The organism is Streptomyces sp. SID13031, from assembly GCF_010548305.1.
In the GTDB taxonomy this organism is placed as follows: Bacteria; Actinomycetota; Actinomycetes; order Propionibacteriales; family Kribbellaceae; genus Kribbella.
Genome location: NZ_JAAGLV010000012.1, coordinates 170156 through 227826 on the forward strand (window position 1 = coordinate 170156; position 57671 = coordinate 227826).

At 68.2% G+C, this 57671-nt stretch carries 49 protein-coding genes (1 of these 49 cut by a window edge); 26 read left to right on the forward strand and 23 right to left on the reverse strand.

Annotated elements, in window-relative coordinates; genetic code table 11:
• Positions 1–40: 40 nt before the first annotated feature.
• The 7 genes from G3I17_RS24160 to mce all read right to left on the reverse strand — a co-directional run bounded on the left by G3I17_RS24160 (position 41) and on the right by mce (position 7695).
• A complete protein-coding gene (locus tag G3I17_RS24160) occupies positions 41–787 on the reverse strand; it encodes a hypothetical protein (protein WP_239062826.1) in 747 nt (248 codons plus the stop codon).
• A gap of 10 nt (positions 788–797) precedes the next feature.
• Complete coding sequence (locus G3I17_RS24165) at positions 798–1424, reverse strand: hypothetical protein (RefSeq protein WP_343238394.1); 627 nt, start codon at positions 1422–1424, stop codon at positions 798–800.
• 200 nt (positions 1425–1624) lie between these two features.
• Positions 1625–2986 carry an AI-2E family transporter gene (locus tag G3I17_RS24170; protein WP_164599847.1) on the reverse strand — a complete coding sequence of 454 codons (1362 nt, stop codon included), beginning with the start codon at positions 2984–2986 and terminating at the stop codon, positions 1625–1627.
• The gene (locus G3I17_RS24175) at positions 2983–4629 is read right to left on the reverse strand and encodes a transposase (RefSeq protein ID WP_164599848.1); all 1647 of its coding nucleotides are present in this window, start codon (positions 4627–4629) and stop codon (positions 2983–2985) included. Before G3I17_RS24175 ends, G3I17_RS24170 begins: the two co-directional genes overlap by 4 nt.
• A 118-nt stretch (positions 4630–4747) precedes the next feature.
• Positions 4748–6085 (reverse strand): crotonyl-CoA carboxylase/reductase, encoded by a 1338-nt coding sequence (gene ccrA / locus G3I17_RS24180; RefSeq protein ID WP_164599849.1) that lies wholly within the window; start codon positions 6083–6085, stop codon positions 4748–4750.
• A gap of 161 nt (positions 6086–6246) precedes the next feature.
• Positions 6247–7176 carry a sensor histidine kinase gene (locus tag G3I17_RS24185; protein WP_164599850.1) on the reverse strand — a complete coding sequence of 310 codons (930 nt, stop codon included), beginning with the start codon at positions 7174–7176 and terminating at the stop codon, positions 6247–6249.
• A gap of 84 nt (positions 7177–7260) precedes the next feature.
• A complete protein-coding gene (gene mce, locus G3I17_RS24190; RefSeq protein WP_164599851.1) occupies positions 7261–7695 on the reverse strand; it encodes a methylmalonyl-CoA epimerase in 435 nt (144 codons plus the stop codon).
• Positions 7696–7789: 94 nt separating this feature from the next.
• Between mce and G3I17_RS24195 the strand changes: the two genes are divergently transcribed.
• The 6 genes from G3I17_RS24195 (at position 7790) to G3I17_RS24215 (ending at position 12990) form a co-directional block, all read left to right on the forward strand.
• Complete coding sequence (locus G3I17_RS24195; RefSeq protein WP_164599852.1) at positions 7790–9007, forward strand: acetyl-CoA C-acetyltransferase; 1218 nt, start codon at positions 7790–7792, stop codon at positions 9005–9007.
• Between the two features lie 279 nt (positions 9008–9286).
• Complete coding sequence (meaB, locus tag G3I17_RS24200) at positions 9287–10243, forward strand: methylmalonyl Co-A mutase-associated GTPase MeaB (RefSeq protein WP_164599853.1); 957 nt, start codon at positions 9287–9289, stop codon at positions 10241–10243.
• Between the two features lie 343 nt (positions 10244–10586).
• Complete coding sequence (locus G3I17_RS39985) at positions 10587–10745, forward strand: hypothetical protein (protein WP_203590655.1); 159 nt, start codon at positions 10587–10589, stop codon at positions 10743–10745.
• A gap of 107 nt (positions 10746–10852) precedes the next feature.
• Positions 10853–11581: a PH domain-containing protein gene (locus G3I17_RS24205; protein WP_164599854.1), complete on the forward strand. Its 729-nt coding sequence runs from the start codon at positions 10853–10855 to the stop codon at positions 11579–11581.
• 230 nt (positions 11582–11811) lie between these two features.
• Complete coding sequence (locus G3I17_RS24210; protein ID WP_164599973.1) at positions 11812–12165, forward strand: VOC family protein; 354 nt, start codon at positions 11812–11814, stop codon at positions 12163–12165.
• An 18-nt stretch (positions 12166–12183) separates the two neighbouring features.
• Positions 12184–12990, forward strand: a complete 807-nt coding sequence (locus G3I17_RS24215; RefSeq protein WP_164599855.1) for a class I SAM-dependent methyltransferase — start codon at positions 12184–12186, stop codon at positions 12988–12990.
• A gap of 977 nt (positions 12991–13967) precedes the next feature.
• Here G3I17_RS24215 and G3I17_RS24220 read toward each other — a convergent pair.
• Entirely contained in the window at positions 13968–14714 is a 747-nt protein-coding gene (locus G3I17_RS24220) for a maleylpyruvate isomerase family mycothiol-dependent enzyme (protein WP_164599856.1), read from the reverse strand.
• A gap of 113 nt (positions 14715–14827) precedes the next feature.
• Between G3I17_RS24220 and G3I17_RS24225 the strand changes: the two genes are divergently transcribed.
• From G3I17_RS24225 to G3I17_RS24240, 5 genes are all read left to right on the forward strand, one after another.
• Entirely contained in the window at positions 14828–15334 is a 507-nt protein-coding gene (locus G3I17_RS24225; protein WP_164599857.1) for a MarR family transcriptional regulator, read from the forward strand.
• Between the two features lie 103 nt (positions 15335–15437).
• Positions 15438–17111 carry a methylmalonyl-CoA mutase family protein gene (locus G3I17_RS24230; protein ID WP_164599858.1) on the forward strand — a complete coding sequence of 558 codons (1674 nt, stop codon included), beginning with the start codon at positions 15438–15440 and terminating at the stop codon, positions 17109–17111.
• Positions 17032–17676: an NAD-binding protein gene (locus G3I17_RS39990; protein ID WP_343238395.1), complete on the forward strand. Its 645-nt coding sequence runs from the start codon at positions 17032–17034 to the stop codon at positions 17674–17676. The genes G3I17_RS24230 and G3I17_RS39990 overlap by 80 nt, the downstream gene beginning before the upstream one ends.
• Entirely contained in the window at positions 17652–18863 is a 1212-nt protein-coding gene (locus tag G3I17_RS24235; RefSeq protein WP_203590658.1) for an NAD(P)-binding protein, read from the forward strand. The genes G3I17_RS39990 and G3I17_RS24235 overlap by 25 nt, the downstream gene beginning before the upstream one ends.
• Positions 18864–18897: 34 nt before the next feature.
• A complete protein-coding gene (locus G3I17_RS24240) occupies positions 18898–19854 on the forward strand; it encodes a tetratricopeptide repeat protein (protein WP_164599859.1) in 957 nt (318 codons plus the stop codon).
• A 6-nt stretch (positions 19855–19860) separates the two neighbouring features.
• Here the strand turns inward: G3I17_RS24240 and G3I17_RS24245 are convergent, their stop codons facing one another.
• From G3I17_RS24245 to G3I17_RS24255, 3 genes are read right to left on the reverse strand one after another with little or no spacing between them, the layout of a single operon-like run.
• Positions 19861–21441: a glycosyl hydrolase family 28 protein gene (locus G3I17_RS24245; protein ID WP_164599860.1), complete on the reverse strand. Its 1581-nt coding sequence runs from the start codon at positions 21439–21441 to the stop codon at positions 19861–19863.
• A gap of 23 nt (positions 21442–21464) precedes the next feature.
• A complete protein-coding gene (locus G3I17_RS24250) occupies positions 21465–22241 on the reverse strand; it encodes an IclR family transcriptional regulator (protein WP_164599861.1) in 777 nt (258 codons plus the stop codon).
• The gene (locus tag G3I17_RS24255; protein WP_164599862.1) at positions 22238–23026 is read right to left on the reverse strand and encodes an NAD(P)-dependent oxidoreductase; all 789 of its coding nucleotides are present in this window, start codon (positions 23024–23026) and stop codon (positions 22238–22240) included. The genes G3I17_RS24250 and G3I17_RS24255 overlap by 4 nt, the downstream gene beginning before the upstream one ends.
• Before the next feature lie 127 nt (positions 23027–23153).
• Here G3I17_RS24255 and G3I17_RS24260 point away from each other — a divergent pair, with 127 nt between their 5' ends.
• The 7 genes from G3I17_RS24260 to G3I17_RS24290 are packed head-to-tail and all read left to right on the forward strand — an operon-like array spanning position 23154 to position 30129.
• Positions 23154–24458 (forward strand): sugar ABC transporter substrate-binding protein, encoded by a 1305-nt coding sequence (locus tag G3I17_RS24260; protein ID WP_343238396.1) that lies wholly within the window; start codon positions 23154–23156, stop codon positions 24456–24458.
• Positions 24455–25378 (forward strand): sugar ABC transporter permease, encoded by a 924-nt coding sequence (locus G3I17_RS24265; RefSeq protein ID WP_164599864.1) that lies wholly within the window; start codon positions 24455–24457, stop codon positions 25376–25378. Before G3I17_RS24260 ends, G3I17_RS24265 begins: the two co-directional genes overlap by 4 nt.
• Positions 25379–25380: 2 nt before the next feature.
• The gene (locus tag G3I17_RS24270) at positions 25381–26244 is read left to right on the forward strand and encodes a carbohydrate ABC transporter permease (protein WP_203590694.1); all 864 of its coding nucleotides are present in this window, start codon (positions 25381–25383) and stop codon (positions 26242–26244) included.
• A gap of 4 nt (positions 26245–26248) precedes the next feature.
• Positions 26249–27493: an enolase C-terminal domain-like protein gene (locus G3I17_RS24275; RefSeq protein ID WP_164599866.1), complete on the forward strand. Its 1245-nt coding sequence runs from the start codon at positions 26249–26251 to the stop codon at positions 27491–27493.
• Entirely contained in the window at positions 27493–28635 is a 1143-nt protein-coding gene (locus G3I17_RS24280) for a hypothetical protein (protein WP_164599867.1), read from the forward strand. The genes G3I17_RS24275 and G3I17_RS24280 overlap by 1 nt, the downstream gene beginning before the upstream one ends.
• Entirely contained in the window at positions 28619–29275 is a 657-nt protein-coding gene (locus G3I17_RS24285; protein WP_203590659.1) for a bifunctional 4-hydroxy-2-oxoglutarate aldolase/2-dehydro-3-deoxy-phosphogluconate aldolase, read from the forward strand. Before G3I17_RS24280 ends, G3I17_RS24285 begins: the two co-directional genes overlap by 17 nt.
• Positions 29272–30129, forward strand: coding sequence for a 2-hydroxy-3-oxopropionate reductase (locus G3I17_RS24290; RefSeq protein WP_164599868.1), 858 nt, complete (start codon positions 29272–29274; stop codon positions 30127–30129). Before G3I17_RS24285 ends, G3I17_RS24290 begins: the two co-directional genes overlap by 4 nt.
• On the opposite strand, the gene G3I17_RS24295 is transcribed toward G3I17_RS24290, so the two are convergent.
• Together G3I17_RS24295 and G3I17_RS24300 are read right to left on the reverse strand one after the other, a co-directional pair.
• On the reverse strand, positions 30126–30572 hold the full coding sequence (locus tag G3I17_RS24295; protein ID WP_239062829.1) for a MarR family transcriptional regulator: 447 nt from the start codon (positions 30570–30572) through the stop codon (positions 30126–30128). The two genes, G3I17_RS24290 and G3I17_RS24295, sit on opposite strands and share 4 nt — an antisense overlap.
• A 21-nt stretch (positions 30573–30593) precedes the next feature.
• Positions 30594–31142, reverse strand: coding sequence for a GNAT family N-acetyltransferase (locus G3I17_RS24300; RefSeq protein WP_164599869.1), 549 nt, complete (start codon positions 31140–31142; stop codon positions 30594–30596).
• Between the two features lie 132 nt (positions 31143–31274).
• Here G3I17_RS24300 and G3I17_RS24305 point away from each other — a divergent pair, with 132 nt between their 5' ends.
• Complete coding sequence (locus tag G3I17_RS24305) at positions 31275–32267, forward strand: SMP-30/gluconolactonase/LRE family protein (RefSeq protein ID WP_164599870.1); 993 nt, start codon at positions 31275–31277, stop codon at positions 32265–32267.
• 59 nt (positions 32268–32326) lie between these two features.
• Here G3I17_RS24305 and G3I17_RS24310 read toward each other — a convergent pair whose 3' ends face one another.
• Positions 32327–33484 (reverse strand): citrate/2-methylcitrate synthase, encoded by a 1158-nt coding sequence (locus G3I17_RS24310; RefSeq protein ID WP_164599871.1) that lies wholly within the window; start codon positions 33482–33484, stop codon positions 32327–32329.
• Between the two features lie 75 nt (positions 33485–33559).
• Between G3I17_RS24310 and G3I17_RS24315 the strand changes: the two genes are divergently transcribed.
• Positions 33560–34711: a citrate/2-methylcitrate synthase gene (locus G3I17_RS24315; RefSeq protein ID WP_164599872.1), complete on the forward strand. Its 1152-nt coding sequence runs from the start codon at positions 33560–33562 to the stop codon at positions 34709–34711.
• Here the strand turns inward: G3I17_RS24315 and G3I17_RS24320 are convergent.
• Positions 34675–36159, reverse strand: coding sequence for an NAD(P)/FAD-dependent oxidoreductase (locus G3I17_RS24320; RefSeq protein WP_343238397.1), 1485 nt, complete (start codon positions 36157–36159; stop codon positions 34675–34677). The genes G3I17_RS24315 and G3I17_RS24320 overlap by 37 nt on opposite strands.
• A 145-nt stretch (positions 36160–36304) precedes the next feature.
• On the opposite strand from G3I17_RS24320, the gene G3I17_RS24325 reads away from it, so the two are divergent.
• Positions 36305–36676, forward strand: coding sequence for a YciI family protein (locus G3I17_RS24325; RefSeq protein ID WP_164599874.1), 372 nt, complete (start codon positions 36305–36307; stop codon positions 36674–36676).
• A gap of 329 nt (positions 36677–37005) precedes the next feature.
• The gene (locus tag G3I17_RS24330; protein ID WP_164599875.1) at positions 37006–38244 is read left to right on the forward strand and encodes a sigma-70 family RNA polymerase sigma factor; all 1239 of its coding nucleotides are present in this window, start codon (positions 37006–37008) and stop codon (positions 38242–38244) included.
• Positions 38245–38264: 20 nt separating this feature from the next.
• Here G3I17_RS24330 and G3I17_RS24335 read toward each other — a convergent pair whose 3' ends face one another.
• Together G3I17_RS24335 and glgB are read right to left on the reverse strand one after the other, a co-directional pair.
• Positions 38265–39323 (reverse strand): GNAT family N-acetyltransferase, encoded by a 1059-nt coding sequence (locus tag G3I17_RS24335; RefSeq protein ID WP_203590660.1) that lies wholly within the window; start codon positions 39321–39323, stop codon positions 38265–38267.
• 249 nt (positions 39324–39572) lie between these two features.
• Positions 39573–41891 (reverse strand): 1,4-alpha-glucan branching protein GlgB, encoded by a 2319-nt coding sequence (gene glgB, locus G3I17_RS24340; RefSeq protein ID WP_164599876.1) that lies wholly within the window; start codon positions 41889–41891, stop codon positions 39573–39575.
• 99 nt (positions 41892–41990) lie between these two features.
• Here glgB and G3I17_RS24345 point away from each other — a divergent pair, with 99 nt between their 5' ends.
• Together G3I17_RS24345 and G3I17_RS24350 are read left to right on the forward strand one after the other, a co-directional pair.
• Positions 41991–42221, forward strand: a complete 231-nt coding sequence (locus G3I17_RS24345) for a CopG family transcriptional regulator (RefSeq protein WP_164599877.1) — start codon at positions 41991–41993, stop codon at positions 42219–42221.
• A gap of 5 nt (positions 42222–42226) precedes the next feature.
• Positions 42227–42673 (forward strand): PIN domain-containing protein, encoded by a 447-nt coding sequence (locus tag G3I17_RS24350; RefSeq protein WP_343238401.1) that lies wholly within the window; start codon positions 42227–42229, stop codon positions 42671–42673.
• On the opposite strand, the gene G3I17_RS24355 is transcribed toward G3I17_RS24350, so the two are convergent.
• From G3I17_RS24355 to G3I17_RS42215, 5 genes are all read right to left on the reverse strand, one after another.
• Positions 42599–45517: a BTAD domain-containing putative transcriptional regulator gene (locus G3I17_RS24355; RefSeq protein WP_164599878.1), complete on the reverse strand. Its 2919-nt coding sequence runs from the start codon at positions 45515–45517 to the stop codon at positions 42599–42601. The genes G3I17_RS24350 and G3I17_RS24355 overlap by 75 nt on opposite strands.
• Positions 45518–45598: 81 nt before the next feature.
• Entirely contained in the window at positions 45599–47011 is a 1413-nt protein-coding gene (locus tag G3I17_RS24360; protein WP_164599879.1) for a phosphotransferase, read from the reverse strand.
• Entirely contained in the window at positions 47008–48711 is a 1704-nt protein-coding gene (gene treS, locus G3I17_RS24365; RefSeq protein ID WP_239062873.1) for a maltose alpha-D-glucosyltransferase, read from the reverse strand. The genes G3I17_RS24360 and treS overlap by 4 nt, the downstream gene beginning before the upstream one ends.
• Before the next feature lie 356 nt (positions 48712–49067).
• Positions 49068–49844 carry a hypothetical protein gene (locus tag G3I17_RS24370; RefSeq protein ID WP_164599881.1) on the reverse strand — a complete coding sequence of 259 codons (777 nt, stop codon included), beginning with the start codon at positions 49842–49844 and terminating at the stop codon, positions 49068–49070.
• Between the two features lie 132 nt (positions 49845–49976).
• Complete coding sequence (locus G3I17_RS42215) at positions 49977–51119, reverse strand: OmpA family protein (protein WP_203590662.1); 1143 nt, start codon at positions 51117–51119, stop codon at positions 49977–49979.
• Positions 51120–51323: 204 nt separating this feature from the next.
• On the opposite strand from G3I17_RS42215, the gene G3I17_RS24380 reads away from it, so the two are divergent.
• Together G3I17_RS24380 and G3I17_RS24385 are read left to right on the forward strand one after the other, a co-directional pair.
• The gene (locus tag G3I17_RS24380) at positions 51324–52613 is read left to right on the forward strand and encodes a glycoside hydrolase family 18 protein (RefSeq protein WP_164599883.1); all 1290 of its coding nucleotides are present in this window, start codon (positions 51324–51326) and stop codon (positions 52611–52613) included.
• Positions 52614–52927: 314 nt separating this feature from the next.
• Entirely contained in the window at positions 52928–53536 is a 609-nt protein-coding gene (locus G3I17_RS24385; RefSeq protein ID WP_164599884.1) for a winged helix-turn-helix domain-containing protein, read from the forward strand.
• Between the two features lie 94 nt (positions 53537–53630).
• Here the strand turns inward: G3I17_RS24385 and G3I17_RS24390 are convergent, their stop codons facing one another.
• A protein-coding gene (locus G3I17_RS24390; RefSeq protein WP_203590663.1) for a S8 family serine peptidase crosses the window boundary here: on the reverse strand, positions 53631–57671 show its 3' portion. Its footprint extends 333 nt past the window's final position; the window shows 4041 of its 4374 coding nt (coding positions 334–4374); the start codon falls outside the window, past its right edge; it ends in the stop codon at positions 53631–53633.

Consider the following 57671-nt stretch of genomic DNA (forward strand, 5'->3'; position numbering starts at 1 on the left):
GTGACCGTGAACACGGGACTGTTCACGGTCACCGCTCAGGTCACTTACAGGGGGCGTTGAACGGGACTTGCTTCACCTCAGGCGTGGCTGCCTTCAGCGAGCTGACCAGATCAGCCGCGGTCTTGCCGGCCAGCTGGTCCTCGAGATCGGCGACAGCGCCGGCCTCGGCGGCATCGGTACGGGCCTCGCCGACGGTCTGCACCGCCCCCTCGTTCTCGCCGGCGCCGATCACGCCGCCGTCGAACGGGAGTTCGGAGCCTTCGCCGAGCCCCATCCACCGGCCCGCTTCGGGAGTTTCTTCAGGGGAGCAGCGCGGTCCGTCCCACGCAAGAGCGATCACGTACTGGTGTCCTGTCTCCATCCGCGGCCGCTCGTGCAGAGCCACCGGCGTCGGGTCCTCGAGTTTTCCGCCGGTGAACGCCCAGCCGGTCGCGTTGTACTCCCAGCTCTTCGGGGCGGGTTGTGCCGCGGTCTTGCTGGACCAGAGCACTTTCTGCACCTGAAGGCTGACCTTGCGCCCGATCAGGCCCTCGCCCCGTTCGGTCTCCGTCTGGGTCGGCTGGAGTGCCTTCTCGGAAACGACCTTCACGACGACCACGTGGTCGGCGTACGTGACCCAGTCGGCAGCGGTACCACTGGGCAGCCGGTCGTCGCCGTCGGCGAGCAGCACGGCCGGGCGGTCCGCGGCCGTAGTACTGGTGGAGGAAGAAGCAACGGCGAAGCCGACTCCGGTGGCCGCGACCGCGGCGATCCCGAGACCGGCGGTGATACGAGTGAAACGACTCATGACAGGCCTCCTAGTAGGTCGCGTTGATGTTTTCGCGGTTGTTGGCACCGAGGGCGTTGTGGCCGTCGGAGGGGGTCAGCAGACAGCCGAGCCGGGTGTCGGTGTGCTTGTTGAGCTGCGGGCTGGCTATGTCGCCGTGCTGCAGACCGACCGCGTGCCCGGTCTCGTGACAGACCCGGGCGTAGGTGTAGTAGCCGTTGCCGCGGATGCGGATGTACTGCTGGTCGCAGTCCCGTACGTCGCCGCCGGCCGCGTCGCACCAGGTCATACCGGCAGCGGAGTCCGGCAGCCCCGCGGAGCCTTCCTGGTAGATGATGTCCGTCTCTCCGCTGCCCGAGAAGACCGGCGTCGAGTCGTAGTGGAAGGCGAGGTCGGTCGGCCGGTACTCGCCGTCGATCGCGTTGTTGACGGTCTGCTTGTCGACGGCCTCGAGCATGTTCTCGCCGCCGCTGTCCATGTAGAAGTAGACATCCTTGTTGTCGGTCTGGCAGGGAGCGCCGTGGCCCATACCGGTCTGGCAGTAGCCGAGGGTGTGCGAGGTCGGGAACATATTGTCGGTCGCGGCAGCCCAGGCCAGGCCGGCCACCACCAGCAACGGCGCCAGTGCGAGCGCGACCACCGCGGTGAGTCTCTTCACTCTTTCTCCTTCAGGGGACGAGGCGGGGATGGAGAAACATCCCGCTCAGCCTCACCGCTCGCCGGCGACCTGTCCGCGATCTCGAACGAAGTCGAACAGCGGTGCTGCGGCGCCGGCTCCCAGGCGCTTTGCTTCGCCTTCTGACAACAGCGACGCCCGGGAAGCCGTAGCTTCCCGGGCGTCGTTCACGTCAGCCGGTACTACGACTCGTCGGCCTTGCGGACCCACACCTCGCGGACGATCAGCAGGATCGCGGCGGCGGTGGGGATCGCCATCAACGCGCCGACCACGCCGAGGAGCGCGCCGCCGAACAGCGCCGCGATCACCGTGACGGCGCCGGGGATGTTGACCGCGCGGCGCATGATCCGCGGCGCGATGACGTAGTTCTCGATCTGCTGGTAGATGACCCCGTACGCCACGCAGGCGAGCCCGGTCACGAGCCCGTCGGTGAAGCCGATCAGCGCGACCAGCACGACGCCGATCAGGCCACCGACCATCGGGATGAACGCGGTGAACATGACGCAGATCGCGAGCGCCACGGCGTACTGACCGAGGCCGACGATCTGCAGGAAGATGAACATGATGCAGCCGGCGCACAGCGCGACCAGGAACTGGCCACTGACGTAACCGCCGACCCGGCCGAGCACCTCGTCGCCCAGGATCGAGACCCGGCTCCGGCGGCTGGCCGGAACCAGGCTGTACGCGGCGCGCTTCACGGTCGGCAGCGAGGCCAGGAAATACAGCGTCAGGATCAGGATCGTGAACGCGGAGAACAGGGCGTTCGCGACGACCTTGCCGACGCCCAGGACGCCGCCGAAGGCCTTCTGCGCCAGTGCCGGATCCTGGATGTAGTCGGTGGCCTTCTGGATGAAGTGGTACTTGTCGTTCAGGGTGTTCAGCGTCTTGGACTTGGTCAGCAGGTCGAGCCAGCTGGGGGCGTTCCTGATCAGACCGTCGATCTGGTCGGTCACCACCGGCACGATCGCGAAGCCGACGCCGGTGACCGCGAGGATCATCAGCAAGAAGACGACGCCGACCGCGAGTCCGCGCTTGATCCCGCGGCGCATGAACCACTCGACCAGCGGGTTCAGGCCGACCGCGATGAACATCGAGACGACCAGCAGGATCAGGACCGACTTGGCCTGGCCGAGCGCGTGCCACAGGCCGTAGGCGACCAGACCGCCGAGGACCGCGAAGAAGCCGAACACGAACGGGTTGGACCGGTGCAACGGCGGGCCGGGACGGCCCATCCCCTCGGACGGATGCCGCTCGTCGATCAGTAGCTCACCGACGACGCTCTCGTCCTGACCGACCGCCTTGGCGTTCGCGGCGGCCAGCTCGGAGTTCTTGGCGGCGGTCTCCGCCAGCTCCGCAGCAGTCTCGGAGTGCTCGGCGGCGGTCTCCGACTCGTCCGCCGACGTCTCCGACTGCTCCGCGGACTTCTCCGCATCGTCGGCCGCCGCTTCGGCCTCGGCCGCGGCGGCCTTCGCCTCGCGGGTAGCTTCCTCGAGCTTCGCTACCTGGGTCTTGTCGTTCTCATCCTGGTCGCCGGCAGGCGTCACTTCTCATCCTTCGCGGCTTTGCCGTCGCCGGCCTTCTTCGCGTCGTCCAGCGCGTCGTCACCCTCGTCGTCGTCCTCGGCGTCATCCGCCTTGGCCTTCAGGTCGGTGAGCCGGAACTCGTCGATCCGCGTCTCGTCGCGGGGCGGCTGGGCGGCCCGCAGGTCGCCGGCGTCCACCCGCAGGTTGGTGTCGATCCGCGTCTCGTCCACGCGCGCCTCACCGGCGTCCGCGCCGAGGAACGGGCTGCCACCGGCGAACGGGTTGCCGCCGCGCCCGAGCTCGGCCTCTTCCGGGTCGACCTCGGTGGTGTACGTCCCCGTGGCGTCCTCGGGACCGGGGGAGTAGATCGCCGGAGCATCGTCAGAGCTCGCGCTGTACGTCGCCGGGGCGTCGCTGTACGAGGGCGCTGCGAACGGGCTGCTCGCCGCGCTGCCAGACGTAGTACCGGCCGGTGCCGTGAAGCTGCCCGAGGAGCTGCTCGGCGCGTCATCCCCGTACGCCGGAGCCGCGAACGAACTGGCAGCCGGGGCCGCGGATGCAGCCGAGGCGCCCGCGGCCGGCCCCGCGAACGGGTTGCTGTACGGCGTGGCGGTCTCCGAGTCGAGCTCGGCGGCCTGGCGCGCGATGTTGCTGGCGATGTCGTTCAGTCCGGCGATCTGCGCCAGGATGCCGTCGCGGCGCTTGGCGAGCCGCTCGGTCTCCCGGGCGACGATCGTGCGCGACCGCTCCGCCTCGTCGGCGGCGTTGGCCAGCTCGGCCTCGGACCGGGTGCGCGCGGTGGTGAGCAGCTGCTCGGCCTCGCGCCGGGCGCGGGACAGCGTGCGCTCGGCGGACTCGTCGGCCTCGGCGCGGATCTTGCGCGCCTGCTCGGTGGCCTCGGCGACCCGGCGCTCCGAGGCCTCGGCGGCCTCGCGCATCTGGGTGGTCAGGTTCTCCGTGTCGGCGGCGATCTTGGAGTGCTTATCGGCGAGCTCCTTGGCCTGCTGCTCGCGCTCGTCGGCGAGCCGCGCGCGCAGGGCGGCGGACTCGCGCTGGATCGCGGTACGGATCTTCTCCGCCTCGTGCAGCGCGCCGTTCTTCATCGTGCTCGACTCGGACTCGGCCGTCAGCTGCAGCGTCTCCGCCTTGCGACGGGCGGCCGCGAGCACCTCACCGGACTCGGTGTCGGCGGTCCGGCGGATCTCGGCGGCATCGCCTTCCGCGGTACGGCGCATGCTGTCGGATTCGTTCAGCGCGACCGTACGGATGTCCTGGGCCTCGCGCTCACCGGTCGCCCGGGCGGCAGAGGCCTCCTTTGCCGCCGTGTTGCGGAGCTCGTCGGCCTCACGACGGGCCTCCTCGAGCGCCTCGGAGGCCTGGTCCTGGGCGAGCCGCAGGATCTGCGCCGCCCGGTCACCGAGCCCGGCGTACGACGGGTTGGCGCTGGCCTCGAGCTGCCGCTTGGACTCCTCGAGCTGGCGCTGCAGGGGAGCGGAGTTGGCTTGCGACTCCTCCAACCGCCCGCGAGCGTCGGCGAGCTGCATCTCCAGCGCGCGGACGTAGTCGTCCACCGCTTGTTTGTCGTAGCCGCGACGTCCCACGGGGAAGCCACCCGCGGCGGTCGCAGTACGATCGAAAAACGGCAGGCTCGACTCGTCAGCCATCCCAAAGAGTCCCTTCTGGCGGCTCGGATGATCCCTCACCCTAAAGCCTGTCAGAACCGGTCCACACCACGCCAACCGGGGAGGCCTACCGGTCGCGACCGCCTATCGGTCGCGACTGCTACCGGTCGCGGAAGCGGTTGATCTTCGTGAGGTGCTGTTCGCGGAGTTCGGCGTTCCTCACGCCGAGGCCCTCGGTGGGAGCCAGTGTCAGGACGCCGACCTTGCCCTGGTGCAGGTTGCGGTGGACGTCGTACGCCGCCTGGGCCGTCTCCTCCAGCGGGTAGGCGCGGCTCAGGGTCGGGTGGATCATGCCCTTGGCGATCAGCCGGTTCGCCTCCCACGCCTCGCGGTAGTTGGCGAAGTGGGAGCCGATGATGCTCTTGAGGTTCATCCACAGGTACCGGTTGTCGTACTCGTGCATGAAACCCGATGTCGACGCGCAGGTGACGATCTTGCCGCCCTTGCGAGCGACGAAGACCGACGCGCCGAAGGTTTCCCGGCCGGGATGCTCGAAGACGATGTCCGGGTCGTCGCCACCGGTCAGCTCACGGATCTTCGCGCCGAGCCGCTTCCATTCCTTCTGGTCCTGGGTGTGCTCGTCCGACCAGAACTTGTAGCCCTCGGCCGACCGGTCGATGATCAGCTCAGCGCCCATCGCCCGGCAGATCTCCGCCTTCTCCGGCGACGACACCACACAGACCGGGATCGCCCCGCCGTTCAGCGCGAACTGCGTCGCAGAGGACCCGAGGCCGCCCGACGCACCCCAGACCAGCACGACGTCGCCCTGTTTCATGCCGGCGCCGTTCGACGACACCAGCTGCCGGTACGCCGTACTGTTCACCAGCCCCGGCGTTGCGGCCTCTTCCCAGGTCAGGTGCGCGGGCTTCGGCATCAACTGGTTCGACTTCACCAGCGCGAGCTCGGCCAGCCCGCCGAAGTTCGTCTCGAAACCCCAGATCCGCTGCTCCGAGTCGAGCATCGTGTCGTTGTGCCCGTCGGGTGACTCCAGCTCGACCGACAGGCAGTGCGCGACGACCTCGTCGCCGGGCTTCCACGCGTTCACGCCGGGCCCGGTCCGCAGTACGACGCCGGCCAGATCGGAGCCGACCACGTGGTACTGCAGGTCGTGCCGTGCGGTCAGCGGCGACAGCTTCCCGTACCGCTTGAGGAAGGTGAAGGTGGAGACCGGCTCGAAGATCGACGTCCACACGGTGTTGTAGTTGATCGCGCTCGCCATCACCGCGACCAGCGCCTCGCCCGGCCCGAGCTCGGGCGTCGGTACGTCGTCCAGGTGCAGGCTCTTGCGCGGATCCTTCTCCTTGGTCGCCAGCCCCTCGAACATCCCGGCCTCGTCGGCGTGCACGGTGATACCGCGGTAGTGCTCCGGTACTTCGAGCCGCCCGAACTCCTCCGCGGGGGTGTCGCCGGCCAGGATTGCGTCGAGGATCTGCTTCACGTCGTACCTCCATGTCGGTGGAGCCGTGCTGAACGCGCAATCTACCGATGAGTATGCCCGGCCAGAAGGGTTCTGTGAGGCAGGTCGCAGCCGTTGAGACGACTGTCACTTTTTCAGTCCACTGTGTTTAGTGGTCTTATCCGGTCCAGTGGCCTTCGATGTCAATCCAGACCACTGTGCAACCGGACTTGCGTCCCGGCGCTGCCGGACCTGAGCTGGACCAGGTCGCAGAGCTGGTTCGCCAGCCAGACGCCGCGTCCGCCGAGCCCGTCGGTCGGTGGCCGGAGCCGCCCGACCAGCACGTCCTTGATCCGGCCGCTGTCCGCGACGTCGAGGACCAGCGTGCGGTCCTGCGCCCAGAGCGACAACGTGCCCCGGCCGCCGCCGAACCGGACGCTGTTCGTGCAGATCTCGTGCAACGCCAGCGCCAGATCGTCCACCCGGTCGGCCGGCAATCCATGGGATCGCGCCCAGTCAGCGGCCCATCGGCGTACTGCGGTCAGCTCGTTCAGCCCGAACTCACGTCGCTCAGCCTTCTCCGGTACTGCGGGCAGCGGCGACCCGAAGAGCCTCAGAGCAGCCTCGGCCGCGGGGTGCTCGCAAGCCGTGACCGGGTGGGTCTCGACCGGATCGAGGTCGGGCGAGAGCACCGTCGCGGAGTACAGGCAGCGGAGCCGGAACGGGCCGGAGCGCTCGAAAGCCACATTGAGCAAGGCCTCGTGGAGCTTGGCCTCCGCGTACTCCGCCTCGTTCCGTCCCGGGTACGCCGGTTCGCCGAGCGCGCGGATCGGGCGGCCGCGGTACTGGCTCAGCACGTCGGCCCACAGCGAGATGATCCGGGCCGGGTTGCGGCCGGCAACGGTGATGTCGATGAAGGCGATCTGCTCGGCGAGGTCGCCGAGTTCCCTGCGGAGCAAGGAGAAGCGCGCTGCCGGCAGGGCGGCCAGCACTACCTCGCCCGCGATCAGGCCGTCGCGAAGGAACGGAGCTGCTCGGCGCACGAACTCATCGTCATCGGCATAGACGAAGGCATCGTGCTGGAAACCGGCGGGACCACCGTTCACTGCGTCAGGGGCGCTGTCGATCAGCACCCGCTCAGAGTAGTCCCGAATCGGGGCCGTGGCGCTGTGACGTGCGGGTCGTCACCCTCGGTCGAGAGTGGTGACTCGCGGCGCTCAGGCGGCCGGCTCGACCAGCTCGATCAGTACGCCGCCGGTGGAGCGCGGGTGCAGGAAGTTGACCCGCGATCCCGCAGTACCGCGGCGCGGCTGGTCGTACAGGAGGACGGCGCCGCGTTCGCGCAGGGTGGCCGAGACGGCGTCGAGGTCGCGGACGCGGTAGGCGATCTGCTGGATGCCGGGGCCGCGCTGGGTCAGGAAGCGCGCGATCGGCGAGTCGTCCGACAGCGGCGCGAGCAGCTGGATCGAGGAGCCGCTGTCGCCGACCGAGAGCATCGCCTCGCGGACGCCCTGGTCCTCATTGATCTCCTCGTGCGCCACGGTCATGCCGAACGTCTCGGCGTAGAACCGGACCGCCTCGTCGAAGTCCGCGACGGCGATGCCGACGTGGTCGATCGCCTCGAAGAGGGTCTGGGTGCTGGTGACGTCCATAACCCCAGATTGGCCTAGTTCGGGCGCGGTTTCCAACTGAGTGTGACCCGATCGACAGCTCCGTACCAGTGTGCTCGCAGGTATCGTGGCAAACATGTCTGACACCACTCGCAGCTCGCGGAACACCACTGTCATAGTCGCCGGCGCGCGGACGCCGATCGGACGGCTGCTGGGTGGCCTGAAAGGCTTCACCGGCGCCGACCTCGGTGGCTTCGCGATCAAGGGCGCACTGGCCAAGGCCGGCGTCGCGCCGGAGCAGGTCGAGTACGTGATCATGGGTCAGGTGCTGCAGGCCGGCGCCGGCCAGATCGCCGCTCGCCAGGCCGCGGCCAAGGGTGGCATCCCGATGACGGTGCCGGCGATCACGATCAACAAGGTCTGCCTGTCCGGCCTGAACGCGATCGCGATGGCCGACCAGCTGATCCGCGCCGGCGAGTACGACGTGGTGGTGGCCGGCGGGATGGAGTCGATGACGAACTCGCCGCACCTGCTGCCGAAGTCGCGCGAGGGCTTCAAGTACGGCGACACGACGCTGGTCGACTCGATGGCGTTCGACGGACTGTGGGACGCCTTCACCGACCAGGCGATGGGCGCGCTGACCGACCAGGCCAACGAGTCCGGGCTGAAGCTGACCCGCGAGGAGCAGGACCAGTTCAGCGCGCGGTCACACCAGCTGGCCGCGGAGAGCTGGAAGAACGGGATCTTCGCCGACGAGGTCGTGCCGGTCGAGGTGCCGCAGCGCAAGGGTGACCCGATCGTCTTCGACACCGACGAAGGTGTCCGGGCTGACACGTCCGCCGAGTCGCTGGCTCGGTTGCGGCCGGCCTTCGGCAAGGACGGCACGATCACCGCCGGCTCGGCTTCGCAGATCTCCGACGGCGGTTGTGCCGTCGTCGTGATGAGCAAAGCGAAGGCCGAGGAGCTCGGACTGACCTGGCTCGCCGAGATCGGCGCGCACGGCTCGGTCGCCGGACCGGACTCGTCGCTGCAGAGCCAGCCGGCCAACGCGATCGTCAAGGCCTGCGCGAAGGAAGGCATCGAGCCCGGCGCACTGGACCTGATCGAGATCAACGAGGCCTTCGCCGCCGTCGGGATCGCCAGCGCCCGCGAGCTGAACACCGACCTCGACAAGGTCAACGTCAACGGCGGCGCCATCGCCCTCGGCCACCCGATCGGCATGTCCGGCGCCCGCCTCGTCCTCCACCTCGCCCTCGAGCTCCAACGCCGAGGCGGCGGCACCGGCGCCGCAGCCCTCTGCGGCGGCGGCGGCCAAGGCGACGCCCTAATCATCCGAGTCCCCCAACAAAGCTGACCCGCACCCACAGCAACGCCCCCACTTTGTGCACCCACCATTCACTTCAACCCTGTATCGGTGACCACCCGGTGCACAAAGTGGGCACGCAGCCGCACCACGCGCCGCGCACCCGCGCCACGTACGGCGCTGCATGCGCCACAAGCACAGTCCGCTTCTCCGCCACCCCGTTCCTTGCACCCGCACCGCGCCCCCGCAGGGGCGCGGTGCGGGGGACTGGGGACCAGCCAGCGGTAGCGTGGCCGACTAGTAGCCATCCCCGAGCTGACAGAGATACCGATGCCCCGACGGACTGCCCCGGTTGCCGAGTTGGTCGAGCGCGCCCGGGGTGGGGACGCCAGGGCGGTGGCGCGGCTCATCTCGTTGGTAGAGGACGAGTCACCGTTGCTACGTGAGGTGATGGCAGCCCTCGCACCCCATGCCGGCCAGTCGCACATCATCGGGATCACCGGCTCGCCAGGGGTCGGCAAATCGACATCGACCTCGGCGCTCGTCTCGGCGTACCGGGCGACCGGGAAGCGGGTCGGAGTACTGGCTGTCGATCCGTCGTCGCCGTTCTCCGGCGGCGCACTGCTCGGCGACCGAGTGCGGATGCAGGACCACGCGACCGACCCCGGCGTCTTCATCCGCTCGATGGCCTCTCGCGGCCACCTGGGCGGCCTGTCGTGGACGACACCCCAGGCGCTCCGGGTGCTCGACGCGGCCGGCTTCGACGTCGTACTGGTGGAGACCGTCGGCGTGGGCCAGTCCGAGGTCGAGATCGCCGGTATGGCCGACACGACGATGGTGCTGCTCGCCCCGGGGATGGGTGACGGGATCCAGGCCGCCAAGGCGGGCATCCTCGAGGTCGGCGACATCTACGTCGTCAACAAGGCCGACCGCGACGGCGTCCAGAACGTCACCCGCGACCTGCGCTCGATGCTCGCGCTGGCCGACCGCGCCCCGGACGCCTGGGTGCCGCCGATCCTGAAAACAGTTGCCTCCCGCAACGAAGGCATCGACGAGGTGGTCACCGCGATCGAGGACCGGCTGACCTGGATGCGCGGCAACGGCGTACTGACCGAGCGCCGCCGCAGCCGGGCCCGCGACGAGATCGAGGCGATCGCGATGACGGCACTGCGCTCGCGGTTCGCGCATCTGCACGGCGACGCGCGACTCGACGTACTCGCCGCGAAGGTCGCCGACGGAAGAACCGACCCGTACTCCGCGGCCGACGAACTGATCGACGCGCTCTGATCGACGAGCCCTGACCGCCGAGCCTGACCGCCAGGCCCTGACCGATTGGCTCCGATCGGCTCTTGTCCAGTTGGTGAGCAGGATCACTCGGTCGGCGCACTGACACACTTGGCGACTCTCTGTCACATCCGAATACGGGCAAGTAACCGACGAATCCGCCCTTCTGCACTACCTTCGTCTCACGGCGGCGCGCCGGTGGGTGCCATGCCCCCTGATCCGTTACAGAATGGACCTTGAAGCTGGTGGGCATTGTGCGGTGGGCTGTGTTCAGTCAGTGACAGTTGGTGACTATCCGTGATACAAACACAGTCGACCGAGTTGGTTGCGAACGAGGAGTGGTGACATGCCGAAGAAGCTGCTGATCTGGCTGGTCATCGCCTTTGCGGCGTTCTATCTGTTCACACAGCCGGAGAACGCCGCAGATGCCGTAGGAGGTGCGTTCTCGGCCGTCGGCGATGCGTTCGGGAGCGTGATCACGTTCCTGTCCGCCCTGTTCAACTGATCCTTCGGCCAAGTGTCCCGTTACGAGCATTCGTGCGGGACACTTGGCTGTAGCGACGCAGGTGAGGGCCGTCAGGCCGACAGCGGGGTGGACAGGGGAGTGAGTGGATGGCCGGAATAGGCCTCTTCAGGATCTTCGATCCCAAGGTGAGGCGCCACCTGATCTCGGACGAGGGCGAGGTTGTCATCGACGAGGTGCGGCACCACTGGGTGGTGTTCACCGTGCCGATGCTCGAGGTCGTGCTCGCGACCGCGCTGCTGGTGGCGATGCTCTGGTTGTCGATCACCGGCGCCGGTGTGTTACTGGTGATCGTGCTGGTGCTTCTCGGGCACGCGTTCTGGCAGTTCCTGACCGAGCATCGTGACCGCTTCGTGGTCACCAACATGCGCGTGATGCGGATCCGCGGCGTCTTCTCGCAGACCGTCGCGACCACCCCGATCGCGCGAATCCTCGACATCACCCTGCAGAAGCCGATCATCGGCCGGATGTTCGGCTACGGCCACTTCGTCTTCGAGTCCGCCGCGCAGGACCAGGGCTTCCGCGAGATCAAGTACGTGAGCCGTCCCGACGACCGCGACCTGACGATCCAGCGAGTCATCCAGCGCACCGGCCTGCGAGCCTCCGCCAGCGTCGACGTCGTCCAGGGAGACGACGACGATTCCGACGACGACGGTACCGGCCCGATCGGGATGAACTCCGCCGCCGAGGTGACCACGACAACCACCACCACGGCCCCCAGCCACCACGCCACCTCCACCCGGGTCGCCGGCAACTCCAGCAAATCGATCTTCAACTCAGAACGAGCCAACTGGACCGACGACCTAGACCACGACTAGCCGGTACTACGCCCGCCTCGCACCTCCCGTGATGGCGCTCGGCCTCTCGCGCCCGACTGGCCCCCTGCTGTACCGCGGCCCATCGCGCATCTCCTCCGTCGACGGCCCAGCTACCCGTCCGCGTGCCGATCGAGAAAGATGGCGCCGGCCGTAACCGGTCAGGAATCGAGAAGCGTGGGGGAATCGGTGGAATTAGGTTTGTGGGTAAGGAGAAACCCACTAGTTCGGGAGTGATGATGAGCGCTACTCAGGGAATCAAGACCGTGTTGCATCCGGTGTCGGACCTGGTGAAGGCGACGGAGTTGTACGCCGCTTTGCTGGGGATTCGGCCGCAGGTTGAGTCGGCGTATTACGTGGGGTTCGAGACGGCGGGGCAGCAGATCGGGTTGGTGCCGAAAGGCTCGCAGAGTCCGGAGGGGCCGTTGGCCTACTGGCACGTGGACGACATCGAGGCGAAGCTGGCCGAGGTGACGGCGGCGGGGGCGACGGTGAAGGACGCGCCGAAGGATGTCGGTGGTGGGCGGTTGGTTGCTGAGTTCACCGATCAAGACGGCAACGTGCTGGGGCTGGTTCAGGACAAGTGATCCCTAAGATCTCGCCCCATGGAACAGGGTGAGATCGACGCGGGGATCCAGCACTACTACTCGAATGTCTTCGATGAGGATGCGCGGCTGACTACTCGTTCTGCGCAGAGTGCGCTCGAGTTCATCCGGGTGCAGGAGTTGGTCGGCGACAGGATCGGGGCCGGGTCCAAGGTGGTCGACATCGGCGGGGCGACGGGGATCCACGCCGCACCGCTGGCGGCCGCGGGACACGAGGTGACGCTCGTCGATCCGGTCGAGGAGCAAGTGGCGAAGGCCCAACGCCACGGGACTTTTCCAGCAGAGGTCGGGGACGCCCGGCAGTTGCGGTTCGCCGATGACAGCTTCGATGTGGCGTTGCTCTTCGGCCCGCTGTACCACCTACGGACACCAGAGGATCGCCTCAAGGCACTCCGGGAGGCGGCGCGCGTCGTCGTACCGGGTGGCTGGGTGTTCGCCGCAGCGATCCCACGCTTCATCCACCACGCAGCCGTCAGCCTGGGCCGGGAGGCACCAAACCCGTACCCGGCCGCGTGGATCGAGCTGCTCGAATCCGGCACGCCCATCCCCGGAGGCCGTTTCCCCGCCGGCCACCTCCACACGGCCGAGGAACTCCAGACCGAACTCACCACCGCCGGCCTCACCGCCATCGAACTCCACGCCATCGAAGGCCCCGCCGGCTTCGCGCTGGAACAACTCCCCAGCGACGAAGACCTACTCCAAGCAGCCCTAACCCTGGTACGACGAACCGGCCACCTCAAAGCCATCCGCGACCTGACCACCCACCTAATGGCCATCGGCCGCACCCCGTCCCCCACAACCCCATAACCCTTTTCCATACGTCGACCACCCGCCCCAGCCACCCAACCCGCCCCCACATCGAGCACCTCACCAACCACCGCCCGCCAACCACCGCCGCCAACCACCGCCGCCAACCGCCGCCTGCCAACCGCCGCCTCCCTCCCTCCCGCTTCTCGGGGGTTAACCCCTCAGAAGCTGGGTTGCCCCATGAGAATCCGGCTGGGCAACCCGCACTCTGAGGGGTTAACCCCCGAGACGGCGGGTCAAGGTGAGCGTCGCGCTGTCAAGAAGGTCGGCCGGTGACACGCAGCGGCCGTACGGACCGGTCCGCAGCGTGATGGCTGGCTGCTGCCAAGTTGCTGGTCGTCGAAGGTGCGGTCGGCCGAGGCGTCTAGTGCTTCAGCGGGGGTTCGTGGTGGTGGGCGGCGGGCGCGGACGGCCACCACTCACCAACCTGCTGTTTCCGTCCGGGAGCGGGCCTGCGCACGGTGGGCTGGGTGTGATCAGGTGAGGTTGGTGAGTGGTGGCGGTCCGGCGTATCGCGTCGACCGCACGCTGAACATCACGAACTCCGGCGGTAGCACTAGAGACGCTGGGGCAGGGCTGTGGAAGGCGCAGGCGTGGACAGCGTGGTGCTCATTAACCGGTCCGGGGAGGATTTTCGCTGGCGCCCGGGGTGTGCGCCCGGGGCGGATTTTCCCCCGGATCAGAACACACCCCGGATCGGGGGTGAAAGTCTCCCCGGTCGCTGTTCCTCACGGCGCTGTCGCGCGGCTGGCAGTTCGTCGGCGGCCAGTGGTCGGAGAGGGCGTCATTGGCCGACCTTCTTGACAGCGTGACGCTCGGCTTAGCTAACCGACATTGGGGTTAACCCCTCAGAAGCTGGGTTGCCCCATGAGAATCCGGCTGGGCAACCCGCCAGCTGAGGGGTTAACCCCTGAGACGTCGCCGGGGTGGGGACAGGCGGGGTGGGGACAGGCGGGGTGGGGGCAGGTGGGGTGGGGTTAGGTGGTGCACTCTGCGACTCGGGCTCGGAACTCTTGTGCTGCGGCGTCGTTGCCGGCTGATTGGTCCAGGTTCAGGTCGCGCCGGCCCCAGAGCCATAGGTAGATGTCGTCTGGGTCGCCGAAGACCTCGGCGTCGACATCTCCTTCGGCGCCCGCGACGACTGTTGCGCTGGTGGCGTCGAGGCGGGTGGTCCAGGAGCGGCCGGCGGCGGTGATGCGGATGGTGGCGTCGACGGGGTGCTCGGTGTCGCCTTCCTCCCACCAGGGGCCGCCGAGCATCAGGGTGAGGATCTCGTCGATGCCGTCCAGAGCGAGCTCGCGGTCGACGGGGGTGACGACGTTGTGGGCGAGCTCGGCGTCGACCCGGTGAACGGCTGTCTCGAGCGCCATCCGGCGGTACCAGAAGGCTGAGGTCTTGTCCGTGGGCGAGAACGTCCACGTCGGCAGCTCGGTGCCCGCCTCCGAGAGGGCGACCACGATCGCGGCGCGCGATTCGTCGTACAGCTCAAAGGCGTCGCGGTGGTCGAGCTCAGGCGGCCACGGGTCGGGGCGGGCGCCCAGGCGGAGGATCTCGATCTTGTGGAGATAGACCTGCGCGACGTGCCGCAGCACGGACTCGACCGTCCAGCCGGGGCAGCTCGGAACCTCGGCCGGCAGGCCGAAGCGGCCCACCTCCGCGAGGCGGGCGGAGTCGGCCTGGAGGCAGGCGAGATAGAAGGCGGCGCGTTCGGGCGGCAAAGACATGTCGCAGAGCATGGCAGCTGCCACCGACAGTTTCACCTTCCGGCAGCGCGCGCCGGGCAACGGGCGCAGACGATCAACGCACTTGCCAGGGGCGAAAGGGCTAACCTTCCGGCATGGCGAGGAAGAAACCGTTGCCGTTCGACCCGATCGACGAGGCTTCGCGGCAGTGGGGGCGCCGCTGGGGTGCCGTCGAGCAGATGCGCGCGGTCACGTCGCTGATGCGCGCCCAGCAGATCGTCATCGGCGAACTCGATGAGATCCTCAAGCGTCACGGCCTCACCTTCGCCCGGTTCGAGGCGCTCGTCCTGCTGACGTTCTCGCGCCGCGGCTCGCTGCCGCTGGGCAAGATGGGCGAGCGACTGCAGGTGCACCCGACGTCGGTCACCTCGATCGTCCGGCGGCTGGAGACGGCCGGCCTGGTCACCCGTACGCCGCACCCCGACGACGGCCGCGCGATCCTGTGCGAGATCACCGCCGAGGGTCGCGACCTGGTCGAGCGCGCCACCGCCGACCTGGTCGCCGCCGACTTCGCCCTGCGCGGCCTCGATGACGACCAGCTCAAGATGCTCTGGTCCGTCCTGCTCCCGTTGCGCCAAACCGCCGGCGACTTCGAGGACTGATAGAAGGACTGAAAGCTCGAACCTATGCAAGACCTATGCACGAAGTGGTATTTAGTAGGACGTCCAAGTACTTTGGGGAGGAGACCACTCCCAGGAGGACGTCATGGACGCCGAGCAGATCGCTGCCGGACAGAGCCGTTGGCAGCAGCGCTACGACGCGTCACGCCGCCGCGAGGCCGATTTCACCACCCTCTCGGGCACTGAGGTCGAGCCCGTCTACGGCCCGCCGGAGGGTCACGACGACCCCCGGATGGAGCGGATCGGCTGGCCCGGCGAGTTCCCGTTCACGCGTGGCCTGCACGCGACCGGGTATCGCGGCCGCACCTGGACGATCCGCCAGTTCGCCGGTTTCGGCAACGCGGAGGACACCAACGCGCGGTACAAGATGATCCTCAGCTCCGGCGGTGGCGGCCTGTCCGTCGCGTTCGACATGCCGACCCTGATGGGCCGCGACTCCGACGATCCGAAGGCGCTCGGCGAGGTCGGCCACTGCGGCGTCGCGATCGACAGCGCGGCCGATATGGAGCGGCTGTTCAAGGACATCCCGCTGCAGGACGTCACCACCTCGATGACGATCTCCGGCCCGGCGGTACCGGCCTTCGTGATGTACCTGGTCGCTGCCGAGCGGCAGGGCGCAGACATCACCAAGCTCAACGGCACGCTGCAGACCGATATCTTCAAGGAGTACATCGCGCAGAAGGAGTGGCTCTTCCCGCCCGAGCCGCATCTGCGCCTGATCGGCGACCTGATGGAGTACTGCGCCGCCAACATCCCGGCGTACAAGCCGTTGAGCGTCTCCGGCTACCACATCCGCGAGGCCGGGTCGACGGCCGCGCAGGAGCTCGCGTACACGCTGGCCGACGGGTTCGGCTATGTCGAGCTGGGGCTCGAAAGAGGCCTCGACATCGACAAGTTCGCCTCCGGCCTGTCGTTCTTCTTCGACAGCCACCTGGACTTCTTCGAGGAGATCGCCAAGTTCCGCGCCAGCCGCCGGATCTGGGCCCGCTGGATGCGCGACGTCTACGGCGCCAAGACCGACAAGGCCCAGTGGCTGCGATTCCACACCCAGACCGCGGGCGTCTCGCTGACCGCCCAGCAACCGACGCTCAACGTCGTCCGTACTGCGGTCGAGGCGCTCGCCGCCGTCCTCGGCGGCACCAACTCGCTGCACACCAACGCGCTCGACGAGACGCTCGCGCTGCCGACCGACCAGTCGGCCGAGATCGCGCTGCGGACCCAGTCGGTGCTGATGGAGGAGATCGGCGTCACCAACGTCGCCGACCCGCTCGGCGGTTCCTGGTACGTCGAGGCGCTGACCGACCAGATCGAGGCCGAGGCCGAGGAGATCTTCGCCCGGATCAAGGAGATGAGCCCCGACGGCACGATGACCGGCGGGATCCTGCGCGGGATCGAGGACGGCTGGTTCATGGCCGAGATCGCCGACGCCGCCTTCGAGTACCAGCAGAAGCTGGAGAAGGGCGAGAAGAAGATCGTCGGCGTGAACACCCAGACCGACACGGTCGCCGGCGGGCTGGAGATCCTCCGGGTCAGCCACGAGGTCGAGGTCGAGCAGTGCCGGGTGCTCGCGGCGCGCAAGACGCAACGCGACGAGGACCTGGTGCGTCGTACGCTAACGGCGCTGGTCGAGGCGTCCAGAGGGACCGGCAGTCTGATCGAACCCATGCTGGAGGCGGCGCGTGCGGAGGCCACGATGGGGGAGATCTGTAACGTTCTTCGGATCGAGTGGGGCGAATACAGAGAGCCCGCCCGCTTCTGAGACGGCGGCAGACCCCGACGGAACGGCCGAGTCAGGCGGCGGCGACGGTGGAAAGCCACCCCGCCGGTGGGGCGGCGGTGGCAAGCCCCCGGAGGGCGGCGGTCCGGCGCCGTCGGGTGACGGCCGTGGTGTCGTCGTCTGTGGCTCCGACCGGACCATGCTCCGGGTGGTCACCGAGCTGGTGAGCTCCGGCGAGCACGTGACGGCCATCGTCAACCCCGACTCGCGCCACTACGAGCGGATCGGCGAGCTCGGCGCCCAGGTGATGGGCGTCCGGGTGGTCAGTGAGTCCGTACTACGCCGCGCCGGCATCGATACCGCCGACGACTCGGCTCTCAGCGCGCGGGCCCTGGTGCTGCTCGACGCCGACGACGTCCGCAACGTGCACACCGCGCTGACCGCGCGCGACATGGACCCGAACCTGCGGATCGTCATCCAGATGGTCAACCCGCGCCTCGGCAGCCAGTTGCACGAGCTGCTCGGCGACTGCGTCGTCATCTCCGGTCCGTCGCTCGCGGCGCCCGCCTTCGTGGCCGGCGGATGGTGGCCGGCCCGGCCGACCTGATCCGCGATCCGCATCTCACCGTGCTGGCCGACACCACCTCGTCGGCGACGCCGGTCCTGCTGCCGGACGGGATCTCCGACCACAGTGACGACATCGTGCTCGGCGTGGGCGTCCAGCCGGTCTGGCGGACCAAGGACGTCCGCCGGGCGGGCTGGCTGATGGCGACCCGCGACGTCCTCGACCGGCGGGTCCGGGCGATCGCCGCGGTGATGGCCGGCCTGGTGATCGCCGGGACGGCGCTGACGCACTGGATCGCCAACATCGACTGGATCCGCGCGCTCTACCTGGCGGCGGGCGCGGTGACGTCGGCGGGGATCGAGGACGACACCTTCTCGAACGCCTCACCGGGGGCCAAGATAGCGGCGGTCGTGGTCCAGCTGACCGGCATCGTGTTGATGGCCCTGCTGACCGCCGTGATCGTCGACTCGCTGATCGGCGCCCGGCTGTCCCGGGTGATCGGCGGAGTCCGCGGCCGGCCGCGCAACCACGTGATCGTCTGCGGCCTCGGCACGGTCGGCGCCCGGGTGCTCGAGATCCTGGTCGAGCGCGGCGTCGCCGTCGTCGGGGTCGAGCACAACGAGGACGCCCCCGGCGTGCAGACCGCGCACCGGTTGCGGATCCCGGTGATCATCGGCGACAGCAGCAACGAGGAGACGCTGCGGTCGGCCGGGGTGGAGCGCTGTCAGTCGGTGCTCGCGATCACCGACGGCGACATCACCAACCTCGAGTCGGCGATGGTCGTCCACGAGCTGAACAAGGACGCCCGGATCACGATGCGGATGTTCGACCACGACCTGGCCCAGCGGGTCGAGCGGCAGCTCGGCCTCGGCCACAGCCGGTCGGTGTCGATGCTGGTGGCACCGGCCATCGCCGCCGCCGTAGCGAACAGGCGCAGCCAGACGACCGTCCCCGCCGGACGGCGCGTCCTGCTGCTCACCGAGGTCGCCGTCGAGCGGGACTCGGTCGCAGTCGGCAAACGGCTCGGCGAGCTGGACGAGACAGGCGGCCTGCGCGTGCTGGCCAGACTGGAAGGCGGCGGCCCCTGGGACTGGACGCCGGCCTTCGGCAAGCCGGTCACCGCGGGCACCCGGATCGCCGTCGCCGGTACCCGGAGCGGGCTGGCCAGACTGCTGCTGGCCACCCGCGCGCCACACCGTTCGGGTGCGTCGGGGAGGATAGAGCCATGAACGTAAGCAGTGAGCACGGAATGCGAGGACAGCGGTGAGCCAGCCGAACTTCTCCCGGCCGGGAGCGATCGACCTGTCGGCCCTGCGCAAGCCGCCCGCACCGCGGCCCGGCAGCGCCCCAGGTGGCCCAGGCGCTCCCGGCGCCCCGGCCGCTCAGGGTGGAGCAGGCGGTGCGTATGTGCTGAACGTGACCGAGCCGACCTTCCAGGCGGACGTGATCGAGCGCTCGCTCCAGGTCCCCGTGGTGGTCGAGTTCTGGTCGCCGCGCTCGGAGGCGTCGATCGCGCTCAGCCCGATCCTGGTCCAGCTCTCGACCGAGTACGCCGGGAAGTTCCTGCTGACCCGGATCGACATCGACGCGAACCCGCAGCTGGCCCAGGCGGTCGGCGTCCAGACGGTGCCGCTGGTGATCGCCGTCTTGCGTGGTCAGGTCGTCCCGCTCTTCCAGGGGGCCGTCTCCGACGTCGAGGCCCGCCAGTACGTCGAGCAGCTGCTCACCGTGGCCGTTGCCAACGGCATCACGGGTCGCACGGACCCGGTCGGCCCGGCGACAGCCGAGGAAGCGCCGGCCGAGCCAGAGCCGGATCCGCGCTACGAGGCCGCCGAGGACGCCGTCGCCGCGGGCGACCTGGATGGCGCCATCTCGGCGTACGAGGCGCTCCTGAAGGAGACCCCGAGCGATGCTGAGGCGAAGGCCGGGCTCGCCCGGGTCCAGCTGGTGAAGCGGACCCGCGACGTACCGGCCGAGGTGCGCACGCGTGCGGCGGAGAACCCGGAGGACGTCGAGGCACAGTTGCTCGTCGCCGACGTGGACCTGATGGGTGGGCACGTCGACGACGCGTTCGCACGGCTGATCAAGACGATCCAGGTGACCGCCGGCGACGACCGCAACGCCGTCCGCCTGCACCTGCTGGAGCTGTTCGAGGTGGTCGGCGCCGACGACGAGCGCGTGGTCAAGGCCCGCCGCCGGCTGATGGCCGCTCTCTTCTAGAAGCTCCTACGGCGTGAAGGTGACGTTGCTGTAGTTGCTGGGATTGGTGATGTTCAGGGCAGCCAGACTGGTGGCCCCACTGGTTGCCCCGGGCATCATTACGTGGTTGAACCGGACGGTGTCGAAGTTCGCCGCGGCGCTGAATCCCTGCAGTACGGCGGTAGTGGTGCCCCGGTCCCGGACCGTGATGTTCTTGACGGTGACACCGCGGACCGGGCCGGCGCCGAGGCCGCGGTCCTCGATGATGAAGCGCAGCCAGGTCCGGTCGTCGACGAGTTTGACGCTGATCTTCTCGATGTCGATCGCCTCGAAGGTGACGCCGGTGACGAGCGCGCTGCCGTAGCGGTGATGGATGCCGATCCCGATCGCCGCGTCGTACACGACGCCGTTGCGGAAGGTGACCCTGCTCTGCGGCTGCAGCGCGCCCTGGCCGACCTTGAAGCCGTAGCACCGCGTCCACGAGATCAGGTCGTCGAAGAGCACGTTGTCGACCACCTGCGGTGACCCCGGCCACGGCTTGGCGATGTCGGTGTCGGCCCGCCAGGTCTTGGTCGTCCACGGATCGTCGAGGCTGATCCCGATGCCGTGCCGGACGGTCACGTCCTGCGACTCGTTCACGTCGATACCGTCGTTCTCACCCATGTCGAAGCGGTTGAAGATCTTGACGTTGGTGAAGCCGAGGTCGCGGGACCGGGCCGTCACGATCGCCCAGGCGCCCGACTCGCGCACGATCAGGCCGTCGAAGCGGAAGTCGGTCGTCGCGATCGGCACCAGGATGTTCGCGGCGAAGTTGTACTGAGTGGCCGCCTGCTGGCCGTTGCCGTCGAGGGTCCCGCGGCCGTAGACGCGGATGTTGCTGGACCCGAACGCCGTCGAGATCCACCAGGTGATGTCGCGGTTCTGCGAGTCCTTGTGCCAGTTGTGGGTGTAGTCGGCCGGGTTGCCCGTGAACCGGAACACCGCACCCGCTGCGAGATAGAGCGACACGTTGCTCTTCAGTACGACATTGCCCACCTTGTAGACGCCCGCGGGCACATAGACCGTGCCCTGCCCGGCAGCGTTCGCGGCATCGACAGCTCCCTGCACTGCGGCCGTCGACATCGCCGCACCCGTCGGGTCGGCGCCTCGCGAGACGACGTTGTAGATGCCCGTTCCGGACGACGCCGGCTTGTCGGTCTCAGCCGGGTCCGCCGCGATCACCAGATCCGGGCGGCCGTCCAGCTTGACGATCAGGTACTCGTCGCGCGGGATCGTGAACGTCATCGTCGAGCCGCTCACGCTGCCCGACAGACCGAGTTTGCGCGGCGAGATCGAGTACGCGCCGATATTGGTGTTGTTGAGTTTGCGGACCGCGATGGTGGCCTCGCCGGCGCCCATCGAGAAGTGCGCGTAGTCGTAGCCGGGGTAGTCGACGACGTCGATCTTGCGGCCGTTGACGGTCAGCTCGTAGTCGGGGGAGCGCGGATAGATCGAGGGCTGGGCGTAGGAGTCGATCTGGGCGGGCGCGGCCTGGGCGGGGGTCGGCAGCAGTCCTCCCAGCGCGATCACCCCCAGTATCAGGGCAGCACGAACTAAGCCTTGCAACATGGGCGGTTCCTCCAGGTGGGCGGTTAGCGGATACCTTCGGAGCGAAGCAGCGTTGCGAGTTGCTGGACGTGCGAGCGGATGATCGCCGCCACCCGCTCCACCTCCTTGTCGGTGCAGCGGGCGATCGGGATCGAGCAGCTGATCGCGTCGCTGGCCGGGATCCGGTACGGCACGGGCACGCCGACGCAGCCCAGACCGAGGACGTTCTGTTCGCGCTCGATCGAATAGCCCCGTCGCCGGGCCTCCGCCAACTCTTCGGCCAGCGCGGCGTGTGTGCCGACAGTGTTGGCAGTCAGGGCAGGCAGCGGGTCGGAGGGTAGTTCGAGCGAGACCTCGGTGGCGGTGAGCTCGGAGAGCAACGCCTTGCCGAGCGAGGTCGCGTGCGCGGGCAGTTGGCGGCCGACCCTGCTGGTCGCCCGCGAAGGCGCGATCGCTTCACGGGTGGCCAGGTAGATCACGCTGGCGCCTTCGAGTCGCGCGTAGTGACAGGTGTAGCCGCTGTCCTCGCGGATCACCTCCAGCGTGCGGATCGCGTGCGGCAACGCCGGATCGCGATCCAGGTACGCCGTACCGACGAGCAGTGCGCGGGACCCTATTCCGACCATCGCGCCGTCGTTGGTCGACTCGATCCAGCCCGTCGCGATCATCGTGTGCAGCAACTGGTGCAGGCTCGATCGTGGGTACCCGGTCTGCTTGTGCAGCTCTGTCACCGACATCGGCCCGCGGGCGTCGCCGAGTACTTCGAGGATGCGCAGCGTGCGCTCGGCCGACTTGACCAGCCGGATCTCTTCGGTCGTCACCAGGTGCCTCCCAGCGGATGGGTGTCGTCGACGAAGACCCCAGCCAACAGTGCCGCTGGATCTTCCCGTACGTCGGTGTCCGGGCCGACGTGATTCTCGGCGTCATCGAGTGGGTGGAAACCGATCGCCTTGCCGGCCTCCAGCGAGAACCAGCTGCGCGTGTTGTCCGAGACAGCCCAGATGAGGTGGTGCCCGGGCTGGTCGAGCTCCGCGACGGTCTCCATCAACCGGGCGAGATCACCGGGGGAGACCCAGGTCGAGAGAGTCCGGCCGCCGGTGCCGATCGTCTCGCCGACAGTGCAGATGCGCGCCGACACCACGGTCATCCCGTGCCGATCGGCGTACACGCTGCCGAGGGCTTCGAGGGCGACCTTGCCGACGCCGTAGTACGTATCGGGTCTTGGCTGGAGCACAGGTGTGGCGGCGGCGTCGCGGGCGGCGACGTACCCGGTGGCGTGCAGCGAGCTGCCGAGCAGGACGCGCCGTACGCCGGCTCGGTGGGCGGCCTCCAGGACGACGTAGCCACCCTGGATGTTGGTCTCGAGGATCTGCTCCCACGGCCGCTCGGCCGAGTGCCCGCCGAGGTGGATCACCAGGTCCGCGCCGGTGAAGGCCGCGGTCATCGCCTCCAGATCGGTGACCGATGCCTGCCGGAACTCTTCACCCGCACCGAGCGACTCGATCGGTGCGATATCCGTCAGCCGCACGACCCGGCCGGGGCGGCGCAGCAGTGGCCGGACCAGTGTCCCCACCAGTCCAGCCGCTCCGGTGATCACGATCAGCACGCCGTCACTCCTTCGACCGTTGACAGATCCGTGAACAAGCTAATACGTTTCAAACCGTTACGCCAGTATGAACAGCATTCACGTATGTGAATCTAAGAAATGGGGACTGACCATGAGGAGAGCATCAGTGACGAGGACCGTCGCGGTCCTGTCCGCGATGACCCTGGTCGGCTCGCTGAGCGCCTGCGGGGGCGACGATTCAGCAGGCGATGCGAGTAAGCCGCTCGAGTTCTGGAGTCGGAGCGGTCCGGAGGGCGCCACCACATACAAGGCGATCCTGGCCGCGTTCACGGCGAAGACCGGGATCAAGGTCGACTACCAGGGGGTGCTCGAGTTCGATACCCAGCTGCAGACGAAGGCGTCGTCGAAGAAGCTGCCCGACCTCTGGATCAACGACGCCAGCCTGCTCGGCACCTATCAGGGGCAGGGCTACACGACGCCGGTCGAGCAGTCCCAGATCGAGGGCGGCGACTCGATCGACACCGCGACCTGGGAACAGAACAAGGGTCTCGACGGCAAGACCTACGGAGTGCCGTTCAGCCGGCAAGCCTTCGGCACCCTGGTGAGGGTCGACTGGCGCAAGAAGCTCGGACTGCCGCAGCCGAAGACCTGGGACGACCTGACCGCGCTGGCGACGGCCTTCGCGACCAAGGATCCCGACGGCAACGGCAAGAAGGACACCTACGGCATGGTGGTGCCGGGCTCCAGCAAGAACGGCTACATCGGCTGGTGGGCGTCGAGCTACATCTGGCAGGCCGGTGGCGACTTCATCGCGCCGGCCGGCGACGGCAAGTACAAGTCGGTGGTGAACTCGCCGCAGACCAAGACCGCGCTGGAGTTCATCCGCAAGCAATTCTGTACGCCGGGCAACGTCGTCCCCGGGTCGCTCAACCTGACCACCAGCGAGGCGCCGTTCTTCCAGGAGGGCAAAGCCGGCATCTACCTGACCGGGCCGTACGCGATGGGCGGCTACGACAAGCAACTCGGCAAGGACAAGTACGAGGTCATCCCGATGCCGAAGGGCCCGGCCAGTGCGACCGCGCTCGGCGAGGGCGAGAACATCTACTTTGGCGCCGGCTCCAAGAAGTCCGACGATGCGAAGAAGCTGGCCGCGTTCCTGATCAGCCCGGAAGCGCAGGAGATCGGGATGAAGGCGACCGAGTCGAAGTACCCGGTGGTCCGGCTGCCCGTCAACACGTCGGTGAAGATCGACAAGGTGCTGAACGACCCGCGCTGGGACGCGTTCCAGCAGCAGTACCGCCAGGACTCCAAGACCTTCGTCTGGTCGATCAAGTACCAGGCGATCCGGCAGGCGAGCGGCGAGGGGATCAACGCGATGATGTCGAGCTGCACGAGTGACCTGGACGCCGGGCTGCAGAAGCTCGACCAGGCGCTCAACGACGAGCTCAAGGCGCAGGACGTTCTCGGGTGACGGCGATCCCGGTACTGCGACGCCGGGCGCGGCCGGTGGCCGCCGCCCGGCGTGGCCTGCTCGGTGGTCCAGCTTGGTTGCCCTGGGCCCTCTTGTTGCCGGCGCTGCTCTTCGCGCTGACGTTCAAGTTCATCCCGATGGTCGAGGGCCTGCGGATGAGCCTGTACAAGGTGCAGCCGTTCCTCGGCGACGAGTGGGTCGGGCTGGAGAACTACAAGACCGTTCTCACCGACTCCCGCTTCCGTGGCGCCTTAGGTCACACCTTGTTATTAGGCGTAGGCCAAACCGTGGGCGCACTGGTCCTCGGCTTCCTGCTGGCATTGCTGCTGGAGGGTTCCTCGCGCACGTTGTGGGTGCTGCGGACCGCGATCTTCCTGCCGGTGGTCACGGCCGTCGCAGTGATCGGTGAGGTCTGGCGGATCCTGTACTTCCCTTCGGAGACGGGATTCGTCAACCAGATCGCCGGCTGGTTCGGCCTCGGGCCGTTCGGCTTCCTCAGCGACCCGGATCAAGCCCTGGTATCGGTGATGGTGGTCGGCGTCTGGACCGCGGCGCCGTACAACATGGTGATCATCCTGGCCGGGCTGGCGGGTATCGACCGCACCCTGTACGAGGCTGCCGCCGTCGACGGCGTCTCCCGGTGGCAGCGGATCCGCTACATCGTCGTACCGGGGTTGCGGCCGGCCATCTCCGTGCTGCTGACGCTGGCCGCGATCCGGAGCCTGCGGATCTTCACCGAGGTGTTCGTCCTCACCGGTGGCGGCCCGGCGGGCTCGACCGAGGTCTGGATGACCCGCGTCTTCTCGCTCGGCTTCCAGCGCAACGACCTCGGCGTCGCCTCCGCGGCCTCGACCTTGCTGCTACTCGTCACCGTTCTTCTGACCTTGGGAACGCGACTGGCCACCAGGAGGACCAGATGAGCATGTCCTCGCAGTTCGACACCGCCCTGGGCTGGTCGCCCCGGCTGAGTGTCTCCAAGGTGCTGCGGATCGCGTTGTGCATCGTGGTGGTGTTCATCTTCGCGGCGCCGTTCCTGACGATCATCTCGGGCGCCTTCAACAAGACGACGGACTCGACCCAGCTCAGCCTCTACCCCGACCATCCGACGCTGCTGCCGATGAAGATCGCGGGGGAGAAGGGCGTCTGGCACTACCTGGCGAACTCGCTGGTGATCGTCGGTGGTGGGCTGCTGCTCCAGCTGGCCGTCTCGATCCTGGCCGCGTACGCGCTGTCGAGGCGTAAGTTCCGTGGCGCGACCGTCGTGATGCTGCTCTTCCTGCTCACGATGATGCTGCCCGAAGAGGTGATCGCGGTCCCGCTGTCGCAGGTGATCGCCAATCTGCCGCTGCTCGGGATCAGCCTGAAGGGCTCGGTCTTCGGCGTCATCCTGCCGGTCGCCCTGTGGGGGTTCACGATCCTGATCATGACCGAGTTCATGAAGGAGATCCCGATCGAGATCGAGGAGGCGGCCCGGCTCGACGGGGTCGGCGAGTTCCGGATGCTCTGGGTGATCGTGCTGCCGCTGTCCAAGCCGGTGCTCGGCGTCGCGACGATCTTCGGCTTCATGATGATCTGGGACCAGTACCTGCTGCCGCTGATCGCCGCCGACAACCCGACCGACTACACCCTCACGGTCGCCTTGTCCGTACTACGTGCCGACGGCCAGGTGGGCCCCGGTGTCCTGCTGGCCGGCGCGCTGATCGCGCTGGTACCGAGCTTGGTCGTCTATCTGCTGATGCAACGGTCGCTGATCCGCGGGATCACGTCCGGCGCGACGAAGGGCTGAGGCGTTGAAGATCTCCGACCTGGTCATCACCCCGCTGGCGTTCGCGGACCCACCGCTGCTCAACTCGACCGGCGTCCACGAACCGCTCGCACTGCGAACCGTCGTCCAGTTGGTGGTCGACGGCGCGAGCGCTGGTGAGGTCGTCGGGCTCGGTGAGGGCTCGGGGGAGCGCGACGTGCTCGACCGGCTGGAGCTGGTCCGCGCGGCGATCATCGGCCAGAGCGTCTTCGACACGGGCGCGATCGAGCTGATCGTCAATGCGGTGCTCGGCCCCGACGTCACCCCGATCCAGAAGCGCGCGGTCTTCTCGATCGTCGAGGTCGCCTGCCTCGATGCCCAGGGCAAGCTCCTCGGCGTCCCCGTGACCGACCTCCTCGGCGGCGCCGTCCGCCACACCGTCCCCTACAGCGCCTACCTCTTCTACAAGTGGGCCGCGCACCCTGCTGCGCCGGGCGGAGGGAGTCCCGATCAGTGGGGCGAGGCTCTCGATCCCGCGGGAATCGTCGCCCAGGCCTGTCGGATGATCGACCTCCATGGCTTCCGCTCGCTCAAGCTCAAGGGCGGTGTCTTCCACCCCGAGGACGAGATCGCCGCCATCCGCGCACTCGCCGTGGCCTTCCCCGGCATGCCGCTGCGAATCGACCCCAACGGCGCCTGGTCGGTGAAGACCTCGAAGTACGTCGCGGGGGAGCTGGCCGGAGTACTGGAATATCTGGAGGACCCGACGCTGACCACGGCGGCGATGGCCGAGGTGGCGCAGGTCGCATCGATGCCCCTGGCAACCAACATGTGCGTGATCAGCCCGGAGACCGTGCCGGAGGCTGTCCGCCTGGACGCTGTCCAGATCGTCTTGTCGGACCATCACTACTGGGGTGGACTCCGGCACACCCGCGAGCTCGGCGCGATCTGCGACACCTTCGGTCTGGGAATGTCGATGCACTCCAACTCGCATCTCGGCATCTCGCTCGCCGCGATGACGCACGTGGCGGCCGCGACTCCCAACCTGGCTTACGCCTGCGACACGCACTACCCCTGGAACAGCGCCGACGACGTGATCACCACGCCGTTCGCGTTTGTCGACGGCGCCCTCGCAGTACCGGCTGGGCCGGGGCTCGGGGTAGAGCTGGACCAGGATCGCCTGGCTGAGTTGAACAAACGCTATGTCGACTCCGGGCGGACGACGCGCGCCGATACGGCGTACATGAGGCTCGTCGATCCGCTGTACGACCCGATGCTGCCGAGGTTTTGATGACGTCGGTCTGTATCTATCCGTGGGATGTGAACGGGGACCCGGCGGCGCCGGACCTGCTGGCCTCGTTGGGTGCGTCGTCGATCGTGATGGCGGCGGCCTATCACTCGGTGCGAGCCGCGACGCCGCGGCATCCGCGGCATCGGGTGGTCGAGGCAACGAGTGCGTTGTATGTGCCCGTGCGGCCGGCGGCGTGGGGCGCTTTGAGACCTTCGAGCGCCGCGGCCTGGGCGGGGGAGGACGCGTTCAACCGCGCTGCCGCCCAGCTCTCGCTGCCGGTGAAGGCTTGGGTCGTACTGACGCACAGCTCGGCGGTCGGGCGGCTCGACCAGTCGGTCTGCGTTCGCAATGCGTTCGGAGATGTCTACGACTATGCGTTGTGCCCGTCCTCCGAGGAGGTCCGCGACTATGCGCGGGTGCTGGTCGGCGAGGTCGCCCGGCAGACCGGCGTCGAGGCGATGGTGCTCGAGGCGTGCGGGCCGATGGGGGTCGGGCACCTCGGCGCGCACGAGAAGACGGCCGGTGCCGATTGGTCTTCCGCCGACCAGGCCTTGTTGTCGATCTGCTTCTGCTCAGCCTGTACTACGTCGTACGCGGTGGCTGGTCTGGAGTCGACCCGGCTGGCGGCGCTGGTGTGTCAGGGAATCGGGGGCGCTGCCGTCTCGGTGGAGGATGCGATCGGGGCTGAGGCGAAGGTGGTACTGGAGGTTCGTCGCCGGGCCGCTGGCCTGCTGAGGGATGCGGTCGTAGCCGAGGCGCGGGCGGCCGGAGTACGGGAGCTCTCGTTGCATGCGGCGACTGATGCCTGGGCGACCGGGCCTGCCGCTGCTGTCGATTCGGTTGCCGATGGCATCGATAGTTTCATCGCTCCTGCTTGGGAGTTGACCGGTGCGGGGGTTGGTCGCGTGCAGGACCTGCGCCGGCTGGGGTGTGAGCGGATCGGCGCGTATGTGACCGCGCTCCCGCCGCTACCCCCGCACGCCGACACGTTGGCGACGCATTGGCAGTCGCTGCTCGCAGCGGGTGCGACCGACCTGCACATCTACCACGCCGGCTTGGCGTCCGATCGTCGTCTTCTTGCTTTGCGGTCGGCGATCGCGTCCCTGCGGCCTTTGAGGAGCCACGATGATCCAGTTGAGTGACGAGCTGTTGGACCGCCCGGTGGTCGCAGTACTGCGGGCCGCCGGCGCGGAGCGGTTCCTGGAGGTGTCGGCGGTGCTCGCCGATGCGGGCTTCGGAGCGGTCGAGTTCACCCTGACGACGCCGGGTGCGGTGGAGGCGATTGCTGCGGCGCGGGCCCAGTTGCCGTCGTTGCTGGTCGGTGCGGGCACTGTGCGGACTCTTGAGCAGCTGCATCAGGCGATCGATGCGGGGGCGGCGTTTCTGGTGAGTCAGGTGACCTCGCCGGCTCTGGTGGCGGCGGCCGCCGGCCGGGGTGTGCCGTTCATTCCGGGGGCGCTGACGCCGAACGAGATCGTCGCGGCCTGGGGGCTCGGAGTACAGGCGGTGAAGGTTTCGCCGGTCGGGCCGGTGGGTGGCATCGACTACATCTCGGAGCTGGTCGGGCCGTTGCCGGATATCGCGTTGATGCCGACCGGGCTCGTGCGGATCGATGAGGCGGGGGACTACCTGTCCGCCGGAGCCGCGGTGGTCGGGATCAGCCGGGATCTCACGCGTGACGCGCTGCTGCCCGGCGGGGATCTGCAAGGTCTGGCCGAGCGAGCCGCCCGGGTGATCCGCTCGGTGGACGTCCAACGACGACTGACCAGGAGTGAGCAGTGAGGATCGCCTTCATCGGGCTCGGCCTCATGGGGTTGCCGATGGCAACGAACTTGGTCCGCGCCGGGCATGACGTCTGGGCCTACAACCGCAGTGAACGCTCGTTCGAGGGAACGGTGGCGGGCTCGATCGCCGAGGCCGTGACGGAGGCAGACGTGATCATCACGATGCTGCCGGACTCACCCGACGTCGAGGCGGTCGTCCTCGGTGACAACGGCGTACTGGCCTCAGCCGGCCGCGGCGCCCTGCTCATCGACATGAGCTCGATCGCCCCGGCGACTGCCCGAGCGGTGGCAACGGCAGCAGCCGAGGTCGGCGTACGCGCCCTGGATGCCCCGGTGAGCGGCGGCGAACAAGGCGCGATCGACGGCGCCTTGTCGATCATGGCCGGTGGCTCCACTGACGACTTCGAGGCGGCCCGGATCGTGTTCGAGGTCCTGGGGTCGACCGTCGTGCACGTCGGTCCGGCCGGATCCGGCCAGACGGTGAAGGCAGCCAATCAGTTGATCGTCGCGGGCACGATCGGTCTCGTAGCGGAGGCGCTGACCTTCCTCGCCGCGCACTCAGTGGACCTGGAGCCGGCCGTCGAAGTACTCGCCGGCGGCCTTGCGGGGAACCGCATCCTCGATCGCAAGGCCGCAGGCATGATCGCCCACACCTTCACCCCCGGCTTCCGAATCGACCTCCACCACAAAGACCTCGGCATCGTCATCGACTCCGCCCGGGAGTCCGGCACCGCAATCCCCCTGGGCGCTGTAACCGCCCAACTGATGGCCGCCGCCCGAGCCCAAGGCCACGGCTCCCTCGACCACTCAGCCCTTCTGCTGGTGATCGAGTCCCTCTCCCGCCCGGCTTAGTTCTCGAGGAGCGGGTCGGTGGTGAGGGTCTTCGAGCAGCGGGCGAGGAGGGCGCGGAGGGTGTCTCGTTCCTCGGGGGTGAACTCGGCTGCCAGGCGGCGCTCCACCGAGGTGGCTCGTTCGTCGGCCTGGTCCAGGGCTTTGCGGCCGGCGGGGGTGGTGCGGGTCTCGATGATGTGCCGGTGCAGCTGATGCGGGGTGCGCTCGACCAGCGCGGCCGACTCCAGGTTGCGCAGGATGGTCGTCATCGTCTGCGGCGTGACCCGGCAGCGACGGGCGAGCTCGGCCGCCGAGATCCCCGGCTGCTCGTCCAGTACGAACAGAGCGGCGTACTGCGGAACCGTCAGCCCCGCCGGTCGGACGGCAGCCGTCTTGACGTTGTTCAGCTCCGTCTCGACCCGCTTGAGGTGACTACCGAGCCGCTCCTCGAATGACATCCGCATGCCCCCATGGTAGGGACCGGCTCAGCGGAGCTTCCGCATCCTGGCGCCCATCAGCTCGGTCCCGTCAGGCAGCGTCGTGGGCACCCGCTCGACCAGGTGGTACCCCAGCGTCGTCAGGAACGCTTCGGCGGCCGGCGTGCAGAGCGCCTCGAACGTCCGGAAGCCGGCCACCTTCGCGAGCGTCTCGGTGACGTGCACGAGCAGCGTCATCAACCCACGCCGGCTCCAATCGGGATCGACGTACGCCGCTCGCATGATGGCCGTCTCCTCGTCGACAGTCGTCGGTACCGTGAGATGACCGGGCGGACTGAACACGCCTCCGACGCTCCAGCCACTGCCCGCGACCACCACCCCGTCGATCTCGACGACGTAGTACCTGCCCGCCTCGACCAGCTCGGGCTCGACCTCGTAGACCCGGGCCTCGCGCGCGGCGTTCAGCTGCTCGGGGCGCCAGTGGTCGCCGAGCAACTTGAAGACGGCCCGCTCGGCGATCCCGTGCAACGCCTTCAGATCGTCGACGGTCGCGGGCCGGATGGTCAGCGCCTCGACGTTCCCCGCTCGTACTGGCATGTCTGCTCCTCCGCTTCGTGATGTCGCCCCCTGTACGTCGTGGCCGCGCTCCTCGGTTCCGCTGTATGTGCATTGACAAGCATCAGGGCTCTGATTAATGTCTGTGCACGTATCCAATCGAGGGAGGGCACGATGTTTCGACGCATCGCGACAGTGATCGCCGTACTGGCGAGTGCGTTCGTAGTACCGGCTTCAGCTTCGGCTCAGGTGGGGATGACCGGCCCGCGCTGGCCGGATGCGGTCAGTGGGGTGACGGCGGATCGCTATCCGGAAGGGGTGACCTGGGATCCGGTCCGCCAGGCGTTCCTGGTCGGATCGGTGGCGACCGGGCGGGTGGACGTGGTGGATCGCAACGGACACGCGCGAGTGCTCGTCCAGCAGCCGCCTGGCGTGTCGACCTTCGGTCTGCATGTCGATGCCGCGCGCAACCGGCTCCTGGTCACCTACGCCGACATCGGCAACGGCGAGCGGTCGTCACCGGCCACGACTTTCGTCCAGTCGGGAGTCGCCATCTACAACCTTCGGACCGGTCGCCTGCAGCGCCGGATCGACCTCAACACGCCACGCCTGAACCCGGCCGGCGGCAAGCATGGCGCCAACGACCTCGCGCTCGACAGCACCGGCAACGCCTACGTTACGGACCCGGCCGCGGATGCGATCTACCGGATCACCCCGGACGGCAAGGGGTCCGTGTTCGTCCGCGACGCCCGGCTGCAGGGCGAGACGATCGGGATGAACGGGATCGTCTGGGATCCGGCGGGCTACCTGCTCGCAGTGCAGTACGACTCCGGCCGCCTGTTCCGGGTCGCGCTCCACGGTCAGCCGCGGATCAGTGAGGTGAAGCTCGCGCATCCGTTGGTCGGTGGCGACGGGCTGGCGTTCACGGCAGATCGCCGGTTGGTGGTCGTCACCAACGCGCTCGCCGGAGCCGGGCGCAATGCGGTCAGCGTGCTTCGCAGTACCGATGACTACCGCACTGCTCAGGTGGTCATCGCGCAACCGTGGCCGTTCGCCGGGCCGACCACGGTCGCGTTGACGCCGGGCGGTGGCTACGTGCTCAGCGGGCGGCTCGACGTACTGATCGGCGGCGGCCAGTCGGACGAGTTCGACCTGCACCGGTTCTGATCAGGCGGAGCAGAGACTCGAAGGTGCTGTGAACGCTTGACAGCGTGAAGGGCTGTAGGTCAGCTGATGGCCGGGCCGGTGTAGTTGCCGAGGGCACGGAATCTGAGCCCTGGCTCCTGGTACTCCTCCAGCGCGTGCGCGGTCCAGCCGACGATCCGGGCGAGCGCGAAGATCGCCTCGCCCGCGTCGGGGTGGAAGTCGTAGGCGTGCATCAGGGTGGCCAGCGCGAGATCGACGTTCGGGAAGTCGTTCACCCTGGCCGTGATCTCGTGCACCCGGTCCATCACCGGCTGACCGGCCAGCAGTTCGAAGATCACCTCGGCGCGCGGATCGCGCTGCCGGTAGACGCGATGGCCGAAACCGGGCACCGGCTTGCCGGAGCGGAGTTCGTCCGACAGCGCCTTGACCGGATCATCCAGGGCGCGATCGAGGAACTGGTACGCGAAGGTGGTCGCGGCCCCGTGGTAGTGCCCGTCGAGCGCGCCGAGGCCGGCCGACACGACGGAGTACAGGTTGGCTCGTGAGCTGGCGGCGACTCGCGCGGCGATGGTCGAGACCGCCAGCCCGTGATCGGCGAGCAGCACCAGGGCGGTCTTCAGGATGTGCGGGTACGCGGGTCGAGGCGAGAGCTTCGGCCACAGCCTCGCGGCGAACCCGCCGTCGGTCTGGATCCCCGGCAGCCCAGTGACCAGCGCCCCGAGCAGTTGGCGGGAGGTGCCGACGATCGAGGCCGGGGTCAGGTCGAAGCGCAGTGGGTCGGCGGCTCCCAGCACCGCAACCGCGATCCGCAACCGGTCTGCGGTTCGGGCTCCGGGTGGCGCCAGCTCCATCGCGGTCCGGGCCAGCGTCACCACCTCGGGTGGCGCGGCGAACGGCTCGCTCGGCGCCAGCTCGCCCGTCCACAGCAACTCGGCGACCGACTCGAAGGTCTGGGTCTTCGCGAGCTCGCGGACGGGGTGGCCGCGGTAGTACACCTCGTCGTCCTGCAGCAGAGTCAGCTCGGTCTCGATCCGCTCGACCACGCCTGGGTGCTCGATGCTGCGGCTGGCGAGGCGCTCCACATCGGTGACGGCGAACAGGCTGCCGCGGCGGCCGCGGGCGCGGACGCTGGTGAGCTGACCGCGGCTCACGTACGCATAGACCGTCTCCGGCTTCACGTTCAGCCGGCGGGCGACCTCGGCCGTGGTCAGGTAATTCTCGTCACCTTGTGGCGCCATCTCGCGCTCCCGGAGCAGCTTGTATTGACTGGATCAACATTGACAATAGTTGATTGCGGATCAACTCTGAATTCCATGTCAATCACTGTCGAAGGACCGATCGAGGTACCCGCTGGACTGCGCAACGTCGTCGTGACCGAGACCCGCCTCGGCGATGTCCGTGGTGACGAAGGTTTCTACCACTACCGGCAGTACTCGGCGATCGACCTGGCCAGGTCGAAGACGGTCGAGGACGTCTGGTTCCTGGTGTACGAAGGACGGCTGCCGACCGCAGCCGAGCGCGAGGCCTTCTGCGCCGAGCTCGCACCACTGCGAGTGCTGCCTGCCGAAGTACGGGAGGTCCTGCCGGCGATCGCCACCGCCGGCTCAGCCTTCAACCCGCTGGCCGGACTCCGTACCGCGCTGTCCCTGCTCGCCGCCGCCCGCGACCTCCCACCTCTGTGGGACGCAGACCCGGTACGACGTAAGGCAGACGCGATGCTCGTATGCGCGGTCACCCCGACGATCCTCGCCGCGTTGTATCGCCTGCGCGAAGGACGCGAGCCGCTCGAGCCGCGCGCGGACCTGTCCACCGCCGCCAACTGGCTCTACCTGGTCACGGGCGAGGAGCCGACGGAAGCCAAGGCGCGCGCGATCGAGCCGTACCTGGTCTCGACCATCGACCACGGCTTCAACGCGTCGACCTTCACTGCCCGGGTGATCGCGTCAACCGGCGCGGACGTGGTGTCAGCCGTCGCTGGAGCAATCGGCGCCTTCTCCGGACCGCTGCACGGCGGCGCTCCCGACCGCGCACTCGCCAGCCTCGACGAGATCGGTACGCCGGATCGCATCGACGCCTGGGTTCGCGCGAAAGTGACGGCGGGCGACCGGATCATGGGCTTCGGCCACGCCGTCTACCGCACCGAGGACCCGCGCTCGATCCTGCTCCGCGACATCGCCCGCGGCCTCGGCGGCGACCTGGTCGACTTCGCCACGACGGTCGAGCAGCGCATCGTCGAAGTACTGGCCGAACTCAAGCCCGGCCGCAACCTCTACGCCAACGTCGAGTTCTACGCCGGCGTCGTGATGTCGCGGTGCGACCTGCCGCGGGCCATGTTCACCCCCACCTTCGCCACCAGCCGGGTGATCGGCTGGACCGCCAACATCCTCGAACAATCCACCGACCCCAAGATGATCCGCCCCGCAGCCCGCTACACCGGCCCACCGCCGCCCGCACCGATCGTCTGACCCTTCGCGGCCCGCGACCTGAACTGCATGGCGCCGTCGGTGAGGCGGCTGAAGCGGAGGCTGACCAGGTCGCGCGGGTAGTTCTGACGCATCCGCCAGGGGCCGGAGGAGCCCTGGCGCGGGAGGACGGCGGCCGCGCGGCGGATGTAGCCGGAGGTCAGGTCGACGACCGGGCGCGGCGGAGCGTCGTACTCGGCTGGGTCGATCTCCGGGACGCAGATGGAGGTGCCGGTGGCGTCCAGGTGGTTGAGCAGCCGGCAGACGTACTGCGAGGTCAGGTCGGAGCGCAGCGTCCAGGAGTTGTTGGTGTAGCCGATGCACCAGGCCAGGTTGGGGACGCCGCTCAGCATCATGCCCTTGTAGACGAAGGTGTCGTGCGGATCGACCGCGCGGCCGTCCACCGTCACCTCGATCTTGCCCAGGGCCACCATCCGCAGGCCGGTCGCGGTCACGACCAGGTCGGCGGCCAGTTCTTCGCCGGAGCGCAGCCGGATCCCGTCCGGGGTGAAGGTCTCGATCTCGTCCGTCACCACGGACGCGGTACCGGCGCGCAAGGCCTCGAAGAGGTCTCCGTCGGGCACCAGGCAGATGCGCTGGTCCCACGGCTTGTACTGCGGGGTGAAGTGCGGGTCGGCCGGGATCGAGTCCGGCAGCTCCTTGGCAGCCATACTGTTGAGCAACCACGCCGCATGCGCGGGCCAGCGGCGGAAGGCGTTGTAGAGCGCAGTACTGACCGCTACGTTCTTGCCGCGGATCACCCGGTGGGCCAGGTTCTCCGGGAGGAGCGCGCGGACGCGATCCGAGAAGGCGTCGTGGGCCGGCCGGCTCGTCACGTAGCTGGGGGAGCGCTGCAGCATGGTCACGTGCGCGGCGGTCGGTGCCATCGCCGGCACGAGAGTCGCTGCCGTGGCGCCGCTGCCGATCACCACTACTCGCTTGCCGGAGTAGTCGAGTTCGTCCGGCCACTGCTGCGGGTGCACGACCTGGCCCTGGAAGTCCTTGAGGCCGGGGAAGTCGACGACGTATCCCGACTCGTAGTCGTAGTACCCGCTACAGACATAGAGGAACGAGCAGGTGTAGTCGTCGCCGGTCGTCTCCACCGTCCACAGTGCGTCCTCGGACGACCAAGAAGCCCGTACTACGCGTTGCCCGAACCGGATGTGCTTGTCGATGCCGTAGCTGGTGGCCGTCTCGTGCACGTACTCCAGGATCGAAGGCCCGTCCGCGATCGCCTTCGCGGCCTTCCACGGATGGAACGGGAAGCCCAGCGTGAACATGTCGCTGTCGGACCGGATCCCGGGATAGCGGAACAGGTCCCAGGTGCCGCCCAGGTCGTCGCGCGCCTCGAGAATCGCGTACGTCCGGCCGGGACTCTGGGTCTGCAGCCGGTAGCCGGCCCCGATCCCGGACAGTCCGGCCCCGACCACGAGCACATCGAGATGCTCCACAAGTTCCTCCTGGGTTCCTGGTGAGGTCCTGTTGAGTACATGGTCAACAGTAGGCGAAAAGAGCATTCTGGGTGTGTTGTCGATTCCTTCGCGGGTCGTTCGTCAGCAAGATGTCCAAGAGAACCCCGAGACGAGGGAGCCAGAAATGGCGCAGTACATGTTCCTGCTGTTCGACAGCGAAGAGTTCTACGACAACCTCACGGCCGAGGCCTGGCAGGACACGATGAAGCTGCACACCGCCTTCGGCGAGGCGGTCGAGGCAGCGGGCGCGAGCATCCTCGGCGGCGCGGCCCTGGAGAAGTCGTCCACAGCGAGCACCGTGAAGCAACAGCCCGGCGGCGCCCCGCTCGTCACCGACGGCCCGTTCATCGAGACCAAGGAGGCCCTCGGCGGCTTCTACCTGATCGAATGCCAAGACCTCGACCAGGCGCTCGCCCTGGCCAAACTCTGCCCCTCGGGCAACATCGAGGTCCGCCCGGTCATGGACACCTCCGGCGAGTCAGCCCCACCAGCCTGACGGACACGACTGCACCCCGATCGGGCACGCGCCTCAGCCGGCGCGCGCCCGGCCGAGTGCGCGCCCCCATCCCGCCGCCCAACGCTCCTGTCACCCACACATCCCGGGCGAAGGGCTTGGGCTTCCGGGCGCAGTACCTGCGGCGCTTTGCCTTCTCGACGTCCCAGAGCCGACAGTCCTGCGCGTACTACCGACCTCGTGTCCGCGGCGGGGTGTGGTGGTGCGGACCTGGCTAGTGGGGAGCAAGAGCGGGGTGGTGGTGTGAGCGGTGGTGGTGTCGGGGTGGGGTGGTGGGGGAGAGTGGTCGGGGTTGGAAGGAGGTGAGTGGAGTGGAGTTAGGAGGTAGTACTGCGCGGGAGGTTGCCGGGTTGGTCGACGAGGCGCATCGAGCGTGTTGGTCGACTGTGCTGGCTTCTACTGTGCGGTTGACGCGGGATCTGGATCTGGCGGAGGACTGTACGCAGGATGCGTTCGTGCAAGCGCTGCGGACGTGGCCCGATGGGGTGCCGGACAATCCGGCGGGGTGGTTGACGACTGTGGCGCGGCGGCTGGCTCTGGATCGGTTGCGGCGGGAGACGACGCTGCGACGGAAGCTGCCGTTGCTGATCGAGGATCCGGTCGCGCCGGGGGAGAGCGAGCAGCCGACCGACCCGTTGCGACTCGTGTTCACGTGTTGCCACCCGGCGCTCGCGCGGGATTCGCAGATCGCGCTGACGCTGCGGTTGATCTGCGGGCTGACCACGCGGGAGGTGGCGGCCGGGTTGCTGATCAGCGAGGCGACGGCAGCGGCGCGGATCACCCGGGCGAAGAAGAAGATCGCGGCGGCCGGCATCCCGTACCGGATTCCTGCCGACGAGGAGCTTGCCGAGCGGCTGGACGTGGTGCTGACGGTGGTACAGCTCGTCTATACAGCCGGCCACGTGGCAGCCGGTCCCGAGCTGACTCGTACCGATCTGACCGGACGTGCGTTGGAGTTGGCGCACCTGCTGGTGCGGTTGATGCCGGCCGAGCCGGAGCCCGAGGCGCTGCTCGCCTTGCTGCAGATGACCCAGGCAAGAGGTGACGCCAGAGTCAGCGAAGACGGTGAGCTGGTCCTTCTCGCCGACCAAGACCGACGCCGCTGGGACATCAAGCTCCTCGCCGAAGGCGTCTCCCGGGCAACGGCCGCCCTCCAACGAGGCCAGGGCCGCTTCGTCCTCCAGGCCGCCGTCGCCGGGCTGCACGTCACCGCACCGTCCTGGGAGCAGACCAACTGGCATCAAGTGGTCCGCATGTACGACGCCATGTTGCTCAGCTGGCCGTCCCCGATCGTCGCCCTCAACCGCGCCGCCGCCCTCAGCTTCATCCCCGGCACCGACCTCACCACGGTCCTCGCCGAACTGGATGCCCTAAGCAACGAGTCGACCCTGAAGGCCTACGCCTACCTCCCCGCCACCAGAGCCGATGTTCTGGCCCGCCTCAACCGCCCGGCCGAAGCCGCTCAGGCCTACGACGAAGCCATTACCCTCACCGCCAACGACACCGAACGCCGCTTCCTCACCCGCCGCCGCGCGGCCCTCGTCCAGTGACGGTGTCAGCCCGGTAGCCCTCAGGCGGAGGGAGCTTCGGGCTCCGTGATCGGCTCGCCGTCGCGCAGGTTGTGGAGGGTGTCGGGCGATCCCAGTACGAGCGGGAGGCGCCGGGCGTTGAGCGGCGAGACCAGCTCGGCCAGCTCGGCCGCCGTGTACCAGGCGACGTCGAGGATCTCGAAGCCGTCGGGCGTCAGCGACTCCAGCAATGACGGGTCGTGGACGCCCCCGTCGTACAGGATCTCGATGGCGTCGCCCCAGCCCTGCCAGCGGGGGAGCCAGTCGATCGCGAGGACGCCGATCAGCGGGAGCTGGAAGCCGAGCTCCTCCTGCATCTCGCGCAGCGCGCCGGTCGCGGGGTCCTCGTCAGGCTCGACCACACCGCCGGGCAGCTCGAGGTCGCGCTTGTAGCTGACCTTGCAGAGCAGCACCCGGCCGCCGGTGTCGCGGACGACCACATGCGCGATCACCCGCTTCTTCGGCAGCACGGAATCCATCAGCGCAGTCCACCCGAGCAACGAGTCGGCCCGCGGGTCGTCCCGGCGCAGGCCGTAGACAGCGACATCCCGTCGCTCACCTTGGAGCAACGCCCCGCCCCGCAGCAGTCCTTCGCGCCGGAAGCCCGAGCGGATCGCCACCCGCGCGGAGGCGCGGTTCTCGGGATCCACCTCGACCTGCAGCCGGTCCAGACCGAGCTCACCGAAGGCGTAAACCACCAGCATCCGGACTGCGCGCTGCGCGACCCGCCGCCCGCGGTACGGCTTGTAGGTCGTCCAGGAGACGTTCCCGACCCCAGCCGACAACCGGCGGATCTCCACGGTCCCGACCGGGCCCGACTCACCGGCCAGCTCGATGACGAAGTTCACCACCGTACGGTCGTCCGCGTACTCCGCTCGCCAGCGCTCGACGGCCTCCACCACTCCGGAGCGAGGCGGAATTCCGGGGAAGTCGAACCAGCGCACCATCTCGTCGTCGGCGAGCCCGTGCGCGACGTCGATGTCCTCGTCGCGCCACGGCCGCAGCGTCAGCTCGCCATCGGTCAAAGTCGGCTGAGGAGGCACGCCAGTCACACCCGTCACCCCGCGAACGCTACCTGCTGACTCCCAGTTGCGGCGCTCAGCCCGGCACGGCGGACACGGCGTTCAACGCCGCCTCCGCTGAAGCTGACAGACCGTGAAGGAAGCGGCACGGCGAGCAAGCTCTGCGGCCTTCTGAGCAACTAGCAAAATAAATATCGTCCAAAGGCTAACTTTTTCGGTCTTCTGTGCGTCTATCACTATGAAGGCGGATGAGGTCGCGTCGGGGCGGACGCAACCTCGTCCGCCGACTCAGTTGTCGTACCGGAGCCAGAGGGTGGCCAACGGGGGGACCGAGAGGCTCGCGCTGGCCACCATCCCGTGCCAGCCGGGGCCGTCGGCCTCGAAGCCGCCGAAGTTCCCGACGCCCGAGCCGCCGTAGGTCTGCGCATCGGTGTTGACGAGCTCCTGCCAGTGCCCGGCGAAGGGCAGGCCGAGCTGGTAGTCGAAGTGCGGGACCGCCGAGAAGTTGGCGACACAGGCGAGCGTCGGCTGCCCCTCGTCGCCGTACCGGACGAAGGAGAAGACGTTGTTGCCCGCGTCGTTCGCATCGATCCAGGAGAACCGCTCGGGCACGTGGTCGTTGCCCCAGAGCGCCTTGATGTCCTTGTAGTTCCCGTTCAGGTCCTTGACCAGCTGCTGCAGCCCGCGGTGGTCGGCGTGGTCCAGCAGCCACCAGTCGAGCTCACCCTTCTCGGACCACTCCGACTCCTGACCGAACTCGCAGCCCATGAAGAGCAACTGCTTGCCCGGGTGCGCCCACTGCATCGCCAGGAAGGCGCGCACGTTGGCGAGCTGCTGCCACCGGTCGCCCGGCATCTTGCGCAGCAGTGATCCCTTGCCGTGCACGACCTCGTCGTGGGAGATCGGCAGCACGAAGTTCTCGGAGTACGCGTACATCATCGAGAACGTCAGCTCGTGGTGGTGGTACTGGCGGTGGACCGGCTCGTGCTCCAGGTAGCTGAGCGAGTCGTTCATCCAGCCCATGTTCCATTTGAAGCCGAAGCCGAGGCCGCCCAGGTGCGTCCCGCGGGTGACACCCGGCCACGACGTCGACTCCTCGGCGACGGTGATCACGCCGGGCACCCGCTTGTAGAGCGTCGCGTTCATCTCCTGCAGGAACGAGACCGCCTCGAGGTTCTCGCGGCCGCCGAACTGGTTCGGCACCCACTGGCCCTCCTCGCGGGAGTAGTCCAGGTAGAGCATCGAGGCGACGGCGTCGACGCGCAGGCCGTCGATGTGGAACTCCTCGGCCCAGTAGACCGCGTTCGCGACCAGGAAGTTGCGGACCTGCGGCCGGCCGAAGTCGAAGACCAGCGTGCCCCAGTCGGGCTGCTCGCCGCGGCGCGGGTCCGGGTGCTCGTACAGGGGGGTGCCGTCGAACCGGGCCAGCGCCCAGGCGTCCTTCGGGAAGTGCGCCGGCACCCAGTCGACGAGGACGCCGATGTTTGCCTGGTGCAACGAGTCGACGAGGTAGCGGAAGTCGTCCGGGTCGCCGAAGCGCGACGTCGGCGCGAAGTACGAGGTGACCTGGTAGCCCCAGGAACCGCCGAACGGGTGCTCCATCACCGGCATCAGCTCGACGTGCGTGAAGCCCAGCTCGGTGACGTAGCCGACCAGTTCGTCGGCCAGCTCCCGGTACGACTTGCCCTTGCGCCACGAGCCCAGGTGCACCTCGTAGACGCTCATCGGCTCGGCGTAGGCCTGCGAGGCGGCGCGGTGGTCGATCCAGGTCGCGTCGTTCCACTCGTACGTCGACTCGTGCACGACCGACGCGTTGGCCGGGGGGACCTCGGCCAGGTTCGCCATCGGGTCGGCCTTCTGCCGCCAGACGCCGTCGCGACCGCAGATGTCGAACTTGTACCGCGTACCCGGGCCGATGCCCGGTACGAACAGTTCCCAGACGCCGGACGAGCCCATCGTGCGCATCGGGTGCGCGCGGCCGTCCCAGAAGTTGAAGTCGGCGGTCAGCCGGATGCCCTGCGCGTTGGGGGCCCAGACGGCGAACGAAGTACCGGTGACGGTGCCGGTCGGGCCGTCGTAGCGACGGACGTGGGCGCCGAGCACGGTCCACAGCTGCTCGTGCCGGCCTTCGCCGATCAGGTGCAGGTCCATCTCGCCGAGCGACGGCAGGTACCGGTACGGGTCGTCGACCTCGAGCGCCGGGCCGTCGGTGTAGGTCACCTCGAGCCGGTAGTCGGGCACCTTGTCGACGTCGAGCACGCCGACCCAGACGCCTTCGAACTCGTGCTCCAGCTCGACACTCGCGTTATCGAAGACGGCCGTCACCGTGTTCGCGAACGGACGCAGGACGCGCAGCGTCACCACCCCGTCGCCAAGATGCGGCCCGAGCACCTGATGCGGGTCGTGATACGTCCCGCCGACCACCCGCTCGAGCACCCCACGCTCAACCGGAACAGCCTTCTGCAAAAGGCTTCCCGGCACCGCATCAGCAGCCGGTACGACCGCATCGGCGGCCGCCTCGACGACCTTTGCCTCCGGCCCCGGCGCCGGCTCTGTCATAGCCTCGGAGATCGGCGTCGTCACCTGGTCGCTCTTGCTCGAATCCATAAACCCCATCCTGCCCGATCGAACCCTGATCTACTGCACCCCGTACCCGTCTCCCCACCATGTACACAACTGCCTTGCCGTCCGGTATGCTGGCATACCATGAAGCGAACTTCGGTGAAGCTGCCCGACGAGCTCGATGCCCGACTCCGGCACGAGGCCGCGCGGCGAGGGATGACGATCTCGGAGCTCACCAGGGAAGCCGTCGAATCGCACCTCGCAGCCCACCACGGTCGTCGACGCAGACTTCTCGCGGCCGGCGCCGGCCGGAGCGGGCAGTCCGACGTGTCCGAGCGGATCGAAGAGATCCTCGCGGCGGAGGTCGAGCGATAGCCCTCATCGTCGATGCCGGTCCGCTCTATGCGTACGTCGATGCCGACGACCGCCATCACTCTGAATGCCTCGAACTGCTGGCGACCCATCCGGGCCCGCTACTGGTGCCGACCCTGGTGATCACTGAGGTCGCCTACCTCCTGGCGAGCCGTCTCGGTACCACCGCGGAGGTTCGGTTTCTCGGTGATCTTGCTCAGGGCAACCTGGTGGCGGAACCTGTGGTGCCTCGCGACTGGTTGCGGATTGCCGAGCTGGCGTCTGTCTACCGGAACCTGCCACTGGGAACTACTGACGCTTCTGTGATCACAGCTGCGGAACGGCTGGGTGCTACTCAGGTTGCGACACTCGACCGACGGCACTTCAGCGTGGTCCGTCCGCTACACGTCGAGGCCTTCGAGCTTCTGCCTCAGCTGGTCCAGGCGGGTTGTGTACCTGGGCCAGGCGAAGCCTGAGGTGGTGTGGGCGGTGGTGGTTTCGGTGAGGAGGGTTTGGGCCCGGGGGAGGTCGCCCTGGGCTTGGGCCAGGGCGGTGGCGACGGCTCTGGCCGCCAGCCAGGGGGTGCTGTTGGCGGGGGCCTCTTCGAAGACGGCGTCGAGTAGGGCGGCTGCTTCGTCCAGTTCGCCTTCGAGGATCAGTACGTCGGCCAGGTCGATGTGCGCCATCGTGACGCCGGTGTTGTCCGCGACGGCATACTCGACCGCTGAGCGCAGGTACTTCTCCGCGTCGCCGATCGAGCCCTTCGCGAGCGAGACCGAGCCGCGGACCACCTCGTTCAGGGGGAGGATCTGCCGGTCGTCGAGCCGACGGGCGTAGTGGTCCGACTCGGTCGCCGCGTCGAGCGCTTCGGGCAGCCGGCCGAGTGCGACGAGTGCGCCGGCCAGGTTGCTGAGTCCGCGCGACAACCCGTGTTCGTCGCCGTAGATGCGGTCGGCGGCGATGGTGACGTCGTACTGCGCGACGGCCTCCGCCGCACGACCGGTGTACAGGTACAAGGTGCCCAGGGCATCCGTGAAGGCCGACCACCTGCGTTCCTGGTCGGGAGTAGCGGCCGCCATCTCTTGACCCGCCAGCAACGGGGTCAGCGCATTCCGCAGGTGGCCGCGCTCGATCTCCACGATGCTGCGGTAGTACAGGACCGTCAGCGTCAGCGTGTTGTCGTCCAGCAGCTTGGCGAGCCGCTCAGCCTCGGTCAGCAGGTCGGCCGCCTGCTCGAAGCGCCCGAGCATGGTCAGCACGAAAGCGTGGTTGCTGAGCGCAGTCACCCGCTCGGGCCGGGTCGCGCCTTCAGCACCGGACAACGCCTCGAAGTGCCGCGCTGCTTCGCCGTACCAGCCTCTGACCAGCCAAGGGGTGTGCAGGGAGAGCGCCAGTCGCAGCCCGTCGACCTCGCGCTCGGTGCCGGCTGCCCGGTCGAGAGTGTCCAGCAGGTTCGGCCACTCGTTGAAGACCTCGGCGATCGACTCGGCGGTCGCGAAGCCGTCGTGGTCGGTCCCGATCGTCCGGACCCGGTTGATCGCCCAGTCGAGCTCGGCGGTGCGCGCAGCGTCGGTCTCCCCGGCTGCCTCGAGCTTCGCCAGCGCATAGTCACGCACGGTCTCCAGCAGCCGGAACCGCCGCCCGTTCACGGCTTCCACCGTCAACAGGCTCCGATCAGCCAGCTCGGTCAACGCCGGCGCGACATCCCGCGGATCGAGGGCGACCTGCTCAGCCGCCTCCAGCGTGAATCCACCAGCGAAGATCGCCACGCGACGCAGTACTGCGCGCTCCGCGTCACCAAGCAACTGATGACTCCAGTCCAGGGCCGCCACGAGACTCGCGTGCCGTGCCTTCGCATCACGCGTTCCGGCCACCAGCAGGCGCATCCGCTGCTCGAGCCGGTCGGCCAGCTGTGGAACGGTCAGCGTGCGGGTCAGACCGGCGGCGAGCTCGATGCCCAGCGGCAACCGGTCGACAGCCGAGCAGATCGCCGCGACCTGTTCGGGATCGGCGCCCTGGGCATCGGCCGCGCACCGCTCGGTGAAGAGCTGCGCCGCGGCGATCGCATCCAGCGGAGCCATCGCGACGAGCTCCTCGATCCCGAGCTGCAACGGCCGTTGCGAGGTCACCAGCACGGTCAGCGCGGGCGCCCGCCGGAGCAGCCCGGAGACGATCTCCGCGACGGGTTCGACGACGTGCTCGGCGTTGTCGAGCACCAGCACCGTCCCGTCCAGCGCCGCCGCCGCGGCAGTCAGCGGATCGTTGCCGCCGGCATCGTCCCCGGTGATGGCTTCCAGGACTGCACTCTCCCGCTGCAGCGGAGCGAGCTCCACCAAGCGGACGGTCCGGCCGGTCGATGCGACCTGTCGAGCCGCTTCGGCGGAGAGCCGGGACTTGCCGCTGCCGGGCCCGCCGGTCAGCGTGATCAGGCCGGGCGCTGCGATTCGGCGTACCAGGGAATTCAGCTCGCTCTGCCGCCCGACGAAGCTGGTCAGCGGAGAGGGCAGCTGGACCGGACCAGCTTGCGCCGGGGGAGTGGGCACCACGGTCGGTTTGGGCAGCGTGAGCAGCAAGGTCGGATCCTGGCGGAGCAGCCGCAGCTCCATCGCAGCGGTGTCCGGCGCCGGATCCACGCCGAGCTCCGCCGACAGCCTGGAGCGGAGCTTGGCCAGCCGGCTCAACGCATCCGCCTGCCGGCCGGTCCGATACAAAGCGAGTGCGAGCAGGCACCACAGCCGTTCGTGCAATGGGTGCTCGGCTGCCAGCACCTCCAGCTCGCGCCCGGCCTCCGCGGCAGCACCAAGAGCGAGATCGGCGTCAAGCCGCTCCACCTGCAGGTCGACCCGCCACGAGTCGAGCTGCTCACCTTCGACCGCGGCGTACGGGATGGTCCTGAGGTCTGCCAACGACTGGCCTCGCCACTGCCCGAGCGCCTCGTCGGCGGCTGCGCGGACCGCATGATGATCGCCCAGCCGTACTGCGGCGTGCATCCGCTCCGCCGCCGTCCGCGCAGCGACGAGATCGGTCAGTTGCGCCGACAACGCATAGCCGCCGTTGGCCCGGATCAGGGACTCGGGGGAGTTGATTGCCGCCCGCAACCGGGAGGCGAGAACGCGCAGCCGCTCGGTCGGGCGCGCAAGGTCGACGTCACCCCACAGGTCCGCCGCCAGCCGGTGATCCGGCACCGGCATCCCGGCAGCCAGGGCGAGCCGCACGAGCAGCGCGCGCTCCAGCGGCCGGTCCACCGATCGAGGCACGCCACCGAGTCGAACTGCCAGCGGTCCGAGCACGAGGACCTCTAGCTGCGGCTCGGTGGGCATACCAGCAAGTATTACAGCGACACCTCACCCACGCTCAGTAATTCTTCGCAGGGTGAGATTACTTGGCGGAAATTTTGGGTATTAGTGTGCGCTCAGTTGTGCCGCCGCCGCCAACGGGATGGGCAGCCAGGACGGCCGGTTGCGGGCTTCGTAGAGCGTCTCGTAGATGACCTTGTCGGCCAGGAAAGCGCTCAGCAGCACGTTCTGATCGCGCGGATCAGTGCCTGAGATTTCCGCGTAGCCGTCGCAGAAGGCGCGCCTGTTCCGGTTGGCCCACTCGGCTGCCCGGTAGGCGATCTGCTGGTCGCCCTGGTGGTCGGCCAGCAGCGATCGCGCCGCATAGTCGAACGACCGGAGCATGCCGGCGATGTCCTTGATCGGGGTGTCCAGCGCGCGCCGCTCGACCAGCGACTTGGCCGGCTCGCCCTCGAAGTCGATCAGCTTCCAGCCGTCGATCGTGCGCAGCACCTGCCCGAGGTGGAAGTCGCCGTGGATCCGCTGCACCGTCACCGGTACGCCGGACGCCGCGAGCGCGTCGAACGCCCGGGTCAGCCCGGGCCCGAACTCCCCGAGCTCGGGCACCGCCTTGATCGCCTTGTCGAGCCGGCGGCGCATCGCGTCGGCGTGCTCGACCATCTGCGACGGCTCCCAGATATCCGTGCCGAGCGCCTTCGCCAGCTCGGCGTGCACCTGCGCGGTCGCCGCACCGAGTCGATGGGACTCACCCGCGAAGTCGCCGCCGACCTCCTCGGCGTGCAGGTCGGCCTCGGCGTACAGGTCCCGGACCGAGGTGGTCGCGTACGACCAGCCGTCGGTCGCGTTCTTCTGGAACGCCGTCATCATCGCCAGCTCGCCCGCATCGGTACCACCGCCGGCGCGCGGCCAGGAGCCCCGCGCCGAACCGAGCACCTCGGGCACCAGCTCCGAGCCGGCCTCGGTGAGCGCCGACTCGATCTCGACCCCGGGATTGCTCCCGGGCTCGAGCCGGCGGAACACCTTCAGCAGTGCGGTGTCGCCGAAGACCAGCGACGTGTTGCTCTGTTCGACCGTGAGGACGAGCGACTGCGCGTCCTCCGGTACGACGGTCGTCCGCTCCGGCGCGTGCACCGGGTGGAACTCCAGGCCGTCCAGCTGCCGCCCATGGGTGATGGCGTCCAGCCAGTACGGCGTGGCCTCCTTGTCGTGCAGCGCGTCGTACACCCAGACCCTCGTGTCGTCGAGGTCCTGCTCCGCCCAGTCACCGATCAGCGCGTGGCCGAGGTTGTCGGCCGGCGCGGTGTGGTAGCTGAGCGGCAGCTGGTAAACCCGGATTGCGTTCTCCGCGCCGGGCGGGCCGGCGCAGTAGACGAATCCGATCCGGACCGCGGGCCAGACGCCCTCGTCCGACAGCCACACGGAGGTGGCCATCGCATCGACGTGCACGTCGTGTCCTTTCTCACCGAACCATCGCTGGTTGGCGCAGAAGGACTGGACCTGGTCCAGATGGGAATTCACGAAGAGCTCTCCTCACGATCAGCAGCCTTGTTGACCGGCAGACGGAACCAGTAGAAGCCGTGCGCACCCAGGGTCAGCAGGTACGGCAGCTCGCCGATGGTCGGGAAGTGCACCCCGCCGAGCAGCTCGACCGGTTCCACACCCTGCCACTGCCGCAGATCCAGCTCGATCGGCTGCGGGAAGCGCGACAGGTTGTTCACGCACAGCACCACATCGTCACCGAACTCGCGGATGTAGGACAGCACGCTCGGGTTGGAACCACCTAGGTCAGTGAAAGTACCCATCCCGAAACATGGGTGCTGCTTGCGGGTCTGGATCATCCGCCGGGTCCAGTGCAGCAGCGACGACGCGTTCTCCATCTCCGCCTCGACGTTCACCGCCTGGAAACCGTAGACCGGATCCATGATGACCGGCAGGCTGAGCTTGCCCGGGGTCGCCGTCGAGAACGACGCGTTGCGGTCCGGGGACCACTGCATCGGAGTACGGACGCCGTCGCGGTCACCGAGCCAGATGTTGTCGCCCATGCCGATCTCGTCGCCGTAGTACAGGATCGGCGAACCGGGCAGCGACAACAGCATCGCGGTGAACAGCTCCATCCGGTTCACGTCGTTGTCGAGCAACGGCGCGAGCCTGCGGCGGATGCCGATGTTGGCCTTCATCCGCGGGTCCTGGGCGTACTCGCCCCACATGTAGTCGCGCTCTTCGTCCGTCACCATCTCGAGCGTGAGCTCGTCGTGGTTGCGCAGGAAGATGCCCCACTGGCAGGTGTCCGGGATCTGCGGGGTCTGGGCCAGGATCTCCGAGATCGGGAACCGCGACTCGCGCCGCACCCCCATGAAGATCCGCGGCATCACCGGGAAATGGAACGCCATCTGGCACTCGTCACCACCGGACTCGCGGTCGCCGAAGTACTCGACCACGTCACCAGGCCACTGGTTCGCCTCGCAGAGCATGACGCGATCGGTGTAGTTCGCGTCGACCTCCTTGCGGACCCGCTTCAGGAACTCGTGCGTCCTGGGCAGGTTCTCGCAGTTGGTGCCCTCTTCCTCGAACAGGTACGGCACCGCGTCCAGCCGGAACCCGTCGACACCGAGGTCGAGCCAGAACTTCAGCGCCTCGATCATCGCGTCGCCGACGGCCGGGTTCTCGAAGTTCAGGTCGGGCTGGTTGGAGTAGAACCGGTGCCAGAAGTACTGCTGGCGGACCGGGTCCCAGGTCCAGTTGGACGTCTCGGTGTCGACGAAGATGATCCGCGCGTCCGAGTAAGCCGTATCGGTGTCGGACCAGACGTAGAAGTCGCCGTACGGGCCGTCCGGGTTGTTGCGGGACTCCTGGAACCAGGGGTGCTGGTCCGAGGTGTGGTTCATCACGAAGTCGACGATGACGCGCATACCGCGCGAGTGCGCCGCTTCCATGAACGCGGCGAAGTCGGCGATCGTGCCGACCTCGGGCATCACACCGGTGTAGTCGGAGATGTCGTAACCGCCGTCACGCAGAGGTGAGGGATAGAACGGCGGTAACCACAGACAATCCACGCCGAGCCACTCGAGATAGTCGAGTTTCTCGGTCAGGCCTTGCAAGTCGCCGATGCCGTCGGCGTTCGAGTCCTTGAAGGACCGCACGAGGACTTCATAGAAGACGGCCCGCTTGAACCACAGCGGGTCACTCTTCGTCAGTCCGTGGTGCTGCTCCGGCAGCATGTCGGTCACGCTCACCTCCATCGGGTGTCATCCAAACCTAGCGGTACTACGTATCCGCGTCGCCGGGTCGATCCGGCGACGCGCTGGTGGACACCTTTTTCGGCCTGCACTGTTTTCCCGTACCCGGCTCGCGGGTTCTCAAAAGGGACGGCAGGCCGCCGAGGTGTCCGGTGATGTGTAACGAAGCCTTGGGATGGGCGGTCCGAGCCGACGTTCTGCTCAGTGTGACGGCCCTTTGCCAGTACAAGCAAATGGGGGCCTGAACACCCTATTCCGCTGACGAACCGTGATCTGGAACGCGTTGCTTTCCGGGTCTTCGGTCGTTATTTTTCGTCGCCCGAATCAGACGCGGCGAGTCAGCCGGCCGGCCGGCTGGACTTGCGTGGCTTGCGGACGTACTTGGTGAAGCCGGACCGCTCGGCATCGGCCTCGGTGCGGAACCAGACCTCGGCTTTTGTGCGGCCGTAGTACGGCGACTCCGGGGTGTGGAAGAGCATCGACTGCGCGTTGCCCTTGATCGTGAACCCGTCGGGCGGGCCTTGATGAGCGACCGCGTCGGCCGACCCTTCGCCGTACCGTCCGGCCGGAACAGTCTCGGCCTTCACCTGTACTTCGTCCGTCGCGGGCTCGTTGTCGAAGAGCGTCGGCTCGCCGACGTCCATCCGCACCGAGAACGCGGGTTGCGCCGCTGGTGCTGCGACCTTGGCCTCGGGATCCGCCCCTTCCACCTCCTGAGGAGCGGGGAGGGGTTCGGGGTCGCCGCCGGACTCTTCCGCCGGCTCGGACTCGGGCTCAGCCTCAAGTACGGGCTCAGACTCAGATCCGGGTTCAGGCTCAGGTACGGGCTCGGGCTCGGGCTCGGGTTCGGGCGCTGGCTCCGGCTCCGGCTCGTGGAGGGCCTGGTCGAAGGGTTCGACCGGTTCTTCGAAATGGAGCGGCGCCGCGGCGGGCGTCGTACCGGCTGCCGCTACGCCTGCTCCGACGAGGGTCTTCTCCTCGGCGGGCGCTTCCTGTTCGGCCGGGACCTCGACAGGCGGGCGTTCGCGGCGGTTGAGGAGGAGCCAGGTGATGATCGCGCCGATCAGGAACGCGAGCAGCGTCCACGGCCAGTTGTTGCGGAACAGGTAGGCCATCAGCGCGCACCCTTCGGGCTGGTGGGCAGTACCCGGTACAGGACCCAGGCGGCAGCGCTGCCGAGGACGAACGCGGCGAGCAGCAGGAACCAGACCTGCGCGATCAGCCAACTCATGCAATTCCCCTAGAACCTAAAGAACTCGGATCTCGACCCGTCGGTTGGCGATCCGGCCTGCGGACGTGGTGTTGGGCGCCACTGGACGGGTCTCCCCGTAACCGCGGCTGGTGATCCGCCCGGCGGGTACGCCGAGCTTGACGAGCGCAGCCTTGACTGCGTCCGCGCGCTGCTGTGACAGCGGCAGGCTGGTGGAAGGGTTACCGAGGTTGTCGGTGTGACCGCCGACCTCGACGTCGAAGCTCTCGCAACTCTTGAGCAGGGTCGCGGCCACCGTGACCGATGCCTTGGAGGCGTCGTTCACGGTGGCGGTGCCGGACAGGAAGACAAGCTTGTTCTCCGCCGTGAACCGGGCCAGCCGTGCCTCGAACGTCTGGCACGCCTCGCTGACCGGCGGCTTGGCCACTACCGGCACCTGAAGTTCGTTGGCGACCACAGCGCCCGGTACTGCGGCTGCCGCGGCGCGTGCCGCCGTGGCCTTGGTCGCCTGGTCGGCCACCTTGCCACTCAGCGTCACCTTGCTGCCGTCGTACTTGATCGAGGCGGCACCGGTCGCAGTCGACAGCGCCTGCAGGAGCGCCGACATCGCGGTCGGGTTCGGCACTGCGGTCTTCTCGTCGATCGTGACCTGGTCGACGAACTCCGTCCCTTCCGGCAGTGCGGCCCGCACCTCGGCGGCGAGTTGGTCCTTCATCGCCTGGTCCCGCACGACGACGCGCACGGTGATCGCGTCGTCTGTCCGGCTGAGCTCGAACGGAGCGACCTCGGACTCGGTCGGCGGCGTCGAGAGCTCAGGACTCGGCGTACCGGCCGGCTCTTCGGCTGTGCCGGTGGATGGCGCGCCGGTCGGATCTGCCGCGAGTTGCGTCGTACCGCCGTCGGTGTGGGCGGCACGAACGCCGTCGACGGCCGCAACCACCTTCTGCGCTTCGGTCGCGTCAGCTCCGGCCGGCACGACGACTGTCGCGTCCCGCCCGGAGAAGTCGACTTGTACGCCGGTGATGCCGCGCGCGTCGAGTGCGGCCAGCGACCGTTCGCGGAGGTCGTCTTCGGTCGGCCCGGCCTTGATCCCGACCACCAGCGCGGTGATCAGGACGGGAACGAGAACGGCCGCGAGCAGCCAGACAAAACCAGGCCGCCGCCGTACAAGTCCGGGCACTGTTCCTCCGTCAAGAGCGGTCAAAGGTGACCGTGCGCGAGGAGACTACTCCGTACCGCTGCACGCGCGCATACCAGCCCGGAAAAGTTTTACCTGATGGCCCGTGATCGGCGCGGACACTTTTATTTGGGTTTCTTCTTTTCTTAACTCCGAGTACTCGGTAGGGTGCGGTGAGTCCCTCTTCCGCCCCCCTTGGAGGAACACATGAGAATCCGCCCCCTGCCCACCCTGCTCGCCGCCGTGGCGATGCTGGCCGCCGGTGTCGTACCGGCAGCGGTCGCTGCCGAGCCCCGCGAGACGGCCGCGCCACCTGCTCCAGTACCTGCCGCAGTACAGGCTCCGGCCGCTCCGATCCAGGACGGCGCCCACACGGTTGCCGCCGGCAAGAAGGTCGTCGGCTACTTCACCGAGTGGGGTGTGTACGACCGCAACTACCACGTGAAGAACATCAAGACGAGCGGGTCGGCCGCCAAGCTGACCAACATCGTCTATGCCTTCGGCAACACCACCGACGGCCGCTGCACGATCGGTGACGCGTACGCCGCGAACGACAAGTTCTACGACGCGGCCGGCTCGGTCGACGGCGTCGCCGACACCTGGGACACCGGTGCCCTGCGCGGCAACTTCAACCAGCTGCGCAAGCTCAAGCGCGAGTTCCCGAACATCAAGGTGGTCTGGTCGTTCGGCGGCTGGACCTGGTCCGGCGGCTTCACCCAGGCGGCGCAGAACCCGACCGCCTTCGCGAACTCCTGCTACAGCCTGGTCGAGGACCCGCGCTGGGCCGATGTCTTCGACGGCATCGACATCGACTGGGAGTACCCGAACGCGTGCGGCCTGAGCTGCGACACGTCCGGCCCGAACGCCTTCAACAACATCATCACCGCGCTGCGCAACCGGTTCGGCTCGTCGGCGCTGGTCACCGCGGCGATCACGGCCGACGGCACCACCGGCGGCAAGATCGACGCGACCAACTACGCCACCGCGGCGCAGAAGCTCGACTGGATCATGCCGATGACGTACGACTACTTCGGTTCGTTCGCCGCGCAGGGCCCGACCGCCCCGCACTCGCCGCTGACGTCGTACTCCGGGATCCCGACGGCCGGCTTCTACAGCGACGCGGCGATCCAGAAGCTCAAGACCAAGGGCATCCCGTCCTCGAAGATCCTGCTCGGCATCGGCTTCTACGGCCGCGGCTGGACCGGCGTCACCCAGGCCGCACCGGGCGGCCGCGCCACCGGGGCAGCGCCCGGCAAGTACGAAGCCGGTATCGAGGACTACAAGCTCATCTCGACGCGTTGCCCGTCCACGGGGACGGTCGGCGGTACGGCGTACGCGTTCTGCAACGGGCAGTGGTGGGGCTATGACACGCCCGCGACGATCCGCAGCAAGATGCAGTACGCGAACACGCAGGGTCTCGGCGGCGCCTTCTTCTGGGAGCTGTCCGGTGACACCAGCAACGGCACGCTGATCACAGCGGTCAAGACCGTCGGCTGACCCGACCATCGCCTGCCCCGGCTCCGCCCGATCCGGAGGGCGATCCCCGGCGTCCGGGGCCTCTGCACCGTCCTGCAGAGGCCCCGGACGCTTTGTATTGCTCGCTAATCCGGTTCGCCGGGCCGCGACTGTGAGCGACGTGGAGGGCCTGTTCCGTGGCGCTGCGTAGATCGTTCCTGCCCGTTCGTGGCCGGTGTCGGACAGGTCGCATTTGTGCCATCTGCGCACGCAGGGAATCCCTTGACTTAACCTTCACGGTTCGCGGTACTGGACCCTGCGTCTGACCCCGGCATGCGTTTGAACGGAGGGGCTCCATGGAGAGGCTGCCGGACTCGTCGTTGATCATCGGCGTGGCCACGTCCACCGCCGAACGGGTCCACCTCGCGAGGCTGCTCGGTGGTGCCGACGCGCTGCTGCTCGTGTCCAGCGCGGAGCAGGCACGCGCCTTCCTGGAGCTCACGTCGACGGCGGACTCGGCGCCCGTAGTACTGACCCCTGCTGTTGTACCTGCGCTTGGTGCGCGTGGGGTGACTGCCCAGATCGAGGCAGCTCTGCCCACATCGGAGCCGGCTGCCTACGAGCGGCCCATCGCGCCGACCAGCCTCGCCGTCGCGGCCGTGCCCGCTCCTCCCGCTGCCGGTCTGCGGCTCGACGTGGATCGCAGGGTGGTTCGCTGGAAGGACCGCGAGGCGCGGCTGACCAAGCTGGAGCACGACTTCCTGCACTGCCTGGTCGAGGAACCAGGCAAGGTGTGGACCTACCAGCGGCTGCACCACGCCGTCTGGGGCAACGAACACCTGGGCCACGGCTCGCACATCCACTCGGTCGTCAAACGCCTCCGCCAGAAACTGGCCAGCCTCGGCGCCACCGTCACCATCCACGCCGTCCGAGGCGTCGGCTTCCACCTCCTCGCCGCCACCTGACGCCAACCACGCCGAGCTCGCCACGCAGTACGAGGGCCGGCCCCGGACAGAGGTTCCTGTCCGGGGCCGGCCTTTGGTTATTCAGTTGTGGGGATTACTTGGTCGCCTTCAGAGCGAAGTCCTCGACGACGGTTTCTCCGTTGATCAGCTTGGTCGTCCGAGTCTGCGGCTTGTAGCCGTCCTTGGCTGCGATCAGCGTCAGCGGGTTGTTGCGACGGTCCAGCCAGTAGGCGTAGTTGCCGTCCTTGTCGGTGATGAAGGTGTACTCCGCCGTCCACGAGTCGACCTGGACCGTGGCGCCGGGCAGCGGGGCGGTGACGCCGGAGGTCGAGACCCCGGTGACGGTACCGGCCAGCTTGCTCCACGTGGTCGGCGGCGTGACGGTGAGCTTCACGTCGACCGGGTCCACGCTGTACGGCGTGTTCTCGCCGATGGTGACCGCGGCCGAGTAGGTACCCGGCTGGTCGACAGCGGCGTTCAGCGCCACCTTGACGGTGACCTTCTCACCCGGGGCCAGGGTGGCCTCGGTCTTGTCCAGGCTCAGCCAGCTGACGTCAGCCGACGACTCGGAGCAGTTCTCGAGGCCCGGCAGGACCTCGCCCTCCACCGTCGGGGTGAAGCCACCGGACGAACCACCGACCCGGTAGAAGCCACAAGCCGCACCACCGCGGTAGCGGGGCTGGTTGGCGTTCGGCAGCGCGGCCCAGGTACCGGCAGCCGGGTCGAAAGCGAACCCGGCGTTGGTGACGGCACCGGTCTGGACACCGCCGACAACCAGCAGCTTGCCACCGGCGACGGCGAAGGACGCCGCCCAGTGATCAGCCGGCGAGTTGGCGATCGGGGACCAGGAGTTCGCGCTCGGGTCGAAGACGTAGCCGGCCGTGGTGGCGGCCGCTCCGTCGTTACCGCCGGAGCAGTAGATCTTGCCGTCGATGGCGCCGCAGGATGCGAACGCGACCGACTTCGGGTAGTTGGCAAGAGTCGCCCAGCTGTTCGACGCCGCGTCGTAAGCGACCACGGAGTTGGACATCGGGGTGCAGGAGGCGGTGGTGCAGCCACCGACGGCGTACAGCTTGCCGTCGAGGACAGCCTGCCCGGCGGCCGCACGCGGAGCCGGGTTGGCGGCCACTGCGGACCAGGCGTTGGCGGCCGGGTCGTACGACCAGGTCGCTGCGTCCGGACCACTCGCGCCCCAGCCGGAGCTGACGACGAGCTTGCCGCCCACGGCGCCGACGGTGACGGCGTTACGGGCGCCCGGCAGCGGCGCGATCGCGGTCCAGGCCAGGGTGGCCGGGTCGTACGCGTAGCTGTTGCCGGTCGAAGCCGAGCCGTTGCCACCCGCGATCGAGTAGATCTTGCCGTCGAGGTTGACCACCCGGTTGTCCATCACGACGGCCGGGAGGTTGGCGATGTTCGTCCACGGAGCCGCGAGCGGGCCCGGGACGGCAGGCTTGGTAGCCATCTTGCCGGACAGCTTGTTCGCGAACGAGGTCGGAACCTCGAGCCGCTGCAGCGGGGCGCCGGTGCTGTTCAGCACCTGGGCCTTGGTCGTCGTGGAGCCGTTGGCGTTCGCCAGGGTGAAGCCACCGTCGCGCTCGCCGAACTTCAGGTCGACGTTTGCCGTACCGGTGTTGGTGACGACGAACGTCTTGGTGACCTTGCCACCCGGCAGCCTCAGGCTGGCGCTGATCGCACTCGGCGCGACCGAGACACGGCCCGCCTCGAGGCTGAAGTTGGCCGGGGTGACCCAGTCGGCCTCGACATCGACAGTTGCCTGGGTGCTGGTGTAGTTGCCGGCCTTGGCGGTGTAAACGTGCGGGCCGTCCTCCGCGGAGTACAGCCAGTAGAAGCCATCGGCCAGGCCGGTGTCCTCCGGGGTCGCAACGGTGGTCGCGGTCTCGCTGGGCTTGTCGTCACGGGTGACGACGGCGCCGTTCACGAAGCCGTTGGTGTTGGCGTCCTTGACGTTGCCGACGACCAGACCGCCGCCGGTCGGCTCACAGGTGACCGTGGTGCCGATCAGGACGCTGTCGACCTCCCACCACCACTCGTACGAAGCGTCGTAGTAGTGGAAGCGAACCTGTACGGCCGACTTGCCGGCCGCCTGCGGGATCGCGATCTCCTTGACGCCACGGACGTCCGTGACCTGGTTGAGCACGTTCGCCCAGGTGGCCCCGCCGTCGAGCGACAGGTCGACATCGGCCTTCTCGCCGCCGAGCCAGTTGAGGTCCTGGTTGAACTTGATCTTCGGCGCGGTGACCGCGCTCAGGTCGACGACCGGGCTGACCAGCGAGGTGTCCTGCTGCTGGCCCGAGCCGTACTTGTCGCTGTCGATGATCGCGAAGCCGCCGGCCGCGCCGGTCAGGTTGCCGCGGTTACCGACATCGGTGAACTTCCAGACCTGGCCGTTGCCCTTGTTGTCGACGACGGTCCAGCCGCTCGGCGCAGCCTGGCCGTCGAACGTCTCGTAGACGCCGTCGGAGCCGTTGCGGTAGCCGGGTGCGGTGAGGCAGGCGTCGGAACGGACCGGTACGGCCACGTTCTTGGTCAGGTTGCCCGCGCCGACGGTGATCGGCTGGCTGACCGTGGTGTAACCGGGGATCTGCGACTCGACCTTCAGCGTGTACGTCGCGCTGGAGGGCACCTTGAAGGAGTAGCGGCCGTTGGTCGGGGTGGTGTAGTCGAACACGCCACCGGGACCCTCGACGCTGACCTTCGCGTACAGCGGCCAGCCGTGGCCGGAGCCGTCCGTGATGGTGCCGCCGACGTTGACCGTCGGAGCAGCCACCAGGGTGAAGTTCTTCGTCGTGGTGGTGTTCACCACGATGGTTGCCGTGCCGGTCTGGCCGACGTAGCCGAAGGCGGCCACGGCGAGCGTGTAGTCACCGGCGGGCAGTACGGCCGAGAAGGCGCCGTCGGCCCCAGAAGTGACGACCTTGTCGGCCGCACCGGTCTGCTTGATCGTGACGGCCGCGCCCGCGATGGCAGCGCCACCGGTGGCGGTGACCTTGCCGGCCAACGTGCCGGTGTCGCCGACGGGTGCCGCGTTCAGCAGGGCGAGCGCGTCGACGCGACCCTGACCGAACACGTTGTTGTTGGCGTCGGTACCGCCACACGCCGCGCTCGGGCTGTCGATCGCGGTGCCGTTGAGCAGCGCGCGGGTGGCCGCGACGTCGCCCTTCAGGCTCGGTGCGCCCGACCACAGCAGCGCGATGACGCCCGCGAGGTGCGGAGCGGCCATCGAGGTGCCGTTGAAGCTCGCGTACCCGTTGCCGGGAACGCTGGAGCGGACGTTGACGCCCGGGGCCGAGATGTTCGGCTTGATCGTGCCGTTCTGGCCAGCACCACGGGCGGAGAACGAAGCGATGTTGTTGTTGATGTCATAGGCGCCGGCCGAGTAGTTGCTCGTCGAGCTGCCGGGGGAGCCGCTGGTGTTACACGAAGGGCCGCTGTTGCCGTTCGAGAAGACACCGAAGATGCCGGACGCGGTCCAGGCGAGGGTGACGTCCTCCATGAACGGGTCGTTGGACGGCTGCGTGCTGCCCCACGAGTTGTTGATGACGTTCGGCCGCTTGCTCGCGTCGGGGTTGGTCCCGGCGAGGTTGGTCGGCTCGAGCATCCACTGCCCGGAGGTGATCAGCGCTGCGTCGCTGGGGCAGCAGCCGTTGGCCGCGATCCACTTGACGCCCGGCGCTACACCGACCTGGTTGGCGGCCCCGTCGTCGCCGGCCATGGTGCCCATCGTGTGGGTGCCGTGGCCGTTGGTGTCACAGGGTGCGCCCGAGCAGGTGCCGGCGGCGTCGAACCAGTTGTAGTTGTGGTCGAACGTGCCGTTGGCCAGCTTGCCGCGGTACTGGTTCACCAGCGCCGGGTGGTCGTACTGGACGCCGGTGTCGATGTTGGCCACCGTGATGCCGGCGCCCTTGTCGCCGTACTGCGCCCAGACCTGGTCGGCCTTGACGTTGGCGATGCCCCACTCGACCGCGTTGATCTCGTTCTGCTGGGTGCCCTTGGTGGTCGGCGGCACCTCGTACTTGACCGGGTTGTAGATCCCCTCGACCTCTGCGTGGCCGGCGAGGCTCTGCGCCATCTCCAGCGAGCCGCCCTTGACGACGATCGCGTTCGTGGCCCACAG

Excerpts from the sequence above, each read along its gene's own strand:
- G3I17_RS24160 (WP_239062826.1), bottom strand. The coding sequence starts at position 787 with ATGAGTCGTTTCACTCGTATCACCGCCGGTCTCGGGATCGCCGCGGTC.
- G3I17_RS24175 (WP_164599848.1), bottom strand. The coding sequence starts at position 4,629 with ATGGCTGACGAGTCGAGCCTGCCGTTTTTCGATCGTACTGCGACCGCC.
- mce (WP_164599851.1), bottom strand. The coding sequence starts at position 7,695 with ATGGACGTCACCAGCACCCAGACCCTCTTCGAGGCGATCGACCACGTC.
- G3I17_RS24195 (WP_164599852.1), top strand. The coding sequence starts at position 7,790 with ATGTCTGACACCACTCGCAGCTCGCGGAACACCACTGTCATAGTCGCC.
- meaB (WP_164599853.1), top strand. The coding sequence starts at position 9,287 with ATGCCCCGACGGACTGCCCCGGTTGCCGAGTTGGTCGAGCGCGCCCGG.
- G3I17_RS39985 (WP_203590655.1), top strand. The coding sequence starts at position 10,587 with ATGCCGAAGAAGCTGCTGATCTGGCTGGTCATCGCCTTTGCGGCGTTC.
- G3I17_RS24205 (WP_164599854.1), top strand. The coding sequence starts at position 10,853 with ATGGCCGGAATAGGCCTCTTCAGGATCTTCGATCCCAAGGTGAGGCGC.
- G3I17_RS24215 (WP_164599855.1), top strand. The coding sequence starts at position 12,184 with ATGGAACAGGGTGAGATCGACGCGGGGATCCAGCACTACTACTCGAAT.
- G3I17_RS24220 (WP_164599856.1), bottom strand. The coding sequence starts at position 14,714 with ATGTCTTTGCCGCCCGAACGCGCCGCCTTCTATCTCGCCTGCCTCCAG.
- G3I17_RS24225 (WP_164599857.1), top strand. The coding sequence starts at position 14,828 with ATGGCGAGGAAGAAACCGTTGCCGTTCGACCCGATCGACGAGGCTTCG.
- G3I17_RS24230 (WP_164599858.1), top strand. The coding sequence starts at position 15,438 with ATGGACGCCGAGCAGATCGCTGCCGGACAGAGCCGTTGGCAGCAGCGC.
- G3I17_RS24235 (WP_203590658.1), top strand. The coding sequence starts at position 17,652 with ATGGTGGCCGGCCCGGCCGACCTGATCCGCGATCCGCATCTCACCGTG.
- G3I17_RS24245 (WP_164599860.1), bottom strand. The coding sequence starts at position 21,441 with ATGTTGCAAGGCTTAGTTCGTGCTGCCCTGATACTGGGGGTGATCGCG.
- G3I17_RS24270 (WP_203590694.1), top strand. The coding sequence starts at position 25,381 with ATGTCCTCGCAGTTCGACACCGCCCTGGGCTGGTCGCCCCGGCTGAGT.
- G3I17_RS24280 (WP_164599867.1), top strand. The coding sequence starts at position 27,493 with ATGACGTCGGTCTGTATCTATCCGTGGGATGTGAACGGGGACCCGGCG.
- G3I17_RS24285 (WP_203590659.1), top strand. The coding sequence starts at position 28,619 with ATGATCCAGTTGAGTGACGAGCTGTTGGACCGCCCGGTGGTCGCAGTA.
- G3I17_RS24295 (WP_239062829.1), bottom strand. The coding sequence starts at position 30,572 with ATGCGGATGTCATTCGAGGAGCGGCTCGGTAGTCACCTCAAGCGGGTC.
- G3I17_RS24300 (WP_164599869.1), bottom strand. The coding sequence starts at position 31,142 with ATGCCAGTACGAGCGGGGAACGTCGAGGCGCTGACCATCCGGCCCGCG.
- G3I17_RS24305 (WP_164599870.1), top strand. The coding sequence starts at position 31,275 with ATGTTTCGACGCATCGCGACAGTGATCGCCGTACTGGCGAGTGCGTTC.
- G3I17_RS24310 (WP_164599871.1), bottom strand. The coding sequence starts at position 33,484 with ATGGCGCCACAAGGTGACGAGAATTACCTGACCACGGCCGAGGTCGCC.
- G3I17_RS24315 (WP_164599872.1), top strand. The coding sequence starts at position 33,560 with ATGTCAATCACTGTCGAAGGACCGATCGAGGTACCCGCTGGACTGCGC.
- G3I17_RS24325 (WP_164599874.1), top strand. The coding sequence starts at position 36,305 with ATGGCGCAGTACATGTTCCTGCTGTTCGACAGCGAAGAGTTCTACGAC.
- glgB (WP_164599876.1), bottom strand. The coding sequence starts at position 41,891 with ATGGATTCGAGCAAGAGCGACCAGGTGACGACGCCGATCTCCGAGGCT.
- G3I17_RS24345 (WP_164599877.1), top strand. The coding sequence starts at position 41,991 with ATGAAGCGAACTTCGGTGAAGCTGCCCGACGAGCTCGATGCCCGACTC.
- G3I17_RS24355 (WP_164599878.1), bottom strand. The coding sequence starts at position 45,517 with ATGCCCACCGAGCCGCAGCTAGAGGTCCTCGTGCTCGGACCGCTGGCA.
- treS (WP_239062873.1), bottom strand. The coding sequence starts at position 48,711 with ATGCTGCCGGAGCAGCACCACGGACTGACGAAGAGTGACCCGCTGTGG.
- G3I17_RS24370 (WP_164599881.1), bottom strand. The coding sequence starts at position 49,844 with ATGGCCTACCTGTTCCGCAACAACTGGCCGTGGACGCTGCTCGCGTTC.
- G3I17_RS24380 (WP_164599883.1), top strand. The coding sequence starts at position 51,324 with ATGAGAATCCGCCCCCTGCCCACCCTGCTCGCCGCCGTGGCGATGCTG.
- G3I17_RS24385 (WP_164599884.1), top strand. The coding sequence starts at position 52,928 with ATGGAGAGGCTGCCGGACTCGTCGTTGATCATCGGCGTGGCCACGTCC.